The 56,681-nt window shown below is 74.9% G+C and carries 49 protein-coding genes and 1 riboswitch (2 of these 50 only partly in view); of the genes, 22 read left to right on the forward strand and 27 right to left on the reverse strand.

The features are described 5' to 3' along the window. The 9 genes from carB to O7599_RS34100 form a co-directional block, all read left to right on the forward strand. Nucleotides 1–1,148, forward strand: partial view of a carbamoyl-phosphate synthase large subunit gene (carB, locus tag O7599_RS34060; protein WP_281619451.1) — the 3' portion only. Its footprint begins 2,173 nt before the window's first position; the window shows 1,148 of its 3,321 coding nt (coding positions 2,174–3,321); its start codon lies off the left edge, out of view; the stop codon is at nt 1,146–1,148. A 95-nt stretch (nt 1,149–1,243) separates the two neighbouring features. Continuing rightward, the gene (locus O7599_RS34065; RefSeq protein ID WP_281619452.1) at nt 1,244–2,431 is read left to right on the forward strand and encodes a quinone-dependent dihydroorotate dehydrogenase; all 1,188 of its coding nucleotides are present in this window, start codon (nt 1,244–1,246) and stop codon (nt 2,429–2,431) included. Next, nucleotides 2,428–3,297: an orotidine-5'-phosphate decarboxylase gene (gene pyrF, locus O7599_RS34070; RefSeq protein ID WP_281619453.1), complete on the forward strand. Its 870-nt coding sequence runs from the start codon at nt 2,428–2,430 to the stop codon at nt 3,295–3,297. Before O7599_RS34065 ends, pyrF begins: the two co-directional genes overlap by 4 nt. Nucleotides 3,298–3,504: 207 nt before the next feature. Continuing rightward, nucleotides 3,505–3,828 carry an integration host factor gene (locus tag O7599_RS34075; RefSeq protein WP_018836707.1) on the forward strand — a complete coding sequence of 108 codons (324 nt, stop codon included), beginning with the start codon at nt 3,505–3,507 and terminating at the stop codon, nt 3,826–3,828. A gap of 38 nt (nt 3,829–3,866) precedes the next feature. Next, entirely contained in the window at nt 3,867–4,460 is a 594-nt protein-coding gene (gene gmk, locus O7599_RS34080; protein WP_281619454.1) for a guanylate kinase, read from the forward strand. Nucleotides 4,461–4,491: 31 nt separating this feature from the next. Continuing rightward, entirely contained in the window at nt 4,492–4,764 is a 273-nt protein-coding gene (rpoZ, locus tag O7599_RS34085) for a DNA-directed RNA polymerase subunit omega (protein WP_018836705.1), read from the forward strand. Between the two features lie 89 nt (nt 4,765–4,853). Beyond that, a complete protein-coding gene (gene coaBC / locus O7599_RS34090; protein ID WP_281619455.1) occupies nt 4,854–6,101 on the forward strand; it encodes a bifunctional phosphopantothenoylcysteine decarboxylase/phosphopantothenate--cysteine ligase CoaBC in 1,248 nt (415 codons plus the stop codon). Between the two features lie 218 nt (nt 6,102–6,319). After that, nucleotides 6,320–7,531: a methionine adenosyltransferase gene (gene metK / locus O7599_RS34095; RefSeq protein WP_281619456.1), complete on the forward strand. Its 1,212-nt coding sequence runs from the start codon at nt 6,320–6,322 to the stop codon at nt 7,529–7,531. Nucleotides 7,532–7,649: 118 nt separating this feature from the next. Continuing rightward, nucleotides 7,650–9,785, forward strand: a complete 2,136-nt coding sequence (locus O7599_RS34100) for a primosomal protein N' (RefSeq protein WP_281619457.1) — start codon at nt 7,650–7,652, stop codon at nt 9,783–9,785. A gap of 311 nt (nt 9,786–10,096) precedes the next feature. Here the strand turns inward: O7599_RS34100 and O7599_RS34105 are convergent, their stop codons facing one another. Beyond that, complete coding sequence (locus O7599_RS34105) at nt 10,097–10,609, reverse strand: hypothetical protein (RefSeq protein ID WP_281619458.1); 513 nt, start codon at nt 10,607–10,609, stop codon at nt 10,097–10,099. Between the two features lie 324 nt (nt 10,610–10,933). On the opposite strand from O7599_RS34105, the gene fmt reads away from it, so the two are divergent. From fmt to O7599_RS34125, 4 genes are all read left to right on the forward strand, one after another. After that, nucleotides 10,934–11,887 (forward strand): methionyl-tRNA formyltransferase, encoded by a 954-nt coding sequence (gene fmt / locus O7599_RS34110; protein ID WP_281619459.1) that lies wholly within the window; start codon nt 10,934–10,936, stop codon nt 11,885–11,887. A gap of 41 nt (nt 11,888–11,928) precedes the next feature. Then, nucleotides 11,929–13,347, forward strand: a complete 1,419-nt coding sequence (locus O7599_RS34115) for a transcription antitermination factor NusB (RefSeq protein ID WP_281619460.1) — start codon at nt 11,929–11,931, stop codon at nt 13,345–13,347. 129 nt (nt 13,348–13,476) lie between these two features. Beyond that, nucleotides 13,477–14,166 carry a ribulose-phosphate 3-epimerase gene (gene rpe, locus O7599_RS34120; RefSeq protein WP_281619461.1) on the forward strand — a complete coding sequence of 230 codons (690 nt, stop codon included), beginning with the start codon at nt 13,477–13,479 and terminating at the stop codon, nt 14,164–14,166. A 165-nt stretch (nt 14,167–14,331) separates the two neighbouring features. After that, nucleotides 14,332–15,321, forward strand: a complete 990-nt coding sequence (locus O7599_RS34125; RefSeq protein WP_281623633.1) for a sugar-binding domain-containing protein — start codon at nt 14,332–14,334, stop codon at nt 15,319–15,321. A gap of 70 nt (nt 15,322–15,391) precedes the next feature. On the opposite strand, the gene O7599_RS34130 is transcribed toward O7599_RS34125, so the two are convergent. Then, the gene (locus O7599_RS34130; RefSeq protein ID WP_281619462.1) at nt 15,392–17,704 is read right to left on the reverse strand and encodes a LuxR C-terminal-related transcriptional regulator; all 2,313 of its coding nucleotides are present in this window, start codon (nt 17,702–17,704) and stop codon (nt 15,392–15,394) included. Next, the gene (locus O7599_RS34135; protein ID WP_281619463.1) at nt 17,682–18,866 is read right to left on the reverse strand and encodes an acyltransferase family protein; all 1,185 of its coding nucleotides are present in this window, start codon (nt 18,864–18,866) and stop codon (nt 17,682–17,684) included. Before O7599_RS34135 ends, O7599_RS34130 begins: the two co-directional genes overlap by 23 nt. Nucleotides 18,867–19,010: 144 nt before the next feature. Here O7599_RS34135 and O7599_RS34140 point away from each other — a divergent pair, with 144 nt between their 5' ends. After that, nucleotides 19,011–20,297 carry an MFS transporter gene (locus tag O7599_RS34140; RefSeq protein ID WP_281619464.1) on the forward strand — a complete coding sequence of 429 codons (1,287 nt, stop codon included), beginning with the start codon at nt 19,011–19,013 and terminating at the stop codon, nt 20,295–20,297. Between the two features lie 39 nt (nt 20,298–20,336). Here O7599_RS34140 and dgoD read toward each other — a convergent pair whose 3' ends face one another. From dgoD to O7599_RS34165, 5 genes are read right to left on the reverse strand one after another with little or no spacing between them, the layout of a single operon-like run. After that, nucleotides 20,337–21,485, reverse strand: a complete 1,149-nt coding sequence (gene dgoD, locus O7599_RS34145) for a galactonate dehydratase (protein WP_281619465.1) — start codon at nt 21,483–21,485, stop codon at nt 20,337–20,339. A gap of 4 nt (nt 21,486–21,489) precedes the next feature. Continuing rightward, nucleotides 21,490–22,422: a carbohydrate ABC transporter permease gene (locus tag O7599_RS34150; protein ID WP_281619466.1), complete on the reverse strand. Its 933-nt coding sequence runs from the start codon at nt 22,420–22,422 to the stop codon at nt 21,490–21,492. Continuing rightward, nucleotides 22,419–23,366, reverse strand: a complete 948-nt coding sequence (locus tag O7599_RS34155; RefSeq protein ID WP_281619467.1) for a sugar ABC transporter permease — start codon at nt 23,364–23,366, stop codon at nt 22,419–22,421. Before O7599_RS34155 ends, O7599_RS34150 begins: the two co-directional genes overlap by 4 nt. Continuing rightward, a complete protein-coding gene (locus tag O7599_RS34160) occupies nt 23,363–24,691 on the reverse strand; it encodes an extracellular solute-binding protein (RefSeq protein WP_281619468.1) in 1,329 nt (442 codons plus the stop codon). Before O7599_RS34160 ends, O7599_RS34155 begins: the two co-directional genes overlap by 4 nt. Nucleotides 24,692–24,715: 24 nt before the next feature. Next, nucleotides 24,716–26,710 (reverse strand): beta-galactosidase, encoded by a 1,995-nt coding sequence (locus tag O7599_RS34165; RefSeq protein ID WP_281619469.1) that lies wholly within the window; start codon nt 26,708–26,710, stop codon nt 24,716–24,718. 102 nt (nt 26,711–26,812) lie between these two features. Between O7599_RS34165 and O7599_RS34170 the strand changes: the two genes are divergently transcribed. Together O7599_RS34170 and O7599_RS34175 are read left to right on the forward strand one after the other, a co-directional pair. Then, the gene (locus O7599_RS34170) at nt 26,813–27,604 is read left to right on the forward strand and encodes an SDR family oxidoreductase (RefSeq protein WP_281619470.1); all 792 of its coding nucleotides are present in this window, start codon (nt 26,813–26,815) and stop codon (nt 27,602–27,604) included. A 71-nt stretch (nt 27,605–27,675) separates the two neighbouring features. Then, nucleotides 27,676–28,482 carry an FCD domain-containing protein gene (locus O7599_RS34175; protein WP_281619471.1) on the forward strand — a complete coding sequence of 269 codons (807 nt, stop codon included), beginning with the start codon at nt 27,676–27,678 and terminating at the stop codon, nt 28,480–28,482. Nucleotides 28,483–28,592: 110 nt separating this feature from the next. On the opposite strand, the gene O7599_RS34180 is transcribed toward O7599_RS34175, so the two are convergent. From O7599_RS34180 to O7599_RS34195, 4 genes are all read right to left on the reverse strand, one after another. Then, complete coding sequence (locus O7599_RS34180) at nt 28,593–29,486, reverse strand: LysM peptidoglycan-binding domain-containing protein (protein WP_281619472.1); 894 nt, start codon at nt 29,484–29,486, stop codon at nt 28,593–28,595. A gap of 6 nt (nt 29,487–29,492) precedes the next feature. Beyond that, a riboswitch (cyclic di-AMP (ydaO/yuaA leader) is annotated at nt 29,493–29,668 on the reverse strand. Nucleotides 29,669–29,771: 103 nt separating this feature from the next. Further along, nucleotides 29,772–30,428, reverse strand: coding sequence for a hypothetical protein (locus tag O7599_RS34185; protein WP_281619473.1), 657 nt, complete (start codon nt 30,426–30,428; stop codon nt 29,772–29,774). A gap of 330 nt (nt 30,429–30,758) precedes the next feature. Beyond that, nucleotides 30,759–31,007 (reverse strand): DUF397 domain-containing protein, encoded by a 249-nt coding sequence (locus tag O7599_RS34190; RefSeq protein WP_047014672.1) that lies wholly within the window; start codon nt 31,005–31,007, stop codon nt 30,759–30,761. Then, entirely contained in the window at nt 31,008–31,868 is an 861-nt protein-coding gene (locus tag O7599_RS34195; protein WP_281619474.1) for a helix-turn-helix transcriptional regulator, read from the reverse strand. Between the two features lie 234 nt (nt 31,869–32,102). Between O7599_RS34195 and O7599_RS34200 the strand changes: the two genes are divergently transcribed. Both O7599_RS34200 and O7599_RS34205 read left to right on the forward strand, forming a co-directional pair. Then, nucleotides 32,103–32,570, forward strand: a complete 468-nt coding sequence (locus O7599_RS34200; protein ID WP_281619475.1) for an ATP-binding protein — start codon at nt 32,103–32,105, stop codon at nt 32,568–32,570. After that, complete coding sequence (locus O7599_RS34205; RefSeq protein WP_281619476.1) at nt 32,567–32,992, forward strand: hypothetical protein; 426 nt, start codon at nt 32,567–32,569, stop codon at nt 32,990–32,992. Before O7599_RS34200 ends, O7599_RS34205 begins: the two co-directional genes overlap by 4 nt. A 160-nt stretch (nt 32,993–33,152) precedes the next feature. On the opposite strand, the gene O7599_RS34210 is transcribed toward O7599_RS34205, so the two are convergent. The 8 genes from O7599_RS34210 to O7599_RS34245 form a co-directional block, all read right to left on the reverse strand. Then, the gene (locus O7599_RS34210) at nt 33,153–34,130 is read right to left on the reverse strand and encodes a sugar phosphate isomerase/epimerase (protein WP_281619477.1); all 978 of its coding nucleotides are present in this window, start codon (nt 34,128–34,130) and stop codon (nt 33,153–33,155) included. A 94-nt stretch (nt 34,131–34,224) separates the two neighbouring features. Further along, complete coding sequence (locus tag O7599_RS34215; protein ID WP_281619478.1) at nt 34,225–36,324, reverse strand: PQQ-dependent sugar dehydrogenase; 2,100 nt, start codon at nt 36,322–36,324, stop codon at nt 34,225–34,227. A gap of 252 nt (nt 36,325–36,576) precedes the next feature. Next, nucleotides 36,577–37,662, reverse strand: coding sequence for a mechanosensitive ion channel family protein (locus O7599_RS34220; protein ID WP_281619479.1), 1,086 nt, complete (start codon nt 37,660–37,662; stop codon nt 36,577–36,579). Between the two features lie 400 nt (nt 37,663–38,062). Beyond that, nucleotides 38,063–38,701 (reverse strand): response regulator transcription factor, encoded by a 639-nt coding sequence (locus O7599_RS34225; RefSeq protein WP_281623634.1) that lies wholly within the window; start codon nt 38,699–38,701, stop codon nt 38,063–38,065. Further along, complete coding sequence (locus tag O7599_RS34230; protein ID WP_281619480.1) at nt 38,698–40,446, reverse strand: histidine kinase; 1,749 nt, start codon at nt 40,444–40,446, stop codon at nt 38,698–38,700. The genes O7599_RS34225 and O7599_RS34230 overlap by 4 nt, the downstream gene beginning before the upstream one ends. A 261-nt stretch (nt 40,447–40,707) precedes the next feature. Beyond that, on the reverse strand, nt 40,708–41,262 hold the full coding sequence (locus O7599_RS34235; protein WP_281619481.1) for a transglycosylase SLT domain-containing protein: 555 nt from the start codon (nt 41,260–41,262) through the stop codon (nt 40,708–40,710). A gap of 322 nt (nt 41,263–41,584) precedes the next feature. Then, the gene (locus O7599_RS34240; RefSeq protein ID WP_281619482.1) at nt 41,585–42,742 is read right to left on the reverse strand and encodes a winged helix DNA-binding domain-containing protein; all 1,158 of its coding nucleotides are present in this window, start codon (nt 42,740–42,742) and stop codon (nt 41,585–41,587) included. A gap of 191 nt (nt 42,743–42,933) precedes the next feature. Beyond that, nucleotides 42,934–43,827, reverse strand: a complete 894-nt coding sequence (locus O7599_RS34245; protein WP_281619483.1) for a universal stress protein — start codon at nt 43,825–43,827, stop codon at nt 42,934–42,936. 411 nt (nt 43,828–44,238) lie between these two features. Between O7599_RS34245 and O7599_RS34250 the strand changes: the two genes are divergently transcribed. Then, complete coding sequence (locus O7599_RS34250) at nt 44,239–45,315, forward strand: S1 family peptidase (RefSeq protein WP_281619484.1); 1,077 nt, start codon at nt 44,239–44,241, stop codon at nt 45,313–45,315. Nucleotides 45,316–45,391: 76 nt separating this feature from the next. Here O7599_RS34250 and O7599_RS34255 read toward each other — a convergent pair whose 3' ends face one another. Both O7599_RS34255 and O7599_RS34260 read right to left on the reverse strand, forming a co-directional pair. After that, entirely contained in the window at nt 45,392–46,180 is a 789-nt protein-coding gene (locus tag O7599_RS34255; RefSeq protein WP_281619485.1) for a diacylglycerol kinase family protein, read from the reverse strand. Nucleotides 46,181–46,313: 133 nt separating this feature from the next. After that, nucleotides 46,314–47,921: an FAD-binding oxidoreductase gene (locus tag O7599_RS34260; protein WP_281619486.1), complete on the reverse strand. Its 1,608-nt coding sequence runs from the start codon at nt 47,919–47,921 to the stop codon at nt 46,314–46,316. Nucleotides 47,922–48,003: 82 nt separating this feature from the next. On the opposite strand from O7599_RS34260, the gene O7599_RS34265 reads away from it, so the two are divergent. Together O7599_RS34265 and O7599_RS34270 are read left to right on the forward strand one after the other, a co-directional pair. After that, on the forward strand, nt 48,004–48,603 hold the full coding sequence (locus O7599_RS34265) for a TetR/AcrR family transcriptional regulator (protein WP_281619487.1): 600 nt from the start codon (nt 48,004–48,006) through the stop codon (nt 48,601–48,603). Next, on the forward strand, nt 48,600–50,231 hold the full coding sequence (locus tag O7599_RS34270; RefSeq protein WP_281619488.1) for a glycerol-3-phosphate dehydrogenase/oxidase: 1,632 nt from the start codon (nt 48,600–48,602) through the stop codon (nt 50,229–50,231). The genes O7599_RS34265 and O7599_RS34270 overlap by 4 nt, the downstream gene beginning before the upstream one ends. Here O7599_RS34270 and O7599_RS34275 read toward each other — a convergent pair. The 5 genes from O7599_RS34275 to sucC all read right to left on the reverse strand — a co-directional run bounded on the left by O7599_RS34275 (nt 50,215) and on the right by sucC (nt 55,150). After that, the gene (locus O7599_RS34275; RefSeq protein ID WP_281619489.1) at nt 50,215–51,051 is read right to left on the reverse strand and encodes an SGNH/GDSL hydrolase family protein; all 837 of its coding nucleotides are present in this window, start codon (nt 51,049–51,051) and stop codon (nt 50,215–50,217) included. The genes O7599_RS34270 and O7599_RS34275 overlap by 17 nt on opposite strands. 121 nt (nt 51,052–51,172) lie before the next feature. Then, nucleotides 51,173–52,711 (reverse strand): aldehyde dehydrogenase family protein, encoded by a 1,539-nt coding sequence (locus O7599_RS34280; RefSeq protein ID WP_281619490.1) that lies wholly within the window; start codon nt 52,709–52,711, stop codon nt 51,173–51,175. After that, nucleotides 52,708–53,139 (reverse strand): carbonic anhydrase, encoded by a 432-nt coding sequence (locus O7599_RS34285; protein ID WP_281619491.1) that lies wholly within the window; start codon nt 53,137–53,139, stop codon nt 52,708–52,710. Before O7599_RS34285 ends, O7599_RS34280 begins: the two co-directional genes overlap by 4 nt. Beyond that, nucleotides 53,136–54,011 carry a succinate--CoA ligase subunit alpha gene (sucD, locus tag O7599_RS34290; RefSeq protein ID WP_281619492.1) on the reverse strand — a complete coding sequence of 292 codons (876 nt, stop codon included), beginning with the start codon at nt 54,009–54,011 and terminating at the stop codon, nt 53,136–53,138. Before sucD ends, O7599_RS34285 begins: the two co-directional genes overlap by 4 nt. A 5-nt stretch (nt 54,012–54,016) precedes the next feature. Continuing rightward, nucleotides 54,017–55,150, reverse strand: a complete 1,134-nt coding sequence (gene sucC / locus O7599_RS34295; RefSeq protein WP_281619493.1) for an ADP-forming succinate--CoA ligase subunit beta — start codon at nt 55,148–55,150, stop codon at nt 54,017–54,019. A 165-nt stretch (nt 55,151–55,315) separates the two neighbouring features. On the opposite strand from sucC, the gene O7599_RS34300 reads away from it, so the two are divergent. After that, a protein-coding gene (locus tag O7599_RS34300; RefSeq protein WP_281619494.1) for a thiamine pyrophosphate-binding protein crosses the window boundary here: on the forward strand, nt 55,316–56,681 show its 5' portion. The gene runs 344 nt beyond the window's last position; only the first 1,366 of its 1,710 coding nucleotides appear in the window; its start codon is at nt 55,316–55,318; its stop codon lies off the right edge, out of view.

Raw genomic sequence — 56,681 nt, forward strand, 5'->3', positions numbered from 1 at the left:
TGCTCGGCGGCCGGGGCATGGAGATCGTCTACGACGAGCCGTCGCTGGCCGCGTACCTGGAGCGGCACGCCGGGCTCATCTCCGCACACCCCGTGCTCGTCGACCGGTTCCTCGACGACACCATCGAGATCGACGTCGACGCGCTCTACGACGGCCGGGAGCTGTACCTCGGCGGCGTCATGGAGCACATCGAGGAAGCGGGCATCCACTCCGGCGACTCCGCCTGCGCGCTGCCCCCCATCACCCTCGGCGGGCACGACATCAAGCGGCTGCGCGCCTCCACCGAGGCCATCGCGCGCGGCGTCGGCGTGCGCGGGCTGATCAACATCCAGTTCGCGCTGGCCGGGGACATCCTGTACGTGCTGGAGGCCAACCCGCGGGCCTCGCGCACCGTCCCCTTCACTTCCAAGGCCACCGCCGTGCCGCTGGCCAAGGCCGCCGCCCGCATCTCGCTCGGCGCCACCGTCGCCGAACTGCGCGCGGAGGGCATGCTGCCGGCCACCGGCGACGGCGGCACGCTGCCGCTGGACGCGCCGATCTCGGTGAAGGAGGCCGTGCTGCCGTGGACGCGCTTCCGCGACATCCGCGGCCGGGGCGTCGACACCGTGCTCGGCCCGGAGATGCGCTCCACCGGCGAGGTCATGGGCATCGACGGCGTCTTCGGCACCGCGTACGCCAAGTCGCAGGCCGCCGCGTACGGGGCGCTGCCCACCCGCGGCCGGGCGTTCGTCTCGGTCGCCAACCGCGACAAGCGCTCGATGGTCTTCCCGGCCCGCGAGCTGGTCCAGCACGGCTTCGAGCTGCTGGCCACCTCCGGCACCGCCGAGGTGCTCCGGCGCAACGGCATCGACGCGACCGTCGTGCGCAAGCACTCCGAGGGCCCGGGTCCCGACGGCGAGCGGACGATCGTGCAACTGATCCACGACGGCGCCGTCGACCTCATCGTCAACACCCCGTACGGCACCGGCGGCCGGCTCGACGGCTACGACATCCGCACCGCCGCCGTCGCCCGCGGGGTGCCGTGCCTGACGACCGTCCAGGCGCTGGCCGCCGCCGTCCAGGGCATCGAGGCGCTGACCCGCGGTGAGGTGGGGGTGCGCTCCCTCCAGGAACACGCCGGGCACCTCACCGCGGCCCGCACCCGCTAGCCGCAGCCCCCGAGCCCCGAGCCCCCGCCCTCCATCCCCGCCGGCCCGCCACCTGGCCGGCGGGGCACGGCACCCGAAGCAGCCGAAGGCCCCATATGTACCCCTTGCTCTTCCACAGCCTCTTCGCCCGGATGGACCCCGAGCGGGCCCACCGCCTGGCGTTCGCGGCCATCCGCGGCGCCGCCGCCGCACCCGGCGTGCGCGGCGCGGTGCGGGTCACCGCGGCCCCCCGCCACCCCGGACTGCGCGTCCGGGCGCTCGGCATCGACTTCCCCGGCCCCTTCGGGCTCGCCGCGGGCTTCGACAAGAACGCGGTCGGCGTCGACGGGCTGACCATGCTCGGCTTCGACTTCGTCGAGGTCGGCACCGTCACGGCCGGCCCCCAGCCGGGCAACCCGCCCACCCGGCTCTTCCGGCTGATCCCGGACCGGGCCCTGGTCAACCGGATGGGCTTCAACAACGACGGCTCCGCCGCCGTCGCCGCCCGCCTCGCCCGCCGCCGGTACGGGCAGCGCACCCCGTACCGGCCGAACGCCGTGGTCGGCGTCAACATCGGCAAGACCAAGGCCGTCCCCGAATCGGGTGCGATCGCCGACTACGTCACCGCCACCGAACGGCTCGCCGGCCACGCCGACTACCTCGTCGTCAACGTCTCCTCGCCCAACACCCCGGGCCTGCGCGACCTCCAGGCCACCCGGCACCTGCGCCCGCTGCTCGAAGCGGTCCGCGCCGCCGCCGACCGCGTCGCCGGCGACGCGGCACCGGCGGCATCCCCGGGGGCAGCCGCCGCGCCGGGCCGCCCCGCGCGCGTACCGCTGCTGGTCAAGATCGCCCCCGACCTCGCCGACGAGGACGTCGACGCGGTCGCCGACCTGTCGCTTGAGCTGGGCCTCGACGGCATCATCGCCACCAACACCACCGTGGCCCGCGACGGCCTGACCACCGCGGCGGCCCGCGTCGAGTCCATCGGCGCCGGCGGCCTGTCCGGCGCACCGCTGCGGCGGCGGTCCCTGGAGGTGCTGCGCCGCCTCTACGCCCGCGTGGGCGCGCCCGGCGAGAACGGCGTCGTGCTCGTCGGCGCGGGCGGCATCGAGACCGCGGAGCACGCCTGGGAGCGCATCCTCGCCGGGGCCACCCTCGTCCAGGGCTACAGCGGCTTCGTCTACGAGGGGCCGCTGTGGCCCCGCAGGATCCACCGGGGCCTGGCGGAGCTGCTGGCCACGTCCCCGTACGCCACCCTCGCCGACGCCGTCGGCGCCGACGTCAGGAAGGCGACCGCATGACCCCTCCGCCCTCGGAGCCCCCCGAGTCCCCCGAGCCCTTCGGCCGCCGGCTGCACCGCGCGATGGCCGCCCGCGGCCCGCTGTGCGTCGGCATCGACCCGCACGCCTCGCTGCTCGCCCGCTGGGGGCTGCCGGACGACCCGGCGGGTCTGGAGCGGTTCACGATGACGGCCGTCGAGGCGCTGGCCGACCGCGTCGCCGTGCTCAAGCCGCAGTCGGCGTTCTTCGAGCGCTTCGGCTCCCGCGGCGTCGCCGTCCTGGAGAAGGCCGTCACGGTGGCGCGCGCGGCCGGCGCGCTGGTCCTCATGGACGCCAAGCGCGGCGACATCGGCTCGACGATGGGCGGCTACGCCGCCGCGTACCTCGACAAGGACGCCCCGCTGCGCTCCGACGCCCTGACCGTCACGCCCTACCTCGGGTACGAGTCGCTGCGCCCGGCGCTGGACGCCGCCCACGCCGCCGGCGCCGGCCTGTTCGTCGTCACGCTCACCTCCAACCCGGAGGGCGGCGAGGTGCAGCGCGCCGCCGTGCACGGCGCGCACGGCGCGCGGACCGTCGCCCAGACGATGCTGGACCACATCGCCGCCGAGAACCGCGGTGCCGCGCCGCTCGGTTCGACCGGCGCCGTCGTCGGCGCCACCCTCGCCGAGGCCGGCGCCGACCTGGCCGTGGGCGGTCCGCTGCTGGCCCCCGGCATCGGCGCCCAGGGCGCCGCGCCGGCCGACCTCCCGCGGGTCTTCGGCGCCGCGCTGCCCCAAGTCCTGCCCAGTGCAAGCCGGTCGGTGCTGGCGCACGGACCGGATATCGCGAGGCTGCGGGCGGCGGCCGAACAATTGGCCGATGACGTACGGAACGTATCCTCATAAACCGGGTGATATACCCAGAACTTGCCGCGGAACTTGAGTCTGACCAGGACTTTTCATCTGTTCTCGCTGACTGGCGCCTTCTCGGCCGCTAGTCTCCGTCATCAGAGCGCGGGCACCAGCGCGTTGCTCGTTGCTCCGCAGGTGCGGGGCCACTAGGTTCCACACCGTTCCATATCCGATTAGTTCGACATCCGAGGTGACGTAGGCGTGGCTCTTCCGCCCCTTACCCCTGAACAGCGCGCAGCCGCGCTCGAGAAGGCCGCAGCGGCTCGCCGGGAGCGCGCCGAGGTCAAGAATCGGCTGAAGCACTCCGGCGCTTCCCTGCACGACGTCATCAAGCAGGGCCAGGAGAACGACGTCATCGGCAAGATGAAGGTCTCCGCCCTGCTTGAGTCCATGCCCGGTGTGGGCAAGGTGCGCGCGAAGCAGATCATGGAGCGTCTCGGTATCTCCGAGAGCCGCCGTGTGCGCGGTCTGGGCTCCAACCAGATCGCGTCGCTGGAGCGCGAGTTCGGCAGCACCGGTTCCTGACGTTTCGAGGCACTCCCGGAAACCGGGATAATCGCTGCATGAGTACAGCCTTCTCCCGGGGGGCGGCCCCCGTCCCGCCGGCAGATCGTCCGCGGCTGACCGTGCTCTCCGGCCCCTCCGGGGTCGGCAAGAGCACGGTCGTCGCGCATCTGCGCAAGGTCCATCCCGAGGTGTGGCTCTCGGTCTCCGCGACGACCCGCAGGCCGCGCCCCGGCGAGCGGCACGGCGTCCAGTACTTCTTCGTCAGCGACGACGAGTTCGACAAGCTCGTCGCCAACGGCGAGCTGCTGGAGTGGGCGGAGTTCTCCGGCAACCGGTACGGCACCCCGCGCGGGCCCGTGCTGGAGCGTCTGGACGCCGGCGAGCCCGTGCTGCTGGAGATCGACCTGCAGGGGGCGCGGCTGGTCCGGGAGAGCATGCCGGACGCGCTGCTGGTCTTCCTCGCCCCGCCGAGCTGGGAGGAGCTGGTGCGCCGGCTGACCGGACGCGGCACGGAGGCCCCCGAGGTCATCGAGCGCCGGCTGGCCGCGGCGCGTACGGAGCTGGCGGCCGAGGAGGAGTTCGACGCGACCCTGGTCAACACCTCCGTCGAGGACGTCTCCGCCGAGCTGCTAGCCTTGATGCAGGTTTGATTCGTGAAGTTTCACTGGAAGGCTGGATAGGTTGTCCTCTCCCATCACCGCGCCCGAGGGCATCATCAACCCGCCGATCGACGAGCTGCTTGAGGCGACCGACTCCAAGTACAGCCTCGTGATCTACGCGGCGAAGCGCGCGCGGCAGATCAACGCGTACTACTCCCAGCTCGGCGAGGGCCTGCTGGAGTACGTCGGCCCGCTGGTGGACACCCACGTGCACGAGAAGCCGCTGTCCATCGCGCTCCGCGAGATCAACGCGGGTCTGCTGACCTCCGAGGCCACCGAAGGCCCCGCGCAGTAGGCATCCCTCATCCACCGGGCCCGGCAGCGCGGCTGCCGGGCCCGTGGTGTGTCATGGGGGTGGAGACGGCGAGCGGTGGGGAGCGGGACATGGCGCAGACGGCGCGCGAAACGGCAGCGGCATCGGCAGCGGCACCGGCCGAGGTGGTGCTGGGCGTCAGCGGCGGGATCGCCGCGTACAAGGCGTGCGAGCTGCTGCGGCTGCTCACCGAGTCGGGTCACGCGGTACGGGCCGTGCCCACGGCCGCCGCGCTGCACTTCGTCGGCGAGGCCACCTGGGCCGCGCTCTCCGGCCGCCCCGCCGCCACCGAGACCTGGGCGGACGTGCACGAGGTCCCGCACGTGGGGATCGGCCGCCGGGCCGACCTCGTGGTCGTCGCCCCCGCCACCGCCGACCTGCTGGCCAAGGCCGCCCACGGCCTGGCGGACGACCTGCTGACCAACACCCTGCTCACCGCCTCCTGCCCGGTCGTCTTCGCGCCGGCCATGCACACCGAGATGTGGGAGCACCCCGCCACCCGGGCCAACGTCGCCACGCTGCGCGCCCGCGGCGCCGTCGTCATCGAGCCCGCCGTCGGCCGGCTCACCGGCGCCGACACCGGCAAGGGGCGGCTGCCGGAGCCGGCGGAGATCTTCGAGGTCTGCCGCCGCGCGCTCGCCCGCGGCGCCGGGGGCCTGGCCCCCGACCTCGCCGGCCGGCACGTCGTCGTCAGCGCCGGCGGCACCCGCGAGCCGCTCGACCCCGTGCGCTTCCTGGGCAACCGCTCGTCGGGCCGGCAGGGCTACGCCCTGGCCCGTACCGCCGTGGCCCGCGGCGCGCGGGTCACGCTGCTGGCCGCGAACACCGCGCTGCCCGACCCCGCGGGCGCCGACGTCGTCCGCGTCGGCACCGCCGTGGAGCTGCAGGAGGCCGTGGTGAAGGCCGCGGCCGACGCCGACGCCGTCGTCATGGCCGCCGCCGTCGCCGACTTCCGGCCCGTGACGTACGCCACGGGCAAGATCAAGAAGAAGGACGACCGCGAGCCGGACCCGATCGCCCTCACCCGCAATCCCGACATCCTCGCCGGGATCTCCGCCGCCCGCCCGCGCGCCGGGCAGGTCGTCGTCGGCTTCGCCGCCGAGACCGACGACGTGCTCGCCAACGGCCGTGCCAAGCTCGCCCGCAAGGGCTGCGACCTGCTCGTCGTCAACGAGGTGGGCGAGAGCAAGGCGTTCGGCTCCGACGGCAACGAGGCCGTGGTGCTCACCGCCGACGGGCGCGAGGTGGCCGTGCCGTTCGGGCCGAAGGAGGCGCTGGCCGACGTGGTGTGGGACCTCGTAGCGCAAGCGCTCGCCTGAGTCAGCCGGGCCGACACTCCGGACAGTTTATTGCTGCTTTCCCGGGGCGCTCCTGCGGGAACCTGCGGTTCCCCAGGTCAACGCGGCATCCAGGGACCGAGACGGGTTGTCCCCGGGACGAGACTGCCGGATAAAATGGCCCCGGGCCCGTCCCGGAAGCGTCCGGACCCGGGTCCGCAACCGATCAGCCAGCAGCCGCTGCAACCGTGGGGAGCGATGTGTCCCGCCGTCTTTTCACCTCGGAGTCCGTTACCGAGGGCCACCCCGACAAGATCGCTGACCAGATCAGCGACGCCATCCTCGACGCCCTGCTCACGGACGACCCGCACTCCCGCGTCGCGGTCGAGACGCTGATCACCACCGGCCAGGTGCACGTGGCCGGCGAGGTGACCACCTCCGCCTACGCCGACATCGCCTCCCTCGTGCGGAACAAGATCCTGGAGATCGGGTACGACTCGTCGAAGAAGGGCTTCGACGGCGCCTCCTGCGGCGTCTCCGTCTCCATCGGCGCCCAGTCGCCGGACATCGCCCAGGGCGTGGACACCGCGTACGAGAGCCGCGTCGAGGGGGCGGGCGGCGACGACCTCGACCTGCAGGGCGCCGGCGACCAGGGCCTGATGTTCGGCTACGCCTGCGACGAGACGCCCGAGCTGATGCCGCTGCCGATCCACCTCGCGCACCGGCTGTCCGCCCGGCTCAGCGAGGTCCGCAAGAACGGGACCATCCCCTACCTCCGCCCCGACGGCAAGACCCAGGTCACCATCGAGTACAACGGCGACAAGGCGGCCCGGCTCGACACCGTCGTCGTCTCCTCGCAGCACGCCTCGGACATCGACCTCGACTCGCTGCTGACGCCCGACATCCGCGAGTTCGTCGTCGAGCCGGAGCTGAAGGCCCTCCTCGACGACGGCATCAAGCTGGACACCGAGGGCTACCGCCTGCTGGTCAACCCCACCGGCCGGTTCGAGATCGGCGGGCCCATGGGCGACGCAGGACTGACCGGCCGCAAGATCATCATCGACACCTACGGCGGCATGGCCCGGCACGGCGGCGGCGCCTTCTCCGGCAAGGACCCCTCCAAGGTCGACCGCTCCGCCGCCTACGCCATGCGCTGGGTCGCCAAGAACGTCGTGGCCGCCGGCCTCGCCTCGCGCTGCGAGGTGCAGGTGGCGTACGCGATCGGCAAGGCCGAGCCGGTCGGGCTCTTCGTCGAGACGTTCGGCACCGCCACGGTCGACGTCGAGAAGATCGAGAACGCCATCGGCGAGGTCTTCGACCTCCGCCCGGCGGCGCTCATCCGCGACCTGGACCTGCTGCGCCCGATCTACTCCCAGACCGCCGCGTACGGCCACTTCGGCCGCCCGCTGGCCGACTTCACCTGGGAGCGCACCGACCGCGTCGACGCGCTGCGCAAGGCCGCCGGCATCTGAGGCGGCCCCCCGCTCCTCGCGGCTCCTCGCGCGTCGGGCCCCGGACTCCGGTCCGGGGCCCCGTGCCGTCCGGCGGGCTGTCGGCCGGGGTGTCCGCCCTGTCTGGTAGGACGGAGGGGTGAGCAGCGACGACGGCCGGGAGGCGGCACCCGAGGGGGCGGAGCAGCTCGCCCTGATCCGGGAGACCGTGCGCAGGGCCAAGGGCCCCCGCGCCCGCCCGCGCACCTGGCGCGGCGCCGCGCTCGCCGAGGAGCTGCCCGTCGCCCGCGTCCTCGTCGACAAGGGGCTGCTCCACCTCGACCGCCTCTTCGACTACGCCGTGCCCGCCGCCATGGACGCCGAGGCGCGCCCCGGGGTGCGCGTGCGCGTCCGCTTCGGCGCCGGCGAGCGCGAGGGGCGCCGGGAGGGCGGCGGGCTGATCAACGGGTACGTGGTCGAGCGCCGCGCCGACAGCGACTTCCCCGGCACCCTCGCGCCGATCGCCCAGGTCCTCTCGCCCGAGCCCGTCCTCGGCCCGCAGCTCCTGGACCTGTGCCAGGCCGTCGCCGACCGGTACGCGGGCGCCCTCGCCGACGTCGTCCAGCTCGCGCTGCCGCCGCGGATGGCCCGCGCCGAGAAGAAGCCCTCGCCCGACCCCCTGCCGCCGCCCCCGGCCCCCGGTCCCGGAAGCTGGGCGCGCTACCCCGACGGGCCCGGGCTGCTCACCGCGCTGGCCGACGGCGGCGCCCCGCGGGCGGTGTGGACGGCGCTGCCCGGACCCGACTGGCCCGACGAACTGGCCCGCGCGCTGGCCGCCGCCCTGGCCGCCGGCCGCGGCGCGCTGGCCGTGCTGCCGGACGGCCGCGCCGCCGCCCGCGTGGACGAGGCGCTGACCGCCCTCGTCGGCCGCGGCCGGCACGTGCTGCTCACCGCCGACGCCGGGCCCGAGGCCCGCTACCGCCGCTGGCTCGCCGTCAGCCGCGGCGCCGTCCGGGGCGTCGTCGGTACCCGGGCCGCCGCCTTCGCGCCCGTACGGGACCTCGGGCTGGCCGCCATCTGGGACGACGCCGACACCTCCCACGCCGACGACCGCGCCCCGCAGCCGCACGCCCGCGAGATCCTGGCCCTGCGCGCCGCCCGCGAGCACACCGCGCTCCTCGTCGGCGGCCACACCTGCAGCGCCGAGGCCGCCCGCTACGTGGAGAGCGGCTGGGCCCAGCCCGTCGCCGCCCCCCGCGAGACGGTACGGGCCGCCGCCCCCCTCGTCCGTACGGTGGGCGACAGCGAACAGGCCCGCGACGCGGCGGCCCGCGCCGCCCGGCTGCCGACGCTCGCGTGGCAGGTAGCGCGCGAGGGGCTGCGCGCCGGGCCGGTCCTGGTGCAGGTGCCGCGCCGCGGCTACGCGCCCCGGCTGGCCTGCGCCCGCTGCCGCGCGCCCGCGCGCTGCGTGCGCTGCGCCGGGCCGCTGGTCGGCGAGGGCCGCCGGGAGGCGCTGGTGTGCGGCTGGTGCGCGACGCGGGAGCACGCCTGGCGCTGCCCCGAGTGCGGCGGTACGCGGCTGCGCGCCCAGGTCGTCGGCGCCCGGCGGACGGCGGAGGAGCTGGGCCGGGCGTTCCCGTCGGTGCCGGTGCGCACGTCCGGCCGCGACCACGTGCTCGCGCGGGTGCCGGACGCCCCGGCGCTGGTCGTCAGCACGCCGGGCGCCGAGCCCGTCGCGGAGGGCGGGTACGCCGCTGCGCTGCTGCTCGACGGCTGGGCGCTGCTGAACCGCCCGGACCTGCGGGCCGGCGAGGAGGCGCTGCGCCGCTGGCTGACCGCCGCGGCGCTGGTCCGCGGCTCCGCGGCCGGCGGGGTGGCGGCGGTCGTGGCGGACCCCGCGCAGCGGCCGGTGCAGGCCCTGGTGCGCTGGGACCCGGCGGGCTTCGCCCGCACGGAGCTGGCGGAGCGCACGGAGCTGGGCTTCCCGCCGGTCTCGCGGATGGCGGCGGTGTGGGGGCCTTCGGAAGCGGTCACGGCGTTCGTCGGCGACGCGGAGCTGCCGCCGTCGACGGAGGTGCTGGGCCCGGTGCCGGTGCCGGAGGCGCCGCCGGGCACGCGGGGGCCGGCGGGCGGGGGCCCGGCGCCGGGGGAGTCGTGGGAGCGGATTCTGCTGCGCGTCCCGCCGGGCCACGGAGCCGCCCTGGCGGCGGCCCTCAAGGCGGCGCAGGCGGCCCGCATGACCCGCCGCACGGGCCCGGCCCTGCGGATCCGGATCGACCCCCCGGACATCGGCTGACGGCGCCCTCGCCGGGCGGGCCATACCGGAACGGGAGCCCCGTCCGGGGAGGCGGCAGGCCGACCGGGGCGGCGCGCCGGTGGCCGGCGCTCGTGCCAAACGTGCCGTGAGCGCGGGACCTGGCGGTGGCCGCCGGGCGTGCGAGCCGTCGTACGGGCCTGCGGGCTCGGCCGCCCGTCGGGCCCCGTGCCCGGGCGAGTCGCGTGCCGCTGCCGTGCCGCCTGATGCCGTCCCCGGGCCTGCGCGCGCCTCGGGGCGGGATTCGCGCCGCCGGCGCCCGGCGCCACGCCGCCCCCCCGCGGGCCGTCCGCTCAGGACTGCGTGGCCGCCACCGCGTCCGTCGGCTGGACCGGCGGGCTCGTGCCCGGGGCCGGGCGGGCCGCGGGCACGACCGGGAGCGTGCCCGTCGGCAGCCGGGGCTCGCCAGCCGGCGCCCCGGCGGTCTCCGGGGCGCCGGGGTCGCGGCCGGGCTGCTGCGCACGGCGCGTGCCGTAGCGGCGGTGCACCGCCTGCTTGGTGACGCCCAGCGCCGAGCCCACCGCGTCCCAGGAGAAGCCGAGCGAGCGGTCGAAGTCGACGGCCGCGGTCACCAGCGTCTCGACGCTGTCCCGCAGCTCCTGGGCGAGCCGCACCGTGGGCGCCGGGGCCCGCCCGTACACGACGAAGCCCGCGGACGGGCCCGTCCGCCGGGGGCGGTAGACGTTGCCAAGCTGGGCGGTGAGGGTGCGCAGCGCGTCGACCTGCCTGCGCACCCTTTCGATGTCCCGCACCAGGAGCTGCAGGCTCGCCCGCGCCTGGGCGTCGTGGCTTGCGTGGTCGGCCATGGAGAAGCCTCTCGAACCGGCGTCGTTCGGATCGGGCCGCGGAGCGGCCCGTTTCGGTCACTTTTCACTTTCCTGCCTGAGCAACGCGACACTTACTCGGCGGTCACGGGTCGGGGGCGCGCGCTCCGTGCCCGGGAGCGTGCGGCCGACCGCACGCCCCTGGCGTATCCGGACCTCGACATTCCGTCCGCGCCCGCCCCCGCGCCGGCCTGCGCCGCGTCCTAGAATTGGGCCCCCCACCCCGTCGCAGCAGTCGCCGCGGTCGCCGCACCCTCGCGCGACCGCCCCGCACCGCCGTCGCCGCCGAGAGGACCCGCACCGCCCATGAGGCTCGTTTTCGCCGGTACGCCGGAAGTCGCCGTCCCCACCTTCGACGCCCTGCTCGCGTCGGACCGGCACGAGGTCGTCGCCGTCGTCACCCGGCCCGACGCACCCGCGGGGCGGGGCCGCCGGCTCGTGGCGAGCCCGGTCGCGCAGCGGGCCGAGGAGGCCGGCGTCGAGGTGCTGAAGCCGGGGCGGCCCAAGGACCCGGAGTTCCTGGACCGGCTGCGCGCCATCGGCCCCGACTGCTGCCCGGTCGTCGCGTACGGCGCCCTGCTGCCCAGGCCCGCGCTCGACATCCCCGCCCACGGCTGGGTCAACCTGCACTTCTCGCTGCTGCCCGCCTGGCGCGGCGCCGCCCCCGTGCAGCACGCGATCCTCGCCGGCGACGAGGTGACCGGCGCGACCACGTTCCGGATCGAGGAAGGGCTCGACTCGGGCCCGGTGTTCGGGGTCGTCACCGAGCGGGTGCGGCCCACCGACACCAGCGGCGACCTGCTGACCCGGCTGGCGACGGCCGGCGCCGGGCTGCTCACCGCCACGATGGACGGGATCGCGGACGGCAGCCTCGAAGCCGTACCGCAGCCCGCGGAGGGGGTGACGTCCGCGCCGAAGATCGAGGTCGCCGACGCGCGGCTGGACTTCACCGCGCCCGCCCTGCGCGTCGACCGCGTCGTGCGCGGCTGCGCGCCGGCCCCCGGCGCCTGGACGACGTTCCGCGGCGAGCGGCTGAAGGTCCGCTCGGCCGCCCCGAGCCCCGAGCGCACCGATCTCGCGCCCGGCGAGCTGGCCGTGGCGAAGTCCGCGGTGCACGTCGGCACCGGTTCGTACGCCGTGGAGCTGCAGTGGGTGCAGGCCCAGGGCAAGCGGCCGATGGTGGCGGCGGACTGGGCGCGCGGCGTGCGCATCACGGGCGGCGAACGCCTCGGCGACAGCCCGGAGCCGGCCGGGGCGTAGGCTTCCGGTGTACGCACCGTCAGCCCCGGAGCACATGTCACGTGAGCGACCAGCCGCGCCGTCGCCGGCCCGCCAAGCCCTACCGCAGGCCGCAGAAGGACCCCGTGCGGATCCTCGCCTACGACGCGCTCCGTGCGGTCGACGAACGCGACGCCTACGCCAACCTCGTGCTGCCGCCCATGCTCCGGCAGGCCCGCGGGCGCGACGGCTTCGACGCCCGGGACGCGGCGCTCGCCACCGAGCTGGTCTACGGCACGCTGCGCCGCCAGGGCACGTACGACCGGATCATCGCCGAGTGCGTCGACCGCCCCCTGCGCGAGGTCGACCCCGAGGTGCTGGACGTCCTCAGCCTCGGCGCCCACCAGCTCCTCGGCACCCGCATCCCGTCGCACGCCGCGGTCTCGGCGTCGGTGGAGCTGGCGCGCGTCGTCCTGGGCGACGGCCGGGCGCGGTTCGTCAACGCCGTGCTGCGCCGGATCGCCGCCCGCGACCTCGACGCCTGGCTGGCCGAGGTGGCGCCCCCGTACGACGAGGACCCCGAGGAACACCTGGCCGTCGTCCACTCCCACCCCCGCTGGATCGTCTCCGCGCTCTGGGACGCGCTCGGCGGCGGCCGGGCCGGGATGGAGGAACTGCTCGCCGCCGACAACGAGCGGCCCGAGGTCACGCTCGTCGCCCGCCCCGGCCGGGCCGCCCCGGCGGAGCTGACCGGCCCGGACACGCTGCCGGGGCGCTGGTCCCCGTACGCGGTGCGGCTGGCCGAGGGCGGCGACCCGGGCGCGCTGGACGCGGTGCGGGACGGGCGGGCCGGCGTGCAGGACGAGGGCAGCCAGCTCGTCGCGATGGCGCTGGCCAACGCGCCACTGGAGGGCCCCGACACCCGCTGGCTCGACGGCTGCGCAGGACCCGGCGGCAAGGCCGCGCTGCTGGCGGCGCTGGCCGCGGAGCGCGGCGCGGCGCTGGTGGCGGCCGAGAAGCAGCCGCACCGGGCGAAGCTGGTGGCCCGCGCGCTCGCCGGCAACCCGGGCCCGTACCAGGTCGTCGTCGCCGACGGCACCCGTCCGGCCTGGCGTCCCGGCGGCTTCGACCGCGTCCTCGTCGACGTCCCCTGTACGGGCCTGGGCGCTCTGCGCCGCCGCCCCGAGGCCCGCTGGCGCCGCCGCCCCGAGGACCTGGAGGGCTTCGCGCCGCTGCAGCGGGCGCTGCTGGAGGACGCGCTGCGGGCGGTGCGCGGCGGAGGGGTCGTCGGCTACGTCACCTGCTCCCCGCACCCCGCCGAGACCCGGGCGGTCGTCGACGACGCGCTGAAGGCGGCCGGCGCCCCCGCCGCCGAGCTGGTCGACGCCCGGCCGCTGCTGCCCGGCGTACCGGACCTCGGGGACGGACCCGACGTCCAGCTCTGGCCGCACCGCCACGGCACCGACGCGATGTACCTCGCGCTGCTGCGCCGCACCGGCTGAGCCCGCGCCCGCGGCCCCGGACGGGGGGCCGGCGCCGAACCCGACATTCCGGCCCACGCGTGGTGAACAGGGGGTGGCAGCACGGGTACCGCGGCCCCCGCCCCGGCGCGGGCATGGCAGGCTGGGGGCATGGCAGTCCAGATCAACCCCAGCATTCTCTCCGCCGACTTCGCGCGGCTCGCCGAGGAGGCGGACGCCGTCTCGGGCGCCGACTGGCTCCACGTCGACGTCATGGACAACCACTTCGTACCCAACCTGACGCTCGGCGTCCCGGTCGTCGAGTCGCTGCGCCGGGCCACCGACATCCCCCTGGACTGCCACCTGATGATCGAGGAGCCGGACCGCTGGGCCCCCGCGTTCGTGGACGCGGGTGCCGGCTCCGTGACCTTCCACGCCGAGGCCGCAGCCGCGCCGGTGCGCCTGGCGCGCGAGCTGCGCGCGCAGGGGGCGCGCGCAGCGATGGCGCTCAAGCCCGCCACCCCCGTCGAGCCGTACGAGGACCTGCTGCCCGAGCTGGACATGCTGCTGGTCATGACGGTCGAGCCGGGCTTCGGCGGCCAGGCGTTCCTGGACATCATGCTGCCCAAGGTGCGCCGCACCCGGGAGCTGATCGCCAAGCACGGCCTGGAGCTGTGGCTGCAGGTCGACGGCGGGGTCTCCGCGGAGACCATCGAGCGGTGCGCCGAGGCGGGCGCGGACGTGTTCGTCGCCGGTTCCGCGGTGTACGGGGCCGAGGACCCGGCCGCCGCGGTGCGGGCGCTGCGCGCCCGGGCGACGGCCGCCGCCGAGGGGGCGGCCTGGGCGGCCGGCTGCCACTAGCCGCCCGCGAGCACCACCGGCACACCCCCGCGGCCGTCGGACCCTTCGGAGCCTCAGCCCCGGCGCCCGGATCGTGAAAGTATGGACCACGTAGCAGCGCCTTCAACAGCGCCGCTGGGGAGAGCAAAGGAGATCTCGGTGTCGACGGGCCGGACGGCTGCGCGGATGGGACCCGCGGAGCTGGTGCAGGCGGCGGCGATGGCCCGCCGCTTCTACCTCGAGGGCAAGTCCAAGATCCAGATCGCCGACGAGTTCGGTGTCAGCCGCTTCAAGGTCGCCCGGGTGCTGGAGACCGCGCTCGACCGGGACCTCGTACGGATCGAGATCCGCGTCCCCGCCGAACTCGACGCCGAGCGCTCCGACGCCCTGCGCGCCCGCTTCGGCCTGCGTCACGCCGTCGTCGTGGAGGCGCCGGCCGACGCCGTGCCCGACACCCGCGACCCGGAGAACCTCGGCAGCGTCGCCGCCGACCTGCTCGCCGAGCTGGTCACCGAGGGTGACGTGCTCGGGCTGGCCTGGGGCCGGTCCACGATCAACATGGCGCAGGCGCTGCACCGGCTGCCCCCGTGCACCGTCGTCCAGCTCACCGGCGTCTACGACGCGGGCACCGCCGAGCGCGGCTCCGTGGAGGCGGTGCGCCGCGCCGCCGAGGTCGCCGGCGGCGAGGCACACCCCATCTACGCGCCGATGCTGCTGCCCGACGCCGCCACCGCCACCGCGCTGCGCAGCCAGACCGGGGTGGCCCGCGCCTTCGAGTACTTCGACAAGGTGACCGTCGCCGCCGTCTCCATCGGCTCCTGGGAGGAGGGCATCTCCGCGGTCCACGACATGCTCTCCGAGGAGGAGCGCGCGCACTACGCCTCGCTGGGCGCCGCCGCCGAGATGTCCGCGCACCTCTTCGACGCCGAGGGCCGGCGCATCGGCCGCGACCTGGGGGAGCGGTGCATCACCGTCGAGGCCGACCGGCTGCGCCGGATCCCCGAGGTGGTCGCCATCGCCGGCGGCGCCCGCAAACGCGAGGCCATCGTGGCGGTGCTGCGCTCGGGCCTGGTCACCAGCCTGGTCACGGACACCGTCGCCGCGGACTACCTGCTGGACGAGGCGGCACCGGGCCCCCGCCCGGCCCTGGACCGCGCCGACCCCGACGACCTGTAGCACCCGCGACCCCGCCGCGCCCGGCCCGTACCGCGGACGGCCCCGTCCCGTACGCACCGGGCCGCGCGCCTCAGTCCGCCCGCGTCCGCAGGGAGCCGGAGAGCACGCCCGGGATCTGGGAGCGTGAGGTGAAGCCGAACTTCGCGAGGATGTGCTCCACGTGCGCGTCCACCGTGCGCTTGGAGATCACCAGTTGCCCGGCGATCTCGCGGTTCGTCAGCCCTCTGGCCACCAGCGCCGCCACCTGCCGCTGCCGCGGCGTGAGGCCGTCGCCCGCGCCCGGCGGCTGCGCCGGGACCACCGGCGCGGCCGGCGCCGCCTCGTCGGCCAGCGCCAGCGCCACGGCGGCGTCGGTGGGCAGCCGGCCGCCCTCGCGGAACGCGGAGTCGTAGCCGTCGTTGCCCAGCGCCTCGCGGGCCGCGTCCGCCGCGCAGCCGTGCAGGTCGTGCAGGACGGCGATGCCGAACCGGGCCTCCTTGACCGCCCGGCGCCAGAGCGCGTCCGCCGCGCCCTGCAGCACCGCCACCCGCTCGAAGTGCCGCAGCTCCGCGGCCCGCCAGGCGAAGCCCTCCAGGAAGTGCGCGACGCCCATCAGGTCGTGCAGCACCGCCTTGGCGCGGATGCCCTGCCGGGCGCACTCGATGCTCTCCAGGTGCTCGCCCTTGAGCCACAGGCCGATGCTCTTGACCCACAGCGCCCAGCCGCGCGACCACAGCTCGGCGGGGGTGCCCGCGTTGCGCCGGAGCGAGTCCTCGCTGAGCGCGATGCCCTCGCCCGTACCGCCGTTGAGCACGTGGAAGAAGCCCGCGAGGAAGCCGCTCATCAGTATCCCGGTCGCGTCGCCCTGCTCGGTCAGCGCGCGCCGGGCCGCTTCGAAGCCCTCGGCGACCCCATCGGCCCCGCCGCGGAAGTAGCGGGAGTGGTGGCGGAAGGTGCGGGTCCAGGCGAGCCCCGTACGGTCGTCGATGCGCAGCGCCACGGCCTCGGCCTCGTCGAGCAGCGCGAAGGTGTCGCCGCGCTCGCCCTGCATGTCCATGAACCAGCAGGTCAGCCAGAGCGCCTTGACCCGCTCCGGGCAGTCCTCCGGGCAGCGGTCGAGGGCGCGGCGCAGCCAGTAACGGCCCTCGGTGAGCAGCCCGGTGCAGTGCCAGTAGCCCCACAGCATCGTGGCCATCGACAGGCCCGCGGACCCGTCGTCCGGGTCGGCGACGCAGAACTCCAGCGCGACCCGTACGTCCGCCTGGTCGCGCACCATCTGCCGCAGCAGCGCCACCTGCCGGTCGCCGGTCCACTCGGCGTCGAACAGCCGGGCCCGGCGCAGGAAGTGGTCGCGGTGCCGGCGCCGGGTCCGCTCCGCCTCCGCGCCGCGGCCGAGCTGTTCGAGGCCGAACTCGCGGATGGTGTCGAGCATCCGGTAGCGGGTGCCGTCCTCGGACTCCACCCGCAGCACCACCGACTTCTCCACCAGCCCGATCAGCGCGTCGAGCACGCCCTCGGCGGGCAGCGCCCCCTCCGCGCCGACCGCCTCGGCGACCTCCAGGCTGAACTCCCCGGCGCACACCGCGAGCCGGGACCACAGCAGCCGCTCGGGCTCGGTGGACAGCTCGTAGCTCCAGCCGATGGTGGTACGGAGCGTCTGGTGCCGCGGCACGGCGGTGCGCCGGCCGCCGGTGAGCAACTGGAAGCGGTGGTCGAGCCGGTTCAGCATCTCCTCGGGCGAGAGCACCCGCAGCCGGCTGACGGCCAGTTCGATGGCCAGCGGGATGCCGTCGAGGCGCCGGCAGAGCGCGAGGACGTCGGCGCGGTTGTCGTCGTCGACGGTGAAGCCGGGCACGGCGGCGGCGGCCCGGTCGGTGAACAACTGCAGCGCGTCGTCCGCGGGCCCGGAGTCCGCGACGGCCAGCGGCGGGATCGGCAGGATGTGCTCGCCGGCGACGTCCAGCGGCTGGCGGCTGGTGGCGACGACGTGCAACTGCGGGGCGGCGCGGAGCAGTTCCTCGGCGAGCACGGCGCTGGCGTCGACCAGGTGCTCGCAGGTGTCGAGGATGAGCAGCGCCGTCTTGTCCTTGAGGTACGCGGCGAGCGCGTCCTCGGCCGGCAGCGCGGTCTGCTCCGGGAGGTCGAGCGCGGCGGCGACGGTGTTGGGCAGCAGCCGCGGGTCGGCGAGGGCGGACAGTGGTACGAGGGTGACGCCGTCGGGGAAGCGGGAGCGCAGCCGGTGCGCGCCGCGCACGGCGGTGCGGGTCTTGCCGACTCCGCCGGGCCCGGTGAGCGTGACCAGGCGGGCCTGCCGCAGGCAGGCGTCGAGCAGCGCGAGCTCCTGCCGGCGCCCGACGAAGCTGGTGGCTTCGGCGGGCAGCTCACCGGCGCTGCGGTTCCTCATCGTGGTCCCCCGGAGGTCGGTGACCGGCTGGCGACGTACAACCGACGGTCGTACAACCGACGACGGTAAGGGGCGCGGGGACGGGCGTCGGCGCGAGTACGCGGGATTCAACCGAACGGGGGGCGCGGGACGGCACCGTGCCCGCCGCCCGGAACAGCGGCGCGAGGCGCGGTTCGACCGCCCAGCGCAGCGCCCGGCGTACGGGGGGAGTGCACAGCAGCGCCATGCCCGCGACGGCGGCCGCGGTGACGGCCACGGGACCGGCGGGCGTGGTCAGCCACGCGGGCTCGTACCAGCCGCCGTACCGCGCACCCTGGGTGGCGAAGGCGTGCAGCAGATAGCCGTAGAGGGTGCCCGCGCCCAGCACGGTCCACCACAGCCGCCGCCCGGGCACCCAGGCGAGGAACGCCGCGACCAGCAGCAGCGAGCAGCAGAAGAGCACGGGCGCGACGAGCAGCCCCGTCCTGCCGGAGTGGCCGATCTCCTGGGCGGCGGCGTTGTGGTAGAGCCAGCGCCGGTCGGTGTGCGGCCCGAGTAGGTACGCGGCCACCGGCGCGGCCAGGAGCACCGGGGCGGCCAGGATCCGCGCCTCGCGCCGCCGCAGCAGCCGCAGCCGTTCCGGCGTGCAGGTCAGGCCGAGGACGAAGAACGGCAGGAGTTGCAGCACCCGTTGCAGCTCCAGGTCGGGGCCGATGCCGGGGGTGGCGGTGGCGAGCGCCGCGACCGCGAGCGCGACGGGCAGCGGGCGGCGCAGCGCCGTCCACAGCGGCACGGACAGCCGCCAGACGAAGAGCGCGAGCAGGAACCAGGTCACGCCCCAGGGGTCGAGCAGGCTGAGCGGACTTCCGTCGCCGCCGGCCAGGCGGCCGAAGAGGGTGTACGCGGTCTCGAAGACCAGGTACGGCGCGAGGAGGCCGGTGATCAGCCCGCGGGCCGGGCGCGGCGCGCCGTCCCGGCCGCGGGAGAAGTAGCCGGAGATCAGCACGAACGCGGGCATGTGGAAGACGTAGACGGCCTCGTACGCCGCGGCGACCGCCCGGCTGCCGTCCACCAGCGGCTCCCAGGCGTGCCCGCACGCGACGAGCACCACCGCCAGGAGCTTGGCGTTGTCGAAGTACGGGTCCCGCGGTGTGCCGGTGCTGTCCTTGCCGTTGCCGCTCACTCTTCTTCCCTATCATGCCGGTAGGAATAATGGGGAAACAGTCTTCGCCGGTACCGCGCCTCCCCCGGCTCCCGGCCGCCACCCGCGCTTCAGGCCGCGCGGACGATCTCGTACAGTGTCGGCCGACCCTGCCGAGGAGCGCGCATGACGGCCGACGCCCGCCGCACGGACCCCGCCCTCGGCGCCCCCGCAGCCGCCGCCGGCCGGCCGCCGGACGGCTCGCGGCGCTGGATGTGGCTGGCCGCCTGGCCCGTCGTCGCCGCGCTCGCCCTGTCCAACGAGCCCGCGCCGCTGTACGTGCTCTGGCAGGGCCGGTTCGGCTTCTCCGCCGCCACGATCACGCTGATCTACGCGGCCTACATCGGCGGCCTGCTCGTCACCCTGACGTTCGCGGGCACCCTTGCCGACCGGTACGGCCGCAAACCGGTGCTGCTGCCGGGCCTCGCGCTGTCGCTCACGGCCGCCGTGCTCTTCGCCACCGCGGACTCGGTCGCCGTGCTGGGCGTGGCGCGGCTGCTCAGCGGGTTCGCGGTGGGCGCGGTGCTGGCGGCGGGGATGGCGGCGGTGGCCGACCTGGCGCCGCCGGGGCAGAAGCAGTTCGGCGGGCTCGTCGCCTCCGCGTCGATGGTCGGCGGGGCAGCGCTGGGCCCGATGCTTGCGGGAGCGCTGTCGGAGGCGCTGCCGCATCCCACGACCCTGGTGTTCGTGGTGCAGGCGGGGCTGCTGCTCGTCGCGCTGGCGGTGGTGGTGCGGATGCCGCTTTCCTTCCCGGGGGAGCAGCCGGGCGGGGGAGCGGACGCACCGCCGGGGGGCGAAGGCGCGGCGGACCCGGCGCCCGGGCGTGCGCGCCGGCTCGTGCGCATCCCAACCGTCCCGCGCCCGCACCGCCGCACCCTGCTGCTCAGCCTCGCCGTCCTCGCCCCGGGCATGACCGCCACCGGGTTCGTGCTCTCGCTCGGCCCGTCCCTGCTGGCCGACCTGCTGGACAGCGACGACCGCGCGCTCGCCGGCGGCATGATCTTCCTGCTCTTCGCGGCGGCGACCGGCGTGCAGTTCGCCGTACGGACCTTGCGCGTCCGTGTCCTCTTCACCCTCGGCGCCGCCCTGACCACCGCCGGCATGGCGGCGCTGGTGCTGGCGACCGCCGTCACCTCCGTGCCGCTGCTGCTCGCCGCCGCCGTGCTGGCCGGGCTCGGCCAGGGCAGCGCGCAGCTCGGCGGGCTCGGCACGCTCAGCGCCCGCATACCGGCCACCCGGCTCGCCGAGGCCAACGCGGCGCTCACCGGCGGCGGTTACCTGATGGCCGGGGTGCTGCCGGTCGCCGCCGGGTACCTCAGCGACGCGGTGGGGCTGACGGCGGGCACGACGGCGTTCGGCGTCGCCGTCGCGGTGCTGGTGACGGCCGGCGCGGTGGCCGCCACCCGCCGCTGAGCCGCGCCCGGCCGGCGCTCAGCCGGCACAGCCCCGGCGTCACCACTCCGCGTACGAGCCGTCCGGGTGCCGCCACACCGGGTTGTGCCAGCTCTCCGCCGTCCCGTCCGCCGCCCGTACCGCCCGCTCGTCGATCTCCACGCCCAGCCCCGGACCGGTCGGCCGCAGCAGATGCCCGGCATGGAAGCGGAAGACCTCCGGGTCCGCGACGTAGTCGAGCAGCTCCGCGCCGGTGTTGTAGTGGATGCCGATCGACTGCTCCTGGATGAGGAAGTTCGGCGTGCAGAACGCGAGTTGCAGGCTCGCGGCCAGCGCCAGCGGCCCCAGCGGGCAGTGCGGCGCGACGGCCGCGTCGAACGTCTCGGCCAGCGACGCGATCCGCCGGCACTCCGAGATCCCGCCGGCGTGCGAGAGGTCCGGCTGCAGCACCGCGGCGCCCGCCCGCAGCGCCGGCAGCATCTCGCCGCGCGAGAACAGCCGCTCGCCCGTCGCGACCGGCACCGCCGTCGAGCGGGTGACCCGCTCCAGCACGTGCGTGTGCTCGGGCAGCACCGGCTCCTCCACGAACATCGGCGCGTACGGCTCCAGCACCCCGATCGCCCTGATCGCGCCGGCCGCCGAGAACCGCCCGTGGAAGTCGACGGCGAAGTCCCGCTCCGGACCCAGCGCGTCGCGGGCGGCCTCCGCGCGCGCCGCGACCCGGCGCAGGTCGGCGACGTTCGGCAGCCGGTCCATCCGCCCCGAGCCGTTCATCTTCACCGCCGTGAAGCCCGCCTCCACCTGCGCGGCGACCTGGTCGCGCACCTCGCCGGGCTCGTCGCCGCCGACCCAGCAGTACGCGCGGGCCCGCTCGCGCACCGGGCCGCCGAGCAACTGGTGCACGGGCGCGCCGAACGCCTTGCCCGCGAGGTCCCACAGCGCCTGGTCCAGGCCCGCGACGGCGGAGGAGAGCACCGGCCCGCCGCGGTAGAAGGAGCCCTTGGTCATGAGCTGCCAGTGGTCCTCGATCCGCAGCGGATCGGCGCCCAGGAGGAACTGCTCGGCGAGTTCGTGGACGGCCGTGCGGACGGTCGCCGCCCGGCCCTCCACGACCGGCTCGCCCCAGCCCACGAGGCCGTCGTCCGTCTCGACCCGGCAGAACAGCCAGCGCGGCGGCACGGCGAAGGTCTCGATGCGGGTGATCTTCAACTGCTCACTCCTTGACGCTGCCCTCGGTCAGCCCGGTCCGCCAGAAGCGCTGGAGGACGAGCATCGCGACGGCCAGGGGGACGACGGAGACGAAGGCTCCGCCGATGGTGTACTGCGTGAGTTCCGGCACCCGGTCCGCGGCCTGCTGCCAGGTGACGAGACCGAGGGTGATCGGGTACTTCCGGTCGTCGGAGAGCATCACCAGCGGCAGGAAGTAGTTGTTCCAGATGTGCACGAACTGGAAGAGGAAGACGGTCACCAGCGCCGGCGTCATGATCCGCAGCACCAGCGAGAAGAAGATCCGCGCCTCGCCCGCGCCGTCCACCCGCGCCGCCTCCAGCAGCGTGTCGGGCACCGCCGACTCGGCGTAGATGCGGCACAGGTAGACGCCGAACGGGCTGACGACGCTGGGGATCAGCACGCCCCAGTAGGTGTTGGTCAGCTCCAGCTTGCTGAACATCAGGTACAGCGGCAGCGCCAGCGCCGTCGAGGGCAGCAGCACGCCCGCGAGGACGAACTTGAACACCGCCTCCCGGCCCGCGAAGCGGTACTTGGCGAGCGCGAAGCCGGCCGCGGCGGACAGCAGCGTCGCCACCACCGCCCCGACTCCCGCGTACAGCAGGGAGTTCAGCGTCCAGCGCAGGTAGACGTGGCCGTCGTAGCTGAAGACCTGGCCGAGGTTGTCCCACAGTTGCGGGTCGTCGAACCACAGGCCGAAGGAGCCGTAGAGGCTGTCGTTCGACTTGGTGGCCGCGACCACCAGCCAGTAGACCGGCAGCAGGAAGTACAGCGCGGCCGCCGTGAGCACGGCGACGAGCACGATGCGGCCGGGGCGCGGCGGCCGGCGCCGGCGCGGTGCGGGTACGGGCGCGGCGGGCGGGGACCCGGCCGCGGCGGTGCCCTCCGCGGTGCCGGTCTCGGTGTCGGTGGCGCTCACCGCTCGCTCCTTTGCTTGCGGGTGACGAGACTGAGGAACCCGAACGACAGCACCATCGCGACGACCGCGAGGATGACCGACTTGGCCGCGGCCAGGTAGAGGTTGGCGTTCGCGAAGGCGTCGAAGTACGCGCTCAGGTTGGGGGTGTAGTCCGTGGTGACGGCCGGGGCGACCTTCTTCAGCACCAGTGGCTCGGCGAAGAGCTGCATCGTGCCGATGATGGAGAACACGGTGGTCAGCACCAGCGCCGGCCGCACCAGCGGGATCTTGATGCGCAGCGCCGTCTGCCACGGCCCGGCGCCGTCGATCCGCGCGGCCTCGTACAGCTCCTGCGGCACGGACTTGAGCTGGGCGATGATGATCAGCATGTTGTAGCCGGCGAACTCCCAGACCACGATGTTCGCGATGGACCACAGCACGTTGTCGTAGCCGAGGAAGTCCGGCTGGAAGCCGAGGTCGCCGAGCACGTCGTTGACCGGGCTGACCCCGGGCACGTACAGGAAGCCCCACAGGATGGTGGCGATCACGCCGGGTATGCCGTACGGCAGGAAGTACGTGGCCCGCAGCAGCCCCGCCCAGCGGCCGGAGACCTGGTCCAGCAGCAGCGCGAGGACGAGCGCCAGCAGCAGCATCACCGGCACCTGCACGATGCCGAAGAGCAGCACCCGGCCGAAGCCCTCGACGAACGTCTCCTGCTGCAGGGCGAGGGAGTAGTTCTCGAAGCCGGCGAAGCCCACCGACGGCTCGCCCAGGCCCATGGGGCCGCTGCGCTCGACCTTCAGCATGCTCTGGTAGACGGCGTAGAAGATCGGCACGACCATCGCGAACAGGTACAGCGCCAGGAACGGGCCGAGGAACGCCCACGCCTTGCGGTCGGGGCGGCCACGGCGCCGGCGGCGAGCCGTCTCCGGCCGCGCCGTGCCGGGCTTCGCGGAGGTGCTCATCGCGCGCTCCTCGCCTGGAGTCCCTTGGCCTTCAGGTCGTCCACGAACATGCCCTCGGCGTCCTTCAGCGCGTCCGAGAAGGAGCCGTGGCCGGCGATGACGCGGCCGAAGCCGTCCTGGATGTGGGCGTACGACTGGGTCGTCGTCGGCCCGAAGCGCCAGGAGGTGTCGACGTTGCGGTCGGAGAGCTGGAAGACCTCGTTGTAGCGCTGGCCGCCGAAGAACGGGTCGGGCTTGCCGAGCGCGGAGTCCGCCAGCTCGATCTTCGCCGCCGGCCAGCCGTAACCGGCTTCGACCAGCAGGTCGATCGCCGCCGGGTCGGTGTTGAGCCAGTGCGCGAACCGCAGCGCCTCCACCGGGTGCCTGCTGCCCTGCAGGATCGCCGTGGACGAGCCGCCCCAGTTGGACGAGGCGTGCGCGCCGCGCTCCCACTGCGGCAGCTCGGCGACGCGCCACCGGCCCTCGGTGCGCGGCGCGTTGCCGCGGATCAGCGCGTCGTACCACTGCGCGCCCGGCCAGGTGGCCAGCCCGCCGGTCTGTATCCCCTTGAAGTACGCGGACTGCGAGTCCTGGATGGGCGACACCAGGCCGTCGGAGACCATCCCGTCCCAGTAGTCGGCGACCTGGAGCGACTCCGGGCTCGTGAGGTCGACCACCCAGGTGTCGCCCTCGGTGCTCACCCAGTGGGCGCCGCGCTGCCAGGCGAAGGCGGAGAACCACTGGGCGTTGGCGGGCGGGAAGGCGCTGATGAGCGAGCCGCCGCTGCGCTTCTTGATCTTCACGGCGGCGGCCCGGTACTCGTCCCAGGTCGCCGGGACGTCGATGTCCCACTTCTCCAGGAGGTCCTGGCGGTAGAACAGGCCCATGGGGCCGGACGCCTGCGGGATCGCGTACGTCTCGCCCGCGAAGACGCCCTGCTGCCACTGCCAGTCGACGTAGTCGTCCTTCAGCTCGTCGGCGCCGTACTCGCTCAGGTTCGTCAGACCGTTGACGAGCATGAACTCGGGCAGCGCGTAGTACTCCACCTGCGCCAGGTCGGGCGGGTCGCCCGCGGTGAGGGAGGCGTACATCTTCTGGTAGCCCCCCGAGGTGTTGGCGGGCACCGTCTGCACGTCGACCCGGATGTCCGGGTTCTCCTTGTTCCACAGCGCCACGGCCTTCTGCAGCGGCACCCAGGTCCAGAAGGTCAGCGTGACCTTCTGCCCCGGCCTGCGCTCGGTCGCCCGGGTCATCCGGGCCGCGCCGACCTCCTCGCCGCAGCCCGCGAGGGCGGGCGCGGCGGCGGCCGCGGCACCCCACGCCAGGACCTTCCTTCTGGTGGGCATCCGACCTCCTTGTCAGACGTCTTCTCAGGACTGCAGTACGACCACGCCGCGCGCCGGCAGGTCGACGGAGCCGACCGGGCCGGCCGCGGGGTCCGCGCCGTCGCCGGCGAGCGTGAGCATCGGCTCGGGCAGGGTCACGGACGCGGTGCTCGTGCCGTGGTTGAGCAGGAAGAGGAAGCGACCGTCCGCGCCCTCGCGCACGGTGGCCTGCACGCCCGCCGGCAGCCCCGGCAGCACCGGCGCGACCGCGGCCCCGGCGCGTACCCGGTCCACCAGGGTGCGCATCGCCGCCGCCGGGAGCCGCGTGCCGGCGTACCAGGCGACGCCGTCCCCGTACGTGTGCCGGGTGATCGCCGGCCGGCCGGCCAGCTCACCCGCGCCGAACGCCGCGACGGCCTCCGCGCCTTCGAGGTCGATCGCCTCGGACCACAGGTCGCCGCTGCCGGCCAGCGCGCCGGTCAGCGGCAGGCTCTGCCCCTCCGCGAGCGGCCAGAACTCCTCGACGCGCAGCCCCAGCACCTCGCGCAGCGGCGCCGGGTAGCCGCCGACGTGGACGCGGTCGCAGTCGTCGGAGATGCCGGTGAAGTACGAGACGAGCAGGTGGCCCCCGGCGCGTACGAACTCCGTCAGCCGGGCCCCCGTCTCGGCACTCATCAGATAGAGGTTCGGCACCACCACGAGCCGGTAGGCGGACAGGTCGCGGTCCGGCGGCACCACGTCGCACTCCACGCCCGCCTCGAAGAACGGCCGGTAGTGGCGGCGCAGCGTCTCGGCGAAGTCCAGGTCCGCGGACGGGTGCGAGCCCTGGTCCAGCGCCCACCAACTGTGCCAGTCCGCGAGCAGCGCCACCTCGGGCCGCGAGCGCGCGCCGGCGAGCTGCGGGACGCCGCCCAGCTCCCGGCCCAGCGCGCTCACCTCGCGGAAGATCCGGGTGTCGGTGCCGGCGTGCGGCACCATCGCCGAGTGGAACTTCTCGGCGCCGCCGGGGGTCGCCCGCCACTGGAAGTACAGCACCGCGTCCGCGCCCTGCGCGACGGCCTGCCAGCTCCACAGCCGCATCGCGCCGGGCGGCTTGGGGCTGTTGCGCGCCCGCCAGTTGACGGCGCTCGGCGCCTGCTCCATCAGCATCCAGGGGCGCCCGCCGCCCGCGGAGCGGGTGACGTCGAAGGCGAGGGCGGCGCCGACGTGGGTCTCGGGGTCGTACGGGTCCTGGTAGTAGTCCAGCGCCTGGACGTCCTCGTGCGCCGCCCAGGCGTACGGGTCGACGGGCTTGTGCAGCGGCATGTGGTTGGTGGTGACGGGCACGTCGGGGGTGATCCGGCGCAGCGCCTCCTTCTCGGCGAGGTAGCACTGCAGCAGCGCGTCGTCGCAGAAGCGCGCGTAGTCCAGCACCTGGGCCGGGTTGGGGTGCGTGGGGGTTCTGCGCGGCGGGAAGATCTCCTCGAAGGTGCCGTAGCGCTGCGACCAGAAGGTGGTGGCCCAGGCGGCGTTCAGCGCTTCGACGGTGCCGTGGCGCTCGCGCAGCCAGCGGCGGAAGTCGGCGGCGGAGACGTCGCAGTAGCACCGCGGGTTGGAGCAGCCGTACTCGTTGCCGATGTGCCAGCTCTCCAGGGCGGGGTGGGTGCCGTAGCGGGTGGCCAGCTCGGTGACCAGGCGGACCGCGTGCTCGCGGTAGACCGGGCTGGAGGGGCAGAAGTGCTGGCGCGAGCCGGGCCACTGGCGGACGCCGTCGGCGTCCTGCGGCAGGACCTCGGGGTGCCGCTCGGTCAGCCACGGCGGCGGGGAGGCGGTCATGGTCGCCAGGCAGACCCGTATGCCCGCGCCGTGCAGGTCGTCCAGCACGCGGCCGAACCAGTCGAAGTCGTACGTGCCGGGCCGCGGTTCGACCAGCGCCCAGGAGAAGATCCCGGCGGTGACCATGGAGACCCCGGCCTCCTTCATCAGCCGGATGTCCTCGGCCCTGACCTCCTCGGGCCAGTGCTCGGGGTTGTAGTCGCCGCCGAAGTGGATGCGCGCCACGCTGTTTCCGCCCCTCTTGCTCAATTCTTAAATTACGAATTAACCTTGCCGGGCAACGTAGAAGTGCCGCGGCAGATCCGTCAACACCCGGAGCGTGACCTCGTGACAGCAGCCGGAGCCGCGCAACCCCCGCACACCGCACGCTTCGCCGGCCGCACCGCGGTCGTCACCGGCGCCGCCGCCGGCATCGGCGCGGCCACCGCCCGCCGGCTCGCCGCCGAGGGCGCCGCCGTCGTCGTCGCGGACATCGACGGCGACCGGGCGGAGGCCGCCGCCGCGGAGATCACCGCCGCCGGCGGCACGGCCGCGGCCGTCGCCGCGGACGTGGCCGGGGAGGACGGCTGGGCGCGCATCCTTGCCGCGGCCGGGGGCTTCGGCCCCGTCGGCGTCCTGGTCTCCAACGCCGTCGCCGTCGACGTCGCCCCCGCGCACGAGACGTCGCCCGCCTCCTGGCGGCGTCAGGTCGACGTGGGCCTGACCGCCGCGTTCCTCGGCTTCCGCGCCTGCCTGCCCGGCCTGCGCGCGCAGCCGGACGGGCCCGGTGCCGCGGTGCTGGTCTCCTCCGTGCACGCCCGGCACGGCATCCCCGGCCACCCCGCGTACGCCGCCGCCAAGGGCGGGCTGCTCTCGCTGGCCGGCCAACTCGCCGTCGAGTACGGCCCGTCGGTGCGGGTGAACACCGTGCTGCCGGGACCGGTGCTCACCCGGCTCTGGGACCGCGTGCCCGAGGCGGACCGCAGGGCCAGCGCCGCGCAGACCGCCGCCGGCAGGCTGGGCGCGCCGGAGGAGGTGGCCGCCGCGGTCGCCTTCCTCGCCTCACCGGAGGCGTCGTACGTCACCGGCACGAGCCTGGTCGTCGACGGCGGCTGGAGCGTCGTAAAGTCGTCGGCCTGAGCCGGGGCGCCGCGGGGCGGCGCGGGCGGCGGGGGAGCAGTCGAGCAGGATTCAGGGAGGAGCGAGCGGCCATGCCGGGTTACGCCCGCCGCGGGGTGCACGGACAGACGGTGGAGACCCTCGCGCACCGCGTCCTCGGCGGCGAGATCGCCGAGGGCGCCACCCTCGACCTCGCCGCCCTCCAGGCCGAACTGGGCGTGAGCCTCACCGCGCTGCGCGAGTCGCTGAAGGTGCTGGCGGCCAAGGGCATGGTCGACGCGCGGCAGAAGCGCGGCACGTTCGTCCGGCCGCGCTCCGACTGGCACCTCCTCGACGCCGACGTGCTGCGCTGGCGCTTCGAGTCCGCGGCCCGGCAGCAGGGCGAGGGCGATGCCGCGCGGTCGCGCCCCGCCGCCGCCCCGCTGCTGCGCGACCTGGACGAGGTGCGCGGCATCGTCGAGCCGGCGGCGGTCCGGCTGGCGGCCGTGCGGCGTACCGCCGCCGACCTGTCGGCGCTGGAGGAGGCGCTCGCGGCGATGGCCGGGGCGCGGGACGGCGCGACCGCCTCCGCCGCGGCCGTCGCGGCGGACCTCGCCTTCCACCGCGCCCTGCTCGCCGCCTCGCACAACGAGCTGCTGGAGCGCATGGATCTGGTCATCGCGAGCGGACTGGCCGCGCGCGACCACCTGGTGCACGGCCCCGGGCACCATCCGCAGGATCCCGTGCCGGGGCACCGCGCCGTGCTGGAGGCGATACGGGCCGGGGACCCGGACGCCGCGGAGTCGGCGATGCACCGGCTCCTCGCGCAGGCGGCGCGGGACCTGGCCGAGGTGTCCGGGGCGGCTCCGCCCGCGCCCGCGCCGCCGCCCCCGGCGACGGAACAGGCGGCCGGGACGTAGCCCTGGGGCCGTACCCGAGCGGGGGGTCCGTAACCGAACGCGCCCCGCCGCGCGGACGATCCGCGCGACGGGGCGGCGGGAGACTCACCGCGGGCCCGGAGCCCTCGGCATCAGTACCAGTTGTTGGCCTGCCAGAACTCCCAGGCGCCGCACGGGCTGCCGTAGCGCTCGTTCATGTAGTCCAGGCCCCACTTGAGCTGGGTGACCGGGTTGGTGCGCCAGTCGGCGCCGGCCGAGGCCATCTTGTCGCCGGGCAGCGCCTGCATCAGGCCGTACGCGCCGGAGCTGGGGTTGGTCGCGGTGTGGTCCCAGCCGCTCTCCCGCTCCACGATGTTGCTGAAGCAGGTGAACTGGTCCGCGGGCACGATCTCCCGCGCCGCGGCCTGGATGCCGGACTCGGTGGTCGGGACGCTCGCCTGCGACGCCTCGGTGGCACCGCCGGAACTCCCGGAGGACGACGCGCCGTTCGGGTCGACGGCCTCGCTGACCTTGCCGCCCTCGGTGTCGACGCGCAGTTCCGTGCCGACCTTGAGCGCGGCCGGGTTGTCGCCGATGGCCTTCTTGTTGTCGACGTACACGCGCTGCCAGCCGCCGGGCACGTCGTACTTCGCGGCGATCTTGGAGAGCGTCTCGCCGGCGGCGACGGTGTGCCCGACGTAGCGCTGCTGCTTCTTCTCGGTGGTGGCAGCGCTCTGTTCGGCGTCGGTGGGCTTGCTCTCGGCCTGCTTCTTCCCGTCGAGGTCCAGCTCCTGGCCCGGCAGGATCAGGTGCGGGTTGTCGCCGACGGCCGCCTTGTTGGCCTCGTACAGCCGCTGCCAGTCGGCCCCGAATCCGTTGTCCTCGGCGATCTCCGAGAGGGTGTCGCCCTTCTCGACCGTATAGGCGTGCGCGGCGGTCGCCGCGAGGCTGCCGACGACGGGCAGGGCTATGCCCACCCCCGCGGCGGCGGCATAGCGGCGGGTGGAGCGCGACTTGGGCGCGCGCCGGGTGCCGGTTCCGGCCATGGTGGCTCGCTCTTTCTCCGACGCCTGCGAGGTGAGCTGTCGGGTTCGGGCTGGAGTTGCCCGGCCGCGTCGTGCGGTGCGGCTTCACCCCGAGTCGGGGAGTCCGGTGCGGTCCTGCCACCGTGCCTCCGGCCGACGGAGAAGTGGTTCCCCCGCTCCTGCCCGAACGGCTGTGGGGACGACGGTTCCGGGCTCCGACGGGCAGGATTCGGCGTACCGGAGCGCGGTGCTCGCGTCTGCGAACGTCTGGGACACTAGGAGATCGAACGGCAGATCACAAGCGGATCACGAGGATCCACGCGTAGTCTGACGCTCCGTGGTGACGCGCGCACGCGCGGGGCGGCTGGGGCGGGTGTGACGTTCGGCACCCGGTCCGCGGCGCAGCGCCTCCAACAGCGGCTGTCCCGCCGGTACGACGAGACCGTGCACCCCGCGCTCCGCGGCGCCGGCGAGGGCGGCCCGCCAGGCGTCAGGACCGGCGGGCGCCGCCACCGGGGTCCAGCGCCCGGCGCCCGGTTCCTCGTAGCCGGGACCGGCGGGCGCGAGCCGGCGGAAGGCGGGCACCTTGGGGGCGACGGCGACGAGTTCGGCGCACCGCCGCGAGTCCGCGGCGAGCGCGAGCCTGCCGGCGCTGAGCAGCACGACGGTGGCCAGGGCCCGGGCCAGCAGGGCGGCCTGCGGGACGGTGTCGGGCAGGGCGACGACGAGCTTCGCCCGGCTCGTGGCGGTGGCCAGGGCGGCGGCGAGCGCCAGCACGTCGTGCGCCGGGTCCGGACCGCCGTCCAGCCACAGCGCGTCGGCGCCCGCGGAGTCGTACGCCGCGCACTCCGCGAACCAGGCGCCGGGCTCCTCCGGCAGCCGGGGGAGCAGTACCCCGACGCGGACCGCCCGCCGGGCGGCGGCCGGGACGGCGCCGGAGGGCGCGGGTGGAGATGGGCTCATCGCGGGCCTCCCCGAGTGGCTGACGAGGGCCATCGGGGGCATACCGTACGCCTCTACGTCGCGGAAGGCAGCGGTTCGTACACCCACGGTTCATGATTTTTGAAATTTCATGTGCCGCGCCACCGCGCGGGGTTGGGCACCGGACCCGTGAACACCGAGGGAGGGGACCCCCCCGGGGTGTCCCCTCCCTCTCTGTACTCCCGGCCGGCGGCCCACGTCAGCGCATGCGGGCCACTCCCCCGTTCGCCGGGATGGACTCGCCGTCCGGTGCGGACGGCGAGTGGACCGGGCGGCGCCGCGGGCGGTGCGCGGGCACGGCGCCGGGCGCGGTCACGCGGGGCTCCGCGAGAGCAGGAAGTCGGCTTCGCCCGCCTTGGCGCCCTCGATGAACGCGTCCATCTCACCGGGGGTGTAGATCAGGGCGGGACCGTCGGGGTGGGCCGAGTGCCGGACCGCTATCCGGCCGTCCCGTAGCTTCATGGCCTCGACGCAGTTGCCGCCGTTGCCGCCGCTCCACGGCTTGTGCCAGCCTTCGGTGCCGAGATCGGCGGCCGGCATGCCGTTGTAAATGCGTTCCATTCACAGCTCCTTGCGGAAGTCCCGGAGGACGTCCTTCGTGCGTTGTGCCGTCGCCGCCTGGGCCGCCATGTGGTCCAGGGCGGCGAGGTGTGTGGCCACCTCGTGCCGGCCGTCGAGGTAGACGGCGCCGGTGAGGTACTCGGTGTAGATCATGTCCGGCAGCTCCGGCATGGCGAACCGGAAGAGGACGAAGGGGCTGTACGTGCCCGGGTGGTGTCCGGTGCGGAACTCCGCCATCTGGAACGTGACGTTGGGCAGCGAGGAGAGGTCGAGGAGCCGGTCGACCTGCGCGCGCATCACCGCGCCGCTGCCCACCGGGCGGCGCAGGACCGTTTCATCGACGATCGCCCAGAACCGCGGCGCGTGCTCGCGGGTGAGCAGTTCCTGGCGCTCCATGCGCAGCGCGACGTGCCGCTCGATCTCGGCGGGGCCGATCCGGCCGAGGGAGCCGACCTTCAGCACGTGCCGCGCGTAGTCCTCGGTCTGCAGCAGGCCGGGCACGAACTGCGGCTCGTACGACCTGATGAGCGACGCCGCGCCCTCCAGGCTCACGTACATGCTGAACCAGTCGGGCAGGATGTCGTGGAACCGCTGCCACCAGCCGGGCTCGTTCGCCTCCTCGGCCAGCGCGACGAAGGCGTCGACCTCCTCCTGGGCGATGCCGTACGCCTGCAGCAGCATCTGCACGTACGGGATCTTCAGCGCGACCTCGGCGGTCTCCATCCGGCGCACGGTGGCGGGGGCGACGCGCAGGGTCCGGGCAGCCTCCTCGCGCTTGAGCCCGGCCCGCTCGCGCAGCTCTTGGAGCCGCTTCCCGAGCACGACCTGCCCCACGGTCGGCGCGGACCGCGGTTCGCTCACGCCATACCTCCCTGTCGGACTGCCGCAAGCAGTGTGCCACGCCCGGGCCTCGGCGGACACAGTGCAACGGAAACTCTGAAAATTTCACAGTGAGGGTTGCCAAGTGACAACGGCGGGGCCATAGTTTGGGCTGTGAGCCAGTCCACACAGCCGTATCGCTCGGGGGTCGTGACACAGGGCCCCGGCTTGCCGGGATCCCGTTCGGGGGTCGATGCGGCGCGGTGCGGTTTCGAGGTGCCGGGCCGCGCGGAGGCCGTCACGGTCGCCCGCCGGCTCGCCCGCGAGCAACTGCACCGCTGGGGGGTGGAGGACGAGGTGGGCGACAGCGCCACCCTCGTCCTCTCGGAACTGGTGACCAACGCACTGCTGCATACGGGGAGTCGGCGCATAGGGTGCGAGCTGCGCTGCAGCGCCGACCGCCTGCGGCTGGCCGTCACCGATCAGGGTGCCGAGCCGGGCCGCCTGCGGGTGCAGCGGTCGGCCGCGGACGAGCAGGGGCGGGGGCTGCTGCTCGTCACCGCGGTGAGCAGTAGCTGGGGGGCGTACGACGCCCGTCCCGGCCCGGGCCTGGTGGTCTGGGCGGAGCTGCTGCGTGAGGAGCCGGCGGCCGGGACGGCCGCCGGCCCGAGCGCTCCGGGCACCCGCGCGGCGGCCGGCCGGCCGGAGGCCGGTGGGCCCGCCGGCAGGCGGACCGCAGGATGATGCGCACCGAGCCCGGCGGCCGGCTCCGGCTGGCCGTGCCGGGCGCGGACACCGCGGCGCTCGGCGGTGACGCGGTGGGCGTGCCCGAGCGGATCGGGTACGACGTGATGGCGCGGCTGCCGCGCGTCGGCTGCGTCTTCGCCGACGGCAGCCGGTGGTGGTGGATCGTGCCGGCCGGCTCGGACCTCGGTCTGCACTGGCCGCGGAGCGTCGACTACGCGCCGGGCGCCGCCGTGCCGGGTCCGGCCGCCGGTTCCGGGGGAGCGGCGGCCGGACCCCGGCTGGTGCACCGGCCGGCGGACGGCGTTCCGTACACGCCGCCGATCCCGCTGTACCTGCTGGTCTGCCGGCGTACCGGCGTCGAGCCCGCCTGGTCCTGCGACGTCGCCCGGGCGGCAGCGGGCCGCAGCGACGCCGCCTGAGCACCCGCGGCGGACCGGTCGGCGGGCACCTCCTCGTTTCGGTTGCGGGGGAGGTGCCCGCGGCCGGCCCGGCGCGGGCACGGCACCGCGCGGCCCGCGCCGCCGGTGGCGGCGGCGCGGGCCCGCCCGCCGGCGCCCTTCCCGCGGGCGCCGACGGGGGTCAGCAGCCCCGGCGGCGCAGCGCGACCATCGCGTCGTAGCTCGTCTCGGCCGCCCAGATCGAGCCCTGCGGCTCCTGCGGGCCGCGGTCCTGCTCCCAGAAGTACAGCGGCAGCCCCGGCGCCCGCAGTCCGCTGAAGAAGCGGCGGAAGTCCAGCTCGCCCTGGCCGAAGACCACGTCGCGGTACTGGTTCGTCAGCGCCGGGTCCCGCACGCCGTCCTTGACGTGGAAGGCGATGTAGCGCTGCGGGGCGGCGTTGACGTAGTCCAGCGGGTCGAACTCGCCGAGCTGGTCGCGGAAACGGAGCGAGGCGCCGAACGCCCACAGGATGTCCAGCTCCAGGAAGACGTACCGCGGGTCGGTGCCGGCGAGGAACAGGTCGTGGCGCCGCTCGCCGGGCCGGTCGGAGACCGGGCCGAACTCGTTGGTGTGGTTGTGCTGGTAGACCTTCAGGCCGTAGCCGCGGGCCACCTCGCCGGACTCGTTGAAGCGGTCGGCGCCGGCCTGGATCTCCGCGGCCGTACCGCCGGGGAAGTCGCTGGCGGTGCCGACGTACCTCATCCCGAGCGTGGCGGCGTTCTCGAACTCCTGCTCGCGGGTGTCCGCGTTGAGCAGCGCGTCGAGCCCGAGGTGGGCGCCGCCGGCGCGCAGGCCGTTGTCGTCGAGCAGCTTGCGCAGCCTGGGGACGGTCATGTCCGGCTCGGCCGGCGAGGTGTAGCCGGCGAACTCGATGTGCTTGTAGCCGATCTCGGCCAGCTCCGCCAGCACCGGCGTGAAGCCGCGCTGCTGGATCTGGTCGCGGACGCTGTAGAGCTGCAGGCCGATGCGGCCCCGGGGGATCAGGCCGCCGCGGCCGTGGCCGCGGGCGGCGGCGGGGGCCGCGAGGGCCGCGGCACCCGCGGCGACGGCGGCGGTGCCGGCCGCCGTACCGGCGGCGGCCCGGAGGAATCCACGGCGGTGCAGGCTGGGCTTGCTCATGTCGTGTCTCTCCCGCGAGGTGTGGGTGTGGACGGGGTGGGATACCGCGGGAGCGGCGTACGCGCGCACGCCGCTCCCGCGCCGTGTCGGAGGGTCAGGGGACGACCTTCATGACGGCCCGGTCGCTGCCGGTGTGTCCGCTGGGATCGGTGTACTCGGCCACGAACACGCCGGTGATGTTCCCGTGCGACGGGTCGTGGCCGGAGATGGGCTCGGTCTGGATCGTGCCGGTGCAGCCCGCGGTGGTGCTCTGCGGGTGCCCGTGCGAGTCGTGGCCGACGATGTAGTGCACGACGACGCCGGCGCAGTCCACCTCGGCCTCGTCGCTCACCGTGACCTCGAACTCCACCGCGTCGCCGAAGTGGAACTCCTGGTCGTCGACCGGCTTGACCAGCGTCACCTCGGGCGCCTGGTCGCCGACGCTGACGTCCACGTCCATCGCCGCGAACCTGCCGCGGCTGTCGGTGACCCGGAGGGTCGCCTTGTACGTGCCGTCCTCCTCGTACGTGTGCGAGGGGTCGGCGGCGGTGGAGTCGGTCCTGCCGTCGCCGTCGAAGTCCCAGGCGTAGCGCACCCGGTCGCCGTCGGGGTCGGCCGTCCCGGCGCTGGAGAACTCGACGGTCAGCGGCGCCAGGCCCTTGACCGGCTCGGCCGCCAGCTTGACGTCCGGGGCGTGGTTGCCGGTCCTGCCGATGTAGTCGATGCGGGAGAGCTGCGCGTCCGGGTTCTCCGAGAAGTACCCGTCGCCGTACTCCAGCACGTAGAGCGCGCCGTCCGGGCCGAACTCCAGGTCCATCGGGTTGTCGACGGGCGGCTTGGCGAGCGTCTGGACGACGGGCCGCACATCCGTGACCGCGCCGGAGCGGTCGAGGCGGAACTCCTTGATGTAGTCGCGGCCCCACTCGGCGAACAGCGGTGCCCCGTCGTAGTACCGCGGCCAGGCGACGTCGTGGTTGCGCAGCGTGGTCAGCCAGTCGTGGTCGTACGCGGGGCCGGCCATCGGGGCGATGCCCCCGGTGCCCAGGCCCGGGAACTCCGCGGACGCGCCGTAGGAGTACCAGACCTCCGGCTGCTCCACGGTGGGCAGCTCGGTGCGGCCGGTGTTGTGCGGCGAGGTGTTCACCGGCTTCTCGCAGTCGAACTGCTCGCCGGAGGCTTCGGTGGCGAAGTCGTAGTCGGTGTAGGGCATCTCGGCCGTCGCGCAGTACGGCCAGCCGTAGTTGCCGGGCTCGTCGAGCACCAGCCACTTGCCCTGCCCGGCCGGGCCGCGGGCGTCGCTGGCCTCGCGGGCGTCGGGGGAGTAGTCGGCGACGTAGAGCTCGTCGGTCTCGGGGTCGATCTCCGCCCGGAACGGGTTGCGCAGCCCCATGGCGAAGATCTCGGGGCGGGTCTTGGCCGTGCCGGGGCGGAAGAGGTTGCCCCGGGGGATGGAGTACGAGCCGTCGCCGCGGACCTTGATCCTCAGTACCTTGCCGCGCAGGTCGTCGGTGTTGGCCGAGGTGCGCTGCGCGTCGAAGGCCGGGTGGCGGCCGTCCCGTTCGTCGATCGGCGCGTAGCCGTCCGACTCGAACGGGTTGGTGTCGTCACCCGTGGTCAGGTAGAGGTTGCCCTTCGAGTCGAAGACGATGTCACCGCCGACGTGGCAGCAGATGCCGCGGTCGACCGGGACCTGGAGGATCTTCTGCTCGGTGGCGAGGTCGAGGGTGTCGCCCTTGAGCTTGTACCGGGACAACTGCAGGTGGCCCTTGTAGGCGTCCCACTCCTCCTCGGTGCCCTCGAAGGGCGCGTCGCCCTCGTTGGCGGGGGTGAGCGGGTCGTCGACCGGGGTGTCCAGCGGCGGGGAGTAGTAGAGGTAGACCCACTGGTTCTTGCGGAAGTCCGGGTCGACGGCGACGTTCTGCAGGCCCTCCTCGTCGTGCTGGTACACGTCGAGTTCGGCGGCCAGCTTGTTCACGCCGGTGTCCGGGTCGTTGAGCCACACCTTGCCGGCGCGGGTCACGTGCAGGACCCGCTTGTCGGGCAGGACGGCGAGGTCGAGCGGCTCGCCCGGGCGGTCGTTGAGCGTGATCTTCTCGAAGGCGGAATCCGGTGGCGGCTCCCCGGCGGCGTCCGGCGCCGCCGCGGTCGCGCCGGGCGCGACCAGCAGCGCGGCGCTGACCGCGCCGGCGGCGAACAGGGCCAGTCTTCGTAGCATTTCCCCTCCCAGGGGCTCGGACGACAAGGCGGCTGGACACGCTCCTGGGTGGTCGGCCCGTTCGCGCCGTCCTTGATCGGCCCGCGCGCTGCGGCTCGTGCGCGGCTTCACTCCCCCCGCCGTCCACCTCCCGATATGTGACGGCGGCCGGTTGGAGATTAGACCTCTTCCGACGCAACGCCAATGCCTACGACCAGAATTGACGCGACTTTGTCTTGGAAAAGAGCAAACTAGGGGATGGTCACGGACGGTTCAGCCCAGGGACGTGCCGCCGGCGGGCACGTCCGCCGCCTCGCGCTGCCGCGGCAGCAGGACGGGCGCTTCCTGGTGGTGCAGGACGACGTTGCGCACGGGGTGGGCGATCTCGATGCCCTCCTCCCGGTAGCGCAGTTGCAGCCGCTTGATGAACTCGTGCTTGATACGGAACTGGTCGCTGAACTCCACCGCGCGCAGCACCACCGAGAAGCCGGCGCGCGAGTCGCCGAACGTGTGGAAGCGGACCACCGGGTCGTACTCCGGCACGCCGCCCTCGACGGCCGCCATCACCTCGCGCGCCACCTCCACCGTGACCCGCTCGACGAGGTCGAGGTCGCTGGAGAGCGCGACACCGGCCTGCACGACGATGGACAACTCCTGCTCCGGGCGGTGGTAGTTCGTCATGATGGTGCTGGCGAGCTTGTCGTTGGGGATGACGACGAGGTTGTCCGACTGGGTGCGGATCACGGTGTTGCGCCAGTTGATGTCGGTGACGTAGCCCTCCTCCGCGCTGCTGAGCCGGATGTAGTCCCCGACCTGCACCGTCTTGGACGCCAGGATGTGCACCCCGGCGAAGAGGTTGGCGAGCGTGTCCTGCAGGGCCAGCGCCACCGCGAGACCGCCGACGCCGAGCGCGGTGAGCAGCGGCGCGATCGAGATGCCCAGCGTCTCCAGCAGGATCAGCAGCCCGATCGCCAGCACCGCGATGCGGGTGATGTTCACCAGGATCGTGGCCGAGCCCACGCCCTGCGAGCGGACGCCCATGAGCTGCGCGACCACCCGGGCCGCCGCGACGGTGACCGTCAGGATGAGGACGGCCACGACGATCTGCTCCACCGTGTGCTCGACCGGCCGCTTCAGCGGCAGCGCGGCGGCGGCGATCGAGACGCCGCCGGCCAGCGCGCCCCAGGGGACCATCGTGCGCAGCGCGCCGACGAGGATGTCGTCGCCGGCCCAGCTCGTCCGCGTCGCGCCCTTGCTCAGCCAGCCCAGCAGCACGCGCAGCAGCACCCCGGCGCCGATGCCGCCGAGGATCGCGGAGCCGGCGACGACCAGATCGTGCAGAGTGAGGGCTCGGTTCACCGTGATACCTGTCTTCGTTCGGGAACGGGGTACGCCCGGACGCGTGTGCGAGCGGGCGCGCCCGCCATCCTGCCGTATCCGGCGGGGGAGTCGGTCCCGCGGCCGGGGTACCGGACGGTCCGGTCCCCGAGGCGGCCGGCGGCGGAGCGGAGGCGGAAGTTCAGGGTCAGCCCTGAGGTGTGCCTCGTGCCGCGCGGCTACGGTGGACGCACCGGCTCCGCTCCGCGGCGGGCGCGTGGGGATGCACGGGGGACGACGGGGGCGCGCGTGGGGAATCGCCGCGGAGCGGCGGCCGGCACCGCTTTCCCGGCGCGGCGCACCGACGCCCGCGTGACCGGCGGCGCGCGCCGCCGGTCCGGGGCTGCCGCCGCGGGGGTGCGGCCTGCCCCGCCGGGGGAGTTCAGCCGCGCAGATACGTGAGCACGGCGAGCACCCGCCGGTGCCCCGAGACGTCCGAGTCCAGGCCGAGCTTGGCGAAGATGTTCCGTACATGCGTCTCGACGGTCTTGCCGCCGATCACCAGGTCGCGCGCGATGGCCTCGTTGGACCGCCCCTCCGCCATCAGCGCCAGTACGTCCCGCTCCCGCGCCGTCAGCCCGGTCAGCGGCTCCGCCGCGCGCGGCGACCGCATGAGGTGGGTGACCACCCGAGGGTCCACGACGCTCTGGCCGGCGGCCACCCGGCGCAGCGCGCCGGCCAGTTCGTCGCCGTCGGCGACCCGCTCCTTGAGGAGGTAGCCGAAGCCGCGCGGATCCTCGGTGAGCGCGCGCACGACCGCGCCGGTCTCGACGTACTGGGACAGCAGCAGCACCCCCGTGCCCGGGTGCCGGGCGCGGATCGCCGCCGCGGCCCGCAGGCCCTCGTCGGAGTGCGTCGGCGGCATCCTGATGTCGAGCAGCACGGCGTCCGGGCGGTGCCGCTCGACCAGGGCGAGGAGCGGGCCCGCGTCGCCGCACTGCGCGGGGACGGCGACGCCCGCGTCGCCCAGCAGCCGGACGATGCCCTCGCGCAGGATGGCGGAGTCCTCGGCGACGATCACTCGCACGGCAGCTCCGCGACCACCCGCGTGCCCCCGCCCGGCGGGCTGTGCACCGTGAGCACCCCGCCCACGGCCGAGATCCGGTCGGCCAGCCCGCGCAGCCCGCCGCCGAGGTGGTCGTGCCGGGCCCCGCCGACGCCGTCGTCCACGGCCTCGACGACCAGCCGGCCGTCGCGGTGGCGCGCGCTGACGCTGACGGCCCGGGCGCGGGCGTGCTTGGCGGAGTTCGCCAGCGCCTCGCTGACCGTGAAGTACGCGGTGGCCTCCACGTGCGGCGCGAAGCGCCGGTCCTCCGCGGCCACCACCACCGGCAGCTCCGCCCGCCCGGCCAGCTCCCGCAGTGCCGCCGCCAGGCCCTCGCGGGTCAGCACCGCCGGGTGGATGCCGTGCGCGAGACCGCGCAGCTCCTCGACGGCCAGCCGCAGGCTCCGCTCCACCTCGCCGACCGACCGGCGCAGCTCCTCGTCCGGGTGGTCGGCCAGGCCCTTCTCCACCCGGCGCAGCGCCATCAGCGCGAAGACCAGCCGGGCCTGCGCACCGTCGTGCAGGTCCCGCTCCAGCCGCCGGCGCTCGCTGTCCGCGGCCTGGACCACGCGGGCGCCCGCCGCCCGCGCCTCGGCCTGCAGCCAGACGTTCTCCAGCGCCAGGCGCAGCGCGGCGACCACGGAGCGCAGCAGTTCCTCGTCCTCCGCGACCGCCGGATCGTGGCGCAGCAGCGCCAGCGGGGCGCCGCCGGCCGCGTCGATCCGGGTGCTGCCCGCCGCCGCCTCCACGACCGGCTCGCCCGCGGCGTCCACGTACGCGCCCGCCTCGGGCCGCCACACGCCGAGCCGCAGCCCCGGGTCGCCGAGCACCGGCACGAGCGCCTCGCGCAGCCGGACCGGGTCGGGGTCGCCGCCGACCTCCATCACCAGCCCGCCGACCTCCGCGCGCTGCAGCCGCATGCGCAGCAGCCCGAAGAGGAAGGCGAGCGGCACGGCGGTCTGGGCCACGTCGGAGAACAGGCCCACGGCGCCCTCGACCGGCTCGCCAGCGGGCACCAGGACCACGAGCACGTCCCACAGCAGGAAGGACGTGGCGACGACGACGGCGAGCCAGGCGGGCAGGAGTGCCCGGCGGCGGGCGACGGAGGCGCGTCGCCAGCGCCGTACGACCGCCACCACCACGGCGAGGGAGACGATCCAGCCGATGGCGCGGTAGCCGGCGTCGAACGTGGGGAAGAGGTCGCCGAGGGCGGGCGCGTAGAGCGGGTTGGGGCCGCAGTCGCGGCAGGCGAGGTACGAGCCGCCGGGGTGGGCCGCCGGGTCGAAGGCCAGGGTGCGCAGCAGGCCGCCGACGGCGACCAGGCCGTAGGCGAGGGCGACTATGCGGCGGGCGGCGGGGGAGTCGGTGCGGCCGTCGGGGTAGGCGAGGACGAGGTGGGCGAGGACGGCGACGTTCAGGCCCTCCCACCATGCGCCGGCGGCGAAGAGCGCCGGGACGGTGGTGCCCTGCAGGTTGCCGAGGAACCAGGTCACGCCCACGGCTGTCATCAGCGCGCCGGTCGCGTTGTGCGGGCGGCGCCACCAGGCGGCCAGCCCCGCGCCCGCGTAGGCCCAGCCGACGGCGAGGTCGCGCAGGAGGTCGGCGGCGGAGGCGCCAGTCCCGGCGTACGCCCAGGCGCCGACGGCGCCGGAGACGACGGCGGCCACGGCGGCCGCCACCGTCCAGCAGCGCATCGCCTGCGTGGGCTCCCGGTTGTGCACGGGCCAACGCTAAGCCATCCGGCGGGGTGGATGCCCCCGCGAGCCGGCCGGGCGCCGCCCCGGGCGGGGCGTCTGACCTGGGGCGGGACCCCGGTACGGGCCGGGGGGATTGCCGGAAGGGTGAATTCCGGTAGGAGATGTGACGGGCGCACGGCAGGCCGGGACCCCGTCGTCCGGCTGGGGGGAGAGGTGCCGGACGGCGGGGTCCCGGGGATCGCGTGCGCGCGGGTCGGGCCGCGTGGGGGACGGAGCGCGGCGGGTTTAGTAAGCGCCCCAGACGTTGTCGATCGTGCCGTAGCGGTCGGCGGCGTAGTTGCACGCGGCGACGATGTTGGCGACCGGGTCGGTGATCTTCTTGGCGGTGCCTTCCACGTGGTAGGCCTCGAACGTGGGCGGGATCACCTGCAGCAGGCCCTGCGAGGGGACGCCGTTGATGGCGTTGATGTCCCAGTCGTTGATCGCGTTCGGGTCGCCGCTGGACTCGCGCAGGATGTTGCGGTGGATCCCGTCGTACGAGCCGGGGATGCCTTCGCGCTCCATGACGACGAGCGCCTCGTCGATCCAGTCGTCCAGGTTCGTGCCGGACGTGGCCGGTGCCTTGTCCGCCGCCTTGTCCGGTGCCTTGTCCGGTGCCTTGGCCGGCGCCTCGGCCGGTGCCGTGGCCGGCGCCTTCGCGGGCACGGCCGCCTGGGGCGCGGCTGCGGCCTGCGGCGCGACCGAGACGCTGAGGGCTACGGCCGCGGCGGCGAAGCCGCCGGCGGCCAGCAGTCGTCGACGGGCGGAGAGGAAGGTGTGCTGAAGAGCGGGAGCAGACATGTGTGCGGTCTCTTTCCGTTAGCCAGGTGTGGGGACAGGCCGCCGGAGGCAATACCGGGCGACTCGGTAGGTTGTACGGGACATAAACCCGGAATGCACACAGCTCAGTTACTATCGCCCATAGTGCGACAAGCCGCGGGGGCCGCCCCCCGCTGAGGCGCCGGGCGCCCCCGGTGCCGGGGGTGTGTACGACGGCGCTTCGTATGTGACGCAGCCCATATGTGCGAGGTCACAAATGGGGGGCTATGCCGATCGTTAAAAACGGACATAGGCGTCTATTTGCCATCAAATAGCCGGGCGGTGAGGGTGCTGAAGCGGCGTATCAGCCGGTCAGCTCCTTGGTCATCGGCGCCGGGAAGCTGACCACGAGCCCCTGCGCCGCGAGCCAGCCCTCCAGCCGCTCCGCCTCCTCCGCGACAGTCCGGCGGGCCTCGGCGCCGTGGTCGGCCAGCAGCCGGTGGACCACGGCGCCGTCGCGGCGCTGCGCCCAGGCGCCGACGATCTCGCCGCGCCACCAGACCGTGGGCCCGGCGTTCCCCGCGCTGTCGAAGAGCATCGTGCGGTGGGCCGGGTCCGTGTACCAGTCCCGGTCGCGCCAGCCCATCGTGGCCGGGTCGAGGCCGGGCAGCAGCGCCGCCCACGGGCCGGGATCCGGGTCCTCGCCGAGATCGCCCGGCAGGACGTATCCGACGCCCTCGCCGAGCGCCACCTCCGCCGCCGCGATCTGGGCCAGCGCGGCCCGCACCTGGCCCAGGGGCAGCCCGGTCCACCATCTGACGTCCGCGAGCGTCCCCGGCCCGAACGCCGCCAGCCAGCGCCGCACCAGCTCGGCGCGCGCCCGCGCCGGATCCATCGGCGCCACCGGCGGCGCCACCGCGAAACGGAACTGCCCCGACGTCCAGCCGCCCAGCGGCCGGGTGCGCCGGATCCGGCCCTCCATGCCCAGCACCCGCATGACCCCGCTGCCGGCCCTGGGGTGCGACTCGTACGGCTTCCCCGGAGAGAGGGTGTACGTCACGGCCAGCTCCGGCACCGCCGCCGTGACCTCGGCGGTGGACGCCTCCCCCAGCTCCGCGAGCGCGGCCAGCGCCCGGTCCTCGGCGGCGGCGAGCCAGGCGGCGTCGTACCCGGGCCCGGCGGTGGCGAGCTGCTTCAGCAGGAGCGCGCGCTCGCGCGCGGCGACGGTCTCGGCGACGGCGAAGCGGAACACGGGCACGAGCTCCGTGGGCACCACCCACAGCGTGCGCCGCATGGCGTGCATCCGCTGCAGCGACCCCTCCTCGTACAGCGCCCGGTCCAGCGCGGCGAGCGACGGCTCGCGTAGCCGGGCGCGGGCGGACAGCGCGACGGTCGGCGAGTCGGTCGCGTGCAGCCCGGCGAGCGCCTCCGCCACCTCCTCGGGCCGTGCGGCGCGGGCAGGGGCGACGAGCATCTGCCGGTGCGCGAGCCGGGCGCGGCGCTGCGCGGGGGAGATCACCATGCGGCCACCCTAGGAAAGGGGTCTGACACCGGCCCCGTCCCCGACGGCGGGGCTCCGGCGCACGTACGGCCCGCGGCGGGCCGGAACCCCCCGGGCACCCCCGGAGCGCCGGTGCCGCCCGGGCTCCGCGGCGCCGCCGGCGCCTCGCCGGCCTCGCCGGGCCCGGGCGCCGCCCCGGCCGCCCGCAGGCGCTAACCCTCCCGCACGACCGCCACCGGGCACGGGGCCAGGTGCAGCACGCCGTGGCTGACCGGCCCCAGTTGTATGCCCGTCGCCCCCGCGGCGGCCGTCGCGTCCGCGAGCGGGGTGCGCCGGGCGCCGAGGACCACGAGGTCCGCCCCGGCCGCCGCCGCCAGCAGCGTGTCGCGCGGCAGGCCCTCCGGCGACTGCCGCTCCAGCGGTACGTCGGGATGGCGCTCCACCGCCGTGCGCACCGCGCGGCCCAGCGCCCACTCCGCCTCCCGCATCCGCGGGTCCGGCGCGCCACCCAGGGTGTGCGCGTGCGTGGCCACCCCCCGCTCCGGCGAGCGCCAGGAGTGCACCGCCGTCACGGCGCAGCCGCGCGCCTGCGCCGCCCGGAACGCGAAGTCCACCGCCGCCGGTTCCGCCCCGTCGTTTCCGGTGCCGAGCACGACCCTGCCGAACTCGCCGCGCCGCGCCGCCTCTTCGCCCCGTACCACCACCACCGGGCAGGCCGCCCGCGCCGCCACGGTCAGCGCCACGGAACCCAGCGGCAGCGCGTCGTGCCCGCCGCGCCCCCGGTCGCCGACGACCAGCACCGTGCCCGTCCCCGCCTCGCGCAGCAGCGCCGGCACCGGGTCGCCGGACAGCAGCTCCGCCTCCACGGCCACGCCGGGGCCCTGCTCGCGGGCGCGGTCGCCCGCGGTCGCCAGGATGTGCTCCGCGACGCTCCGGCCGCGCGGCCGGGCGGTGGTGAACTCCGGCCACGTGCGCTCGTACGGCTCCCAGAGCGGCGCGTAGACGATCCGCAGCCCCGCGCCGTGCCGGACCGCCTCGGCCACCGCCCAGTCGAGCGCCGCGAGGCTCGCGTCCGAGCCGTCCACCCCTGCCACCAGCTTTCTCATGACCACGAGGCTTGCACACCGCGCCCGGCGCGGGCGAGGGGGCGCACCCGGGGACCTCGTCTCCGCCGTCGCCGCCGGGGCTTCGAGGGACGCGGGGGAGCAGGGCACGGGTCGCGCGCCCCGGCCGGACAGGGCAACGCGGCCCGCTCCGGGGCCCGGACGAAGCGCCCGCCGCCGTACCGGCGCAGAGGTCGGCGGGGCCGGGCAGGAGGACGCGTTCTGTCGCGCCGGCCTCAAGTGATCGGGCACAGAGGGGGACGTGGCCTTGTGTGCTACTCACGAGTTGGTCATACTCGGCGAGTTGTCTTGCAGTGATAAATCTGTTTGCTGCTTGGCATGCGCATGTCCATCTATATCCTCCAGAATCCACCCGTCGCCGGGCGGATCCAACCCCCCATAGGAGGCAGCACGTTGAAGTATCGAGCCATATCCAAGAGCCGGTACGCCATCGCGGGCGTCGGCGCCGCCGCGCTGATCGCGGGCAGTCTGACGCTCGCCACCGCCAACGCCAGCACGAGTGACCCCGTCGCCGACACCCTGTCGTCGGGCGCGGCGAGCGACCTCGCCGGCACCCTGGTCCAGGACCTCAAGGGCGGGGCCGCCGGGGCGTACTACGACTCCCAGGCGAAGGAACTCGTCGTCAACGTCGTGAACGACGAGGCAGCCGAGCAGGCCGAGGCGGCCGGCGCCCGTGCGCGTACCGTCGACCACACCACGAAGGAGCTCAAGGCCGCGAAGGCGGACCTGACCCAGGGCGCCGTCGCCGGCACGTCGCGGGCGCTCGACCCGGTCACCAACCAGGTCGTCGTCACCGCCGACAGCACGGTCAAGGGCGCGGAGCTGGCCGAGTTGAAGAAGGAGGTCGCGGCGCAGGACGGCAAGGCCGTGCTCAAGCACAGCGAGGGCACCTTCAAGCCGTTCATCTCCGGCGGCGACGCCATCTACACCGGCGGCTCCCGCTGCTCGCTCGGCTTCAACGTGACCAAGGGCGGGGAGCCGTACTTCCTGACCGCCGGTCACTGCGTCGAACTCGGCGGCACCTCCTGGTCCGAGACCTCGGGCGGGCCCGTCATCGGCGAGGCCGAGGCCGCGACCTTCCCGGGCAGCGACCGGGCGCTGGTCAAGTACGTGGCTGACGTCGAGCACCCGAGCGAGGTCGACACCTACGACGGCAGCGCCCAGGAGATCACCGGCGCGCGTGAGGCCACGGTCGGCGAGACCGTGCAGCGCAGCGGCAGCACCACGCAGCTCCACGACGGCACCGTCGTCGCGCTCGACGTGTCGGTGACGTACCCCGAGGGCACGGTCGACGGTCTGATCCAGACCGACGTCTGCGCCGAGCCCGGCGACAGCGGCGGCTCGCTCTTCGCGGGCAGCGACGCGCTCGGCCTGACCTCGGGCGGCAGCGGCGACTGCACCAACGGCGGCGAGACGTTCTTCGAGCCGGTGGTCGCGGCCCTCGACGAGTACGGGGCCACGATCCCGTAACCGAAGGGGTCCACGCACGGGCTGATCACGTACGACCCGCGCCCCCGGCACCGCACGGTGCCGGGGGCGCGGGTCGTCAGCGCAGCACGTGCAGTGCCGCCGGGAGGACCCGCGCGGTCAGCGGCAGGTCGGGCGCGGGGATGCCGTCGGCCGCGTACGGCACCGGCCGGTCCGCCTCGACGTGCACGCCGCGCCCGCGCAGCAGGTCGCCGCGCGCCCGCGTCGGCCGCCCCGGGCCGCCGCCGAGCACGGCGACGTCGAGCGCGCCGTCGTCGAGCCGGACCTCGGGTCCTGAGCCGGGGGACGGCACGCCGGGGCACGGGGCGTTGGCGACGAGGACCGTGTGGCCGCGCATCTCGTACGGCGTGCCGTCCACGGTGATGCGGAACAGCGCGGATCGCCGCGACGCCAGCGCCCGCCCGGCCGCCGTACGGGCCGCGCCGGCGCCGATCCACACCGCGCCGAGCGCCACGGCCGGCGCCGCGCCCGCCACCCGCAGCACGTCCACCGGCCGGGGCTCGCCGTGCAGCAGCAGCTCCGCCAGTTCCTCGGACGCCCGCGGCAGTCCCAGCGCCCGCGCGACGGCGTTGCGCCCGACCGCCCCGGGCACCAGCCCGCACACCGCGCCGGTCCCGGCGAGCGCCCCCGCCACGGTGCCGGCCATCCCGTCGCCGCCGACCGCGAGGACGGTGCGGCCCGCGTCGGCGGCGCGCCCGGCGAGTGCGGCGGCATGCCCGAACCCCCGGCTGTACTCCGCCTCGACCTGTGCCCCGGCCCCGCGCAGCGCGCGGGCCAGCGGAATGAGCGCCGCGGCGCCGGCGGCACGGCCGGCGGCGGGATTGACGATGGCGGTGAAGCGGCGCATGGCGGGCTCCGGTTCGCTGGTGCGTGCGGTCTTCAGCTCGGCTGCGGATCGGGGGAGGGCGGTACGCGCGGCTCCCGGCGGGCCGGCACCGGGCGCGTACGGCCCGCCCGCCGCGGGCCGCGCGTACGGCGCCTCACTCGTCCGCCCGGGGCAGCAGCACCCCCGGGTTGAGGATGCCCGCCGGGTCGAGCGCCGACTTGACCGCCCGGAGCGCCGCCACGCCCAGCGGGCCGATCTCCCGGGCGTACCACGGGCGGTGGTCCGTGCCCACGCCGTGGTGGTGGCTGATGGTGCCGCCGCACTCCAGGATCGCGTCGCCCGCCGCGCGCTTGGCGCGCTCCCACGCGCCCAGCGGGTCGTCGCCGCGGGCGCCGACCACCGTGAAGTACAGCGACGCGCCCGTCTCGTACACGTGCGAGATGTGGCACATCACCAGCGGGGGCGTCCCCGCCGCGGTCAGCGCCTCGGTGAGCGCCCCGCGCACCGCCTCGTACAGCCGGGGCAGCGCCGGCCAGAAGCTCGCCGTCTCCAGCGTCTCCGCGAAGGCGCCGGCGTCCAGCAGCGCGTCGCGCAGGTACGGGGCCCGGTAGCGGCCCTCGGCCCAGGACTCGCCCGGCTCCGCGCCGAGCAACTCCCCGCCGGCCGCCCGCAGGACGACCCGCGCCGCCGCCCGGCGGTCCGCCGCCTCGCCCGCCGCGCCCTCGTAGCCGGTGACGACCAGGCACCCGCCGGACGGGGCCGCACCCGGCGCGCCGATGTCCTCCGGGCGGGCCAGGCCCACCGCCGTCTCGGTCTCGTCGGACAGCCGCAGCACCGTCGGCAGCGGCCCGTCCTGCGCCAGCGTGCGCAGCGCCGCCGCGCCCCGCGCGAAGTCGGGGAACCGCCAGCCCTCGTACGCCCGTACCTGCGGGAGCGGCCGCACCCGCACGGTGACCGAGGTGATCACCCCGAACGCGCCCTCCGAGCCCAGCACCAACTGCCGCAGGTCCGGCCCCGCCGCCGAGCGCGGCGCGCGGCCCGGCCGCAGCGTGCCCTCCGGCGTCGCCACTGTCAGGCCCACCACCATCTCGTCGAACCGCCCGTAGCCCGCGGACGCCTGGCCGCTGCCGCGCGTGGCGGCGAAGCCGCCGATCGTCGCCCACTCGAACGACTGCGGGAAGTGGCCGAGGGTGAACCCGCGCTCGCCGAGGAGCCGTTCGGCCTCCGGCGCGCGCAGTCCGGCGCCGAGCTCGGCGGTGCGCCCGACCTCGTCGAGCGCCGAAAGCCGGTCCAGGCGGCGCAGATCGAGGGCCACCACACCGGAGAAGCCGCCCTCGTTCGCGTACGGCGCGAGCCCGCCGGTCACCGACGTGCCGCCGCCGAACGGCACCACCGCGACCCGCCGCTCCGCGCACGCCCGCAGCACCGCCAGCACCTCGTCGTGCCCGCCCGGCAGCACCACCGCGTCCGGCGCGTCCGCGACCGAACCGGCGCGGATGCGCAGCAGGTCGGGCGTGGACTTGCCGCGGGTGTGCCGCACCCGGCCCGCCGCGTCGGTGCGTACGTGCTCCGCGCCCCCGGCCGCCAGGGCGAGCGCGTCCAGGACGTCCGCGCCGAGCCGCGGCGCCGGCACGTCCAGATCCGCAAGGGCCACCGGCGGCGTGTCCGCGGGCCGCACTCCCAGCAGGTCGCGAAGCAGGTCGCGGACGCCGTCGGGGAGCGGGGCCGCCTGCCCGGGATCGCCCCACCCGTTCCACCGCATGTCCAACGCGAACCTCCCGTACGGGCACACCGCTCCCGCCGGAGGGGTTTCCTCCGCCACCGGCCTCGTTACACTGTGACAGGTGAAGTCGAAACGTCACAAGCCCTCGCTGGACGACCTCGCGCTGGACGCGCTGCGCGACTGCGTCCTGGCCGTGGGCGTGCGCCGCACCACGCTCACGGACGTGGCCCGGCGCGCGGGCGTGTCGCGGATGACGCTGTACCGCCGCTGGCCCGACGTGCAGTCGCTGGTCGGCGACCTCATGACGCGCGAGTGGATCGACGTCGCGCGCGGGGCGCTGCCCGCCGCGGACGGCGTGGCGAACGCGCGCGAGTTCCTGGTCGCGGGTCTCACGGAGGGCTCGCGCGCCCTGCGCGCGCATCCGCTGTTCCGCAAGATCCTCGACGTCGACCCCGAGCTGCTGCTGCCGTACATGCTCGACCGCCGGGGCGCCAGCCAGGACGTGCTGCTCGACCTGATCGCCGACGACGTGCGCAAGGGCCACGCCGACGGCTCCGTACGCGCCGGGCACGCGGTGCGGCAGGCCAGGGCCGCGCTGCTCGTCGTGCAGTCCTTCACCTTCTCGATGCGCACCATGACCGACGAGGACGACCCCGACCTCGGCACCGCCGCGTTCGAGCGCGAGCTGCGCGGTTTGCTGGAGAGGATGCTCGCGCCATGACCGTGCACCCCGCCGTGCAGCCCGACCCGCAGTCCGCCCCGCCGACATCAGCGGGCGCGGACGGCGCCTCCCGGGACTTCTCCCTCAACGCCCCCCGCCGCGCCCGCGAGCTGGCCGGGCTGGCCGCCGGCGAGCGGGTCGACCTGCTGGTCGTCGGCCTCGGCGCCACCGGCGCCGGGGTCGCGCTGGACGCCGCCGCGCGCGGCCTGTCGGTGGCCGCGATCGACGCGCACGACCTGGCGTTCGGCACGTCGCGCTGGAGCAGCAAGCTCATCCACGGCGGGCTGCGCTATCTGGCCTCAGGACAGGTCGGCATCGCCCGCGAGTGCGCGGTGGAGCGCGGCGCGCTGCTGGAGCGGATCGCACCGCACCTCGTGCACGCCCAGCCGTTCGTCATCCCGCTCACCCCGCTGACCGGCCGCGCCCAGGCCGCCGTCGCGTGGGCCGGGCTCCGCTCAGGCGACCTGCTGCGCGTCGCCGCGCGCACGTCCCGCGCGGCGCTGCCGCCGCCGCGCCGGCTCTCCGCGGTGGAGACCGGGCAGCTCGTGCCCGGCCTGCGGCGGTACGGGCTGCGCGGCGGGCTGCTGTCCTGGGACGGGCAACTGTCCGACGACGCCCGGCTGGTGACGGCCGTGGCGCGGACGGCCGCGGGGTACGGCGCGCGCGTGCTGACCCGGGCCCGGGCGGTGGAGCTGACGGGCTCCGGCGCGGTGGTCCGCGACGAGACGACGGGGGAGCGGCTGCGGATCCGGGCCCGCGCGGTGGTCAACGCGGCGGGGGTGTGGGCCGGTTCGCTGGTGCCCGGCGTGCGGCTGCGCCCGTCGCGCGGCACGCATCTGGTGCTGCGCGCCGAGGCGCTGGGCATGGGACGCCAGCCGGGCGGCGCGGGAGTGCACATCCCGATCCCGGGCGCGACCGGCCGGTTCGCGCTGGTGCTGCCGCAGGACGACGGCCGGGTGTACGTGGGGCTGACCGACGAGCCGGTCGACGGCGAGGTGCCGGACGTGCCGGCGGCGCCGGAGACGGACGTCGGCTTCCTGCTGGACGTCCTGGACTCCGCGCTCGACGTGCCGGTGCGCCGGTCGGACGTCGTCGGCGCCTTCGCCGGGCTGCGCCCCCTGCTGGAGAGCGACGGCAGCACCGCCGACCTCTCCCGCAGGCACGCGGTCCGCACCTCGCCGGACGGCGTGGTCACCGTCGTCGGCGGCAAGCTGACCACGTACCGGCGGATGGCCGAGGACGCCGTCGACGCGGCCGTGGCCGCCGCGGGACTGACCGCGGGCCCGTGCCGTACCGCGCGGCTGCCGCTCGTCGGTGCCGCGCCGGCGGCCGTGCTGGCCGGGCTGGACGCGCCGCGCCGGCTGGTGCAGCGCTACGGGACGGAGGCGCCGGCGGTGCAGGCGCTGGCCGCCGCAGAGCCGGCGCTCGCCGCGCCGGTGGTCCCGGGGTATCCGGTCACCGGCGCCGAGCTGGCCTGGGCGGTACGCCACGAAGGGGCCCTCGACGAGGCCGACCTGCTGGACCGGCGCACCCGGCTGGGGCTGGTGGCGGCGGAGCGGGCGGCCGCGGTGGCGGCCGCCCGCGAGGTGCTCTCCGCGGTGCCCGGAGCGGTCAGGCCAGGGCGTTGAACACGGGGTAGTAGCCGCCGGACTGGCCGGCCGCCTTGGGGTGGTACGAGTCACCGATGGGGAAGGTGACGCTGTGCAGCCACTCGCTGTCCGAGCAGATCTCGTGCCCGGAGAACGCCGGCCGGACGTCGCCGTACGCGAAGCCGTGGTCGGCCGCGCGCTTGGCGGTGACGTCGCTCAGCAGGTCCGCGGCGCCGTTGATGGCGGCCCGGGAGCGCTCGCTGATGCCGAAGACGCAGCTTCCGTTGAGCTGGTACATCCGCGGGTAGCCGAGCACGACGACCCGCGCGTTGGGGGCCCGGGCGCTGATCGCGTCGTACGCGGCGTCCAGCCTGCCGGGCAGGGTGCCTTCGATGTAGGTGCGCGCCTGGTTGATGCGGTTGACGCAGGCCGACTCGCCCTGGAGCACGCAGGTGGTCATGGCGTCGGCGAAGCCCGCGTCGTTGCCGCCGATGCTGACGGAGACGAGGGAGGTCGAGGAGTTGAGCGGACCGAGCTGGTTGTTGATGACGTCGCCGGTGACGGCGCCGGAGCAGGCGGTGAAGGAGAAGGACGCCGGGGCGTTCGCGTTCTTCCACAGCACCGGGTAGGCGTTGTTGCTGCGTTTGCAGTCGCCGCTCGCCGAGTCGTACGAACCGGCGCCCACGCCGGAGGCGTAGGAGTCGCCGAGCGCCACGTAGTTTTCGGCGTAGGTGCTTTCGGCGTAGGCGCTCTCGCCGACCGCGCTCTCGGCGGCTTGGGCGGGCACGCTGCCGAGCAGCGCCACTGTGGTGGCGACGAGGAAGCCCAGCAGCAGCCGCAAGGGCCGGGCAGTTCTCATGGAACCCCCTGGGGGTGAGGTTTTACCGGGTGGTAACCACACCCTGCCCTCTGGAACCCATGTCCATGCCAAGTAGCAACTGCGCGCCTGTGATGCGCCGTTCAACCCCTGTTGCGGGAGTTCACGACGGCATGAGCTGATAGTCGGGGAAGTTGCCCGGTGGCCGCTCGCCCGCCGGCCCCTGGGTGAAGGCGCGCACCAGCAGGTGCCCGCCGACGAACGCGCCGTGCCAGGAGGCACCGGAGCCGCCGAACAGCTCGGCCCGGTCCCCGCGCGAACGCGGCGCGTTGCGGCCGGTCTTGAACGCCCGTATCTGCGGGGCCACCCGCTCGTAGAACTCCGGGTCGTCGCAGGAGAGGGTGGCGACCAGGGCGCCGTTGGAGGCGTTCATCGCCGCCAGCAGCTCCGCCTCGGTGTCGACCAGCACGATCGAGTCGACCGGGCCGAAGGGCTCGGCGTGGTGCAGCGGGGAGGCGGCCGGCGGGTCCAGCAGCGTCACCGGCGCCAGGTACGCGGAGGTGTCCTGGCCCGGCAGCAGCCGCGCGTCCGCGAGCCGCCCCCGGTACAGCGGCACCGCACCGCGGTCCACCGCGTGCGCCACCAGGTCCGCCAGCTCCTTGGCCTTGGCGGCGTTGATCAGCGGCCCGAAGTCCAGCTCCGGCAGCGGGTCGTCCGGCCGCTCCACCGCCAGCGGGTGGCCGACGCGCACGGAGTCGACCGCCGGCAGGTACGCCGCCAGGAAGTCGGCGAAGGCGGCGCGCTGGACGACGAACCGGGGATAGGCGGTGCAGCGCTGCTTGGCGTAGTCGAAGGTCTTGCGCACCTGCGGGGTGAGCGCCGCCCAGCCCGAGTAGTTCCACACCCCCCAGCAGTTCAGCCCCTCCTGCTCCAGCACGTGGGGCTTGTCCAGGTCGGCCAACGCGGCGGCCACCGCCCCGCCGGCGTCGCGCCCGCCGACGAAGGACACGCAGCCCAGCTCCGGCGCCCGTACCAGCGCGCCGGACAGCTCGCCGCCGCCGCCGGAGACCAGCGTCAGCGGCAGGCCGGCGCGTACGGCCAGCGCGCAGGCCAGGGTCAGGCACGCCACACCGCCGTCGGTCGGGGTCTTGGCGACGGCCGCGTTGCCCGCGAGGGCGCACACGAGCATGGCGTGCACGAGCACGCTCATCGGGTAGTTCCAGCTCGCGATGTTGCTGACCGGGCCGGGCAGCGGCGTCCGGCCGGCGAGCATGCCGTCGATCTCCTCGACGTACCAGCGCACACCGTCCACGGCGCGGTCCACGTCGGCCGTGGCCAGCCGCCAGGGCTTGCCGATCTCCCAGACGAGGAGCAGCGCGAGCAGGTCGCGGTGCTCCTCGATGGCGTCGAGGGCCGCCGACACCCGCGCCTTGCGCTCCGCGAGCGGTACGTGCCGCCAGCTCCGGTGCGCGTCGAGGGCGGTACGCACCGCGGCGTGCGCGGTGCCGGCGTCCAGCCGGGGCGGCCCCGTGATCGGCGTGCCGTCGACCGGCGAGGTGGCCGGCAGCGGACGGCCGTCGGCCGTCCAGACGCCGTTCCAGAGGTTCAGCACGCGCTCGTCGCGGAACGCCTCGGGCGCCGCCGCGAGGCAGCGCGCCCAGGCGTCCGGCCAGGCCGTGCCGGGCTTGAGGATGAGGGTCACGAGGGGGTCTCCGCTCGTCGGGGGCGGATCTCGCGCAGCTCGCCGCCGCGCGTGTAGAGGAAGCCGCGCACCACGTCCTTGTGGGGCAGCCTTGGAGTCTCCGCGAGCACGTCGAGGCAGCGCACGAGGTCGGCCGCCGGGTCGTCGAGGGCCGCACAGTCCTCGTGGTGCACGAGCACGATCTCGCGCGTGCCGCCGCGCAGTTGGCTCAGCCGCAGCGAGTCGAGCGCGTCGGGGGTGACGCAGCCGCCCGCGTTGCGGATGACGTGGGCGTCGCCCGGCCGCAGCGCGAACATGCTCTCCACGCCCAGCCGGGCGTCCATGCAGGCGACGACGGCGACGCGGCTGGCCGGCGTCTTGGCGTCCGGATCGAGCGGGCGGAGAGCCGCCGCGCCCCGTCGGGCGAGCAGTTCGTCGGCGCCGGTCATCCCAGCACCTCGCGGGCCAGCCGCGCCGTCTCCGACGGGGTGGTGCCGACCCGTACGCCGGCGGCCTCCAGCGCCTCCTTCTTGGCCTGGGCCGTGCCGGAGGAGCCGGAGACGATGGCGCCGGCGTGGCCCATCGTCTTGCCCTCGGGGGCGGTGAAGCCGGCGACGTAGCCGACGACGGGCTTGGTCACGTGGGCCCTGACGTAGTCCGCGGCCCGCTCCTCTGCGTCGCCGCCGATCTCGCCGATCAGCACGACGAGTTCGGTGTCGGGGTCGGCCTCGAAGGCTTCGAGCGCGTCGATGTGGGTGGTGCCGATCACCGGGTCGCCGCCGATGCCGACGCAGGTGGAGAAGCCGATGTCACGCAGCTCGTACATCAACTGGTACGTCAGCGTGCCGGACTTCGACACCAGGCCGATGCGGCCGGGGCCGGTGATGTCGGCGGGGATGATGCCCGCGTTGGACAGGCCGGGGGAGATGAGCCCCGGGCAGTTGGGGCCGACGAGGCGTACCCCGGCGGCCTCCGCGCGGGCGCGGAAGGCGACGGTGTCGTGGACGGGGACGCCCTCGGTGATGACGACGACGAGCCCGACCCCGGCGTCGATCGCCTCGTCGACGGCGTCGCCGACGTACGGCGGCGGCACGAAGACGACGGACACGTCGGCGCCGGTGGCGGCGACGGCCTCCTTGACGGTGCCGTGGACCGGCACGTCCCGGCCGTCGAACGCCACGCTCGTGCCCGCCTTGCGCGGGTTGACGCCGCCGACGACGGCGGTGCCGGAGGCCAGCATCCGCCGGGTGTGCTTCTTGCCCTCGGCGCCGGTCATGCCCTGGACGACGACCCTGCTCGCCGCGGTGAGGAAGACTGCCATGCGGATCAGCTCCTTGCCGGTACGGCCGCCGCCCGCGCGGCGGCGCCGTCCATGGTGTCCAGTTGGGTGAGCAGGGGGTGCCGGGCGTCGGCGAGGATCCGCCGGCCGAGCTCGGCGCTGTTGCCGTCGAGGCGGACCACGAGCGGCCGGGTCAGCTCGATCCGCTCCAGCGCGCGCACGATGCCGTCGGCGACCGCGTCGCAGGCGGTGATGCCGCCGAAGACGTTGACGAAGACGGACCGCACGTCCGGGTCGGCGAGGATCACGCCGAGGCCGTCGGCCATGACGTCCGCGGAGGCGCCGCCGCCGATGTCGAGGAAGTTCGCGGGTGCGGCGCCGTTCGCGGCGACCACGTCGAGGGTCGACATGACCAGCCCGGCGCCGTTGCCGACGATCCCCACCCGGCCGTCGAGCTTGACGTAGTTGAGCCCCTTCGCGCGTGCCGTCGCCTCCAGCGAACCGGCCTCGTCCGGCACGTCGTACGCCACGTGCTCCGGGTGCCGGAAGCGCGCGTTGTCGTCCAGCGTCACCTTGCCGTCGAGCGCCAGGACGGCGCCGTCGGCGGTGGTGACCAGCGGGTTGACCTCGACCAGCAGCGCGTCCTCGGCCGTGCACACCTCCCAGAGCGCCACCAGCACGGGCATCGCCGCCGCGGGCAGTCCGCCGGCGGTCGCGATCCGCCGCGCGACCGCCTCGGTGACGCCCTCCCCGGGGTCCACCGGGATCCGCGCCAGCGCCTCGGGCCGGGACGCCGCGACCTCCTCGACGTCCATGCCGCCCTCGGCCGAGGCCATCGCCAGGAAGGTTCCCGAGGCGCGGTCCAGCAGGTACGCGACGTAGAACTCCGAGGCGACGTCCACGGTCCGCGCGACCATCACCCTGCGCACCCGGTGGCCCTTGAGGTCCATGCCGAGGATGTCCCCTGCCGCGGCCTCGGCCGCCGCCGGGTCCGCCGCGCGCCGCACCCCGCCCGCCTTGCCCCGGCCACCCGTCTTCACCTGGGCCTTGACCACCGTCCCGCCCCCCAGCACCCGGGCCGCCGCCCGGGCCCCCGCCGGGTCCGAGGCCACCGCCGCGTCGGGCACGGGGACGCCGTGCCTGCGGAACAACTCCCGCGCCTGGTACTCGAACAGATCCATCTCAAGGGCACCTTCCTCTGGTCGTGTCCGACTTGGAGATTTCCGGTGCACGCCCCCTGGACATCGACTCACCGATGCGGGATAACCGTCTGCATACAGTATTCGTGTCCTGTATGCAATGTACAGAGTGACGGCGAACGCACTGGTGAAGGGACTGAACTCCCCATGTCCGACGGCACATCCGGCAACCCCGGCACCCCCGGAGACCCCGACGTCATCTCCGGCGGCCACCTGGTCGCCAAGGCCCTCAAGTCAGAGGGCGTCGAGGTGATCTACACGCTCTGCGGCGGCCACATCATCGACATCTACGACGGCTGCGTCGACGAGGGCATCGAGGTCGTCGACGTACGGCACGAACAGGTGGCCGCGCACGCCGCCGACGGATACGCGCGGCTCACCGGCAAGCCGGGCTGCGCGGTCGTCACCGCGGGCCCCGGCACCACCGACGCGGTCACCGGCGTGGCCAACGCCCTGCGCGCCGAGAGCCCGATGGTGCTCATCGGCGGCCAAGGCGCCCTGACCCAGCACAAGATGGGGTCGCTGCAGGACCTCCCGCACGTCGACATGATGGCGCCGATCACCAAGTTCGCCGCCACCGTGCCGCATACCGCGCGCGTCGCGGACATGGTCTCCATGGCCTTCCGCGAGTGCTACCACGGCGCCCCCGGGCCCTCCTTCCTGGAGATCCCGCGCGACGTGCTCGACGCCAAGGTCCCCGTGGACAAGGCCCGCATCCCGCAGGCCGGCCACTACCGCGCCTCCACCCGCAGCGCCGGCGACCCCGAGGCGATCGAGAAGCTCGCCGACCTCCTCGCGCACGCCGAGAAGCCGGCCGTGCTGCTCGGCAGCCAGGTCTGGACGACCCGCGGCACCGCCGCCGCCGTGGACTTCGTCCGCGCCCTCAACGTGCCCGCGTACATGAACGGCGCGGGCCGCGGCACCCTGCCGCCCGGCGACCCGCACCACTTCCAGCTCTCCCGCAGGTACGCCTTCACCGAGGCCGACCTCATCGTCATCGTCGGCACGCCCTTCGACTTCCGGATGGGCTACGGCAGGCGGCTCTCGCCGAGCGCGACCGTCGTGCAGATCGACCTCGACTACCGCACCGTCGGCAAGAACCGCGACATCGACCTCGGCATCGTCGGTGACGCGGGCCTCGTCCTCGCCGCCGCCGCGCAGGCCGCGTCCGGCCGCCTCAACGGCGGCGCCGCCAGGCGCAAGGAGTGGCTGGAGGAGCTGCGCGCGGTGGAGGAGAAGGCGCGCGAGAAGCGGCTGCCGCAGCTCACCTCCGACGCCTCGCCCATCCACCCGTACCGGCTGGTCAGCGAGATCAACGACTTCCTCACCGAGGACTCCATCTACATCGGCGACGGCGGCGACATCGTCACCTTCTCCGGCCAGGTCGTCCAGCCGCGCAGCCCCGGCCACTGGATGGACCCGGGCCCGCTCGGCACCCTCGGCGTCGGCGTCCCGTTCGTGCTCGCCGCCAAGCAGGCCAGGCCCGACAAGGAGGTCGTCACCCTCTTCGGCG

Origin of the sequence: Streptomyces sp. WMMC500 (assembly GCF_027497195.1) — a bacterium.
Classification (GTDB): domain Bacteria; phylum Actinomycetota; class Actinomycetes; order Streptomycetales; family Streptomycetaceae; genus Streptomyces.

Excerpts from the sequence above, each read along its gene's own strand:
- O7599_RS34065 (WP_281619452.1), top strand. The coding sequence starts at position 1,244 with ATGTACCCCTTGCTCTTCCACAGCCTCTTCGCCCGGATGGACCCCGAG.
- pyrF (WP_281619453.1), top strand. The coding sequence starts at position 2,428 with ATGACCCCTCCGCCCTCGGAGCCCCCCGAGTCCCCCGAGCCCTTCGGC.
- gmk (WP_281619454.1), top strand. The coding sequence starts at position 3,867 with ATGAGTACAGCCTTCTCCCGGGGGGCGGCCCCCGTCCCGCCGGCAGAT.
- coaBC (WP_281619455.1), top strand. The coding sequence starts at position 4,854 with ATGGCGCAGACGGCGCGCGAAACGGCAGCGGCATCGGCAGCGGCACCG.
- O7599_RS34105 (WP_281619458.1), bottom strand. The coding sequence starts at position 10,609 with ATGGCCGACCACGCAAGCCACGACGCCCAGGCGCGGGCGAGCCTGCAG.
- fmt (WP_281619459.1), top strand. The coding sequence starts at position 10,934 with ATGAGGCTCGTTTTCGCCGGTACGCCGGAAGTCGCCGTCCCCACCTTC.
- rpe (WP_281619461.1), top strand. The coding sequence starts at position 13,477 with ATGGCAGTCCAGATCAACCCCAGCATTCTCTCCGCCGACTTCGCGCGG.
- O7599_RS34125 (WP_281623633.1), top strand. The coding sequence starts at position 14,332 with ATGGGACCCGCGGAGCTGGTGCAGGCGGCGGCGATGGCCCGCCGCTTC.
- O7599_RS34130 (WP_281619462.1), bottom strand. The coding sequence starts at position 17,704 with ATGAGGAACCGCAGCGCCGGTGAGCTGCCCGCCGAAGCCACCAGCTTC.
- O7599_RS34140 (WP_281619464.1), top strand. The coding sequence starts at position 19,011 with ATGACGGCCGACGCCCGCCGCACGGACCCCGCCCTCGGCGCCCCCGCA.
- O7599_RS34155 (WP_281619467.1), bottom strand. The coding sequence starts at position 23,366 with ATGAGCACCTCCGCGAAGCCCGGCACGGCGCGGCCGGAGACGGCTCGC.
- O7599_RS34160 (WP_281619468.1), bottom strand. The coding sequence starts at position 24,691 with ATGCCCACCAGAAGGAAGGTCCTGGCGTGGGGTGCCGCGGCCGCCGCC.
- O7599_RS34175 (WP_281619471.1), top strand. The coding sequence starts at position 27,676 with ATGCCGGGTTACGCCCGCCGCGGGGTGCACGGACAGACGGTGGAGACC.
- O7599_RS34180 (WP_281619472.1), bottom strand. The coding sequence starts at position 29,486 with ATGGCCGGAACCGGCACCCGGCGCGCGCCCAAGTCGCGCTCCACCCGC.
- O7599_RS34185 (WP_281619473.1), bottom strand. The coding sequence starts at position 30,428 with ATGAGCCCATCTCCACCCGCGCCCTCCGGCGCCGTCCCGGCCGCCGCC.
- O7599_RS34190 (WP_047014672.1), bottom strand. The coding sequence starts at position 31,007 with ATGGAACGCATTTACAACGGCATGCCGGCCGCCGATCTCGGCACCGAA.
- O7599_RS34205 (WP_281619476.1), top strand. The coding sequence starts at position 32,567 with ATGATGCGCACCGAGCCCGGCGGCCGGCTCCGGCTGGCCGTGCCGGGC.
- O7599_RS34210 (WP_281619477.1), bottom strand. The coding sequence starts at position 34,130 with ATGAGCAAGCCCAGCCTGCACCGCCGTGGATTCCTCCGGGCCGCCGCC.
- O7599_RS34215 (WP_281619478.1), bottom strand. The coding sequence starts at position 36,324 with ATGCTACGAAGACTGGCCCTGTTCGCCGCCGGCGCGGTCAGCGCCGCG.
- O7599_RS34235 (WP_281619481.1), bottom strand. The coding sequence starts at position 41,262 with ATGTCTGCTCCCGCTCTTCAGCACACCTTCCTCTCCGCCCGTCGACGA.
- O7599_RS34240 (WP_281619482.1), bottom strand. The coding sequence starts at position 42,742 with ATGGTGATCTCCCCCGCGCAGCGCCGCGCCCGGCTCGCGCACCGGCAG.
- O7599_RS34245 (WP_281619483.1), bottom strand. The coding sequence starts at position 43,827 with ATGAGAAAGCTGGTGGCAGGGGTGGACGGCTCGGACGCGAGCCTCGCG.
- O7599_RS34255 (WP_281619485.1), bottom strand. The coding sequence starts at position 46,180 with ATGCGCCGCTTCACCGCCATCGTCAATCCCGCCGCCGGCCGTGCCGCC.
- O7599_RS34260 (WP_281619486.1), bottom strand. The coding sequence starts at position 47,921 with ATGCGGTGGAACGGGTGGGGCGATCCCGGGCAGGCGGCCCCGCTCCCC.
- O7599_RS34270 (WP_281619488.1), top strand. The coding sequence starts at position 48,600 with ATGACCGTGCACCCCGCCGTGCAGCCCGACCCGCAGTCCGCCCCGCCG.
- O7599_RS34275 (WP_281619489.1), bottom strand. The coding sequence starts at position 51,051 with ATGAGAACTGCCCGGCCCTTGCGGCTGCTGCTGGGCTTCCTCGTCGCC.
- O7599_RS34285 (WP_281619491.1), bottom strand. The coding sequence starts at position 53,139 with ATGACCGGCGCCGACGAACTGCTCGCCCGACGGGGCGCGGCGGCTCTC.
- sucD (WP_281619492.1), bottom strand. The coding sequence starts at position 54,011 with ATGGCAGTCTTCCTCACCGCGGCGAGCAGGGTCGTCGTCCAGGGCATG.
- sucC (WP_281619493.1), bottom strand. The coding sequence starts at position 55,150 with ATGGATCTGTTCGAGTACCAGGCGCGGGAGTTGTTCCGCAGGCACGGC.